The organism is Mesorhizobium dulcispinae (assembly GCF_033977345.1).
Lineage (GTDB): Bacteria > Pseudomonadota > Alphaproteobacteria > Rhizobiales > Rhizobiaceae > Mesorhizobium > Mesorhizobium dulcispinae.
In genome coordinates, this window is the sequence record NZ_JAVIIY010000025.1 from 1 (window position 1) to 57,141 (window position 57,141).

Below are 57,141 nucleotides of genomic sequence, written 5' to 3' on the forward strand. Positions count from 1 at the left end.
ATGTCGAGCTTCTTCTCGTCACCCCAACGCCGCCGCCGTTCCTGACCAAGAATTTCGACACGCATCCCATACCTCGCCTAGACACGTCGCTAACGACGTCGTTAAGGACGTGTCTTAGGTCATCAAGGCGCTGTCTGGCAGGCGGTGCCAATCGGGCGGTTACCATATAGCGGGCTCGCTGGACGGCCCATTCATCGTTCTGTTCGAGCAGCAGCGCCCCGACGAGGCGGACGATGGCGTCGTCGTTCGGGAAGATTCCGACGACCTCGGTGCGTCGCTTGATCTCGCCGTTGAGACGCTCGATCGGATTCGTCGAGTGGAGCTTGGCGCGATGTTCCTTCGGGAAGGTCATATAGGCCAGCACGTCGGGCTCGGCGTCATCCATGATTGTCGCCAGCTTCGGGACCTTGGGCCGGATCTGATCAGCCACGGTGCGCCATTGGGTGCTCGCGGCCTCAGACTTTCCGTCGTTCGCCGCTTTGCGATCCATCTGCGCGGGATCGAGCCGGCAACCGAGGTGCCGCCGTGTGATCTGCTGCCGGGACGATCTTGCCGAGCGACGCCCTACCTCTGTTCGCAGGAGGACGTCATCGCCTTGATGACGGCACGCCGCATCGGGAAGCAACCTACCGGACCCTGATCGGCTTGCTGGCCGTGACCGGAATGCGGGTTGGAGAAGCGATCGGCCTGGACCGCGACGACTTCGATGCGGTCGGCGGCGGCCTCACCATTCGGCGCGGAAAGTCCGGAAAATCCCGCGAGTTGGCGTTACATCCGAGCACTGTTGCGGCCCTCGGCAATTATCTGCGCCGGCGCGATCAACCCCGCCGGCCGCCGAACACGCCCGCCCTGTTCGTCTCGCCGGCCGGCACCAGGCTGCTCTATGTGAACGTTCAAAACACGTTCCAGAAGCTCGTCTGTCGCGTCGGCATCGCCCCGCGCTCGGCAGGTTGCCGACCACGGCTCCACGACCTGCGGCACGCGTTTGCCGTTCGCACGCTTCTTGATGCTTATCGCGACGGCGGCGACCCGGGGCGCCGGCTTGCCCCGCTGTCGACCTATCTCGGTCACGTCGATCCGGGCAAGACGTACTGGTATCTCTCGGCGGCTCCGGAATTGCTGCAACTGGCCGGTGATCGTCTGGAACGACGGATCGGAGGCGGCGCATGACCGCCCTCAGCGCGACCTTGCAGGCGTTCTTCACCGACCGCCTGATCCGGCAGCGGCAAGCCAGCCCGCATACGCTCGCCGCCTATCGGGACACCCTGCGACTGATGCTGGTCTTCGCCGCCGCGCTTGACACAGAGCCTTCCAGGCTGGAGTTCAACGACCTCGATGCCGCGTGTGTCGGCGACTTCCTCGATCACCTCGAGCGTCATCGAGGCAACAGCGCGCGGACCCGGAATGCGCGGCTTGCCGCAATCCGGTCGTTGTTCCGGTTCGCCGCCCTTCGTTACCCCGAGTACGCCGCGACAATCGATCGGGTGCTCGCGATTCCGCCCTAAGCGTTTTGAGCGACGGCTTGTGACGTTCCTGACGGAGGAGGAACTCGATGTATTGCTGTCCGCCCCCGCGCGGTCGACCTGGACCGGGCGGCGCGACCACGCCTTGCTTCGGCTCGCCGCCCAAACCGGCCTGCGGGCGTCCGAACTGATCGGCCTTCACTGCGCCGATATCCATCTCGGTTCCGGCGCTCATGTCAGCTGTATCGGAAAGGGGCGAAAGCAGCGGATCACACCCCTTACCTCCAACATGGCCGCCGTGCTGCGCGTCTGGCTGGCCGAACGTGCAGGGCAGCCGGCCGATCCCTCTTCCCTACACAGACCGGCAGGATGATCAGCCGCGACGCTCTCGAGCACCGGCTCGCGAGGTATGTCGAAATCGCTGCCAGAAACTGTCCGTCGCTGCAGCGGAAAAGGGTCACACTGCACACCTTGCGTCATACCGCGGCAATGCGACTGCTGCGTGCCGGCGTCGACACCTCGGTGATCGCGCTGTGGCTTGGCCACGAACAGATCGAGACCACCCACATCTACTTGCACGCCGATCTGGAGCTTAAAGAACGCACCCTGGCGAAAACCACGCCGGCCAACACGGCACCAGGACGCTACAGACCGCCCGACAAGCTTCTCGCTTTCCTCGAGGCGCTCTAATTATGCCGACCCCATCGCAGCGATCACCGCCTCCGAAGCCGACATCCACCCCCAAGGTCGGCATAATCCGGACATCGGCATAATGGACGCGGCACCTCTGCCAAGTGGCGCACAGCACCTTGGTGACGGCCGCCTTGAGGCCTTCATGTGCGTCGGAGACGACGAGCTTGACACCGCGCAGGCCGCGACGTGTCAGCTTGCGCAGGAACTCGGTCCAGATCGGCTCGGCCTCCGAGGTGCCAATCTCCATGCCGAGCACCTCGCGCCGGCCGTCTGCGTTGACGCCGACGGCGATGATGACAGCGACCGAGACGATGCGCCCGCCGCGGCGAACCTTCAGGTAGGTCGCATCGATCCAGAGATACGGCCAGTCGCCTTCGATCGGCCGCTCGAGGAAGGCCTTCACCTTGCCGTCGATCTCCTCGCACAGCCGCGAGACCTGGTTCTTGGAGATGCCGCTCATGCCCATCGCCTTGACCAGGTCGTCGACCGAGCGCGTGGAGATGCCCTGGACATAGGCTTCTTGAATGACGGCGGTGAGCGCCTTCTCGGCCATGCGTCTCGGTTGGAGGAAGCCGGGGAAGTAGGAGCCCTTCCTGAGCTTGGGAATGCGCAGCTCGACCGTGCCCGCCCGCGTCTCCCAGTCCCTGTCGCGGTAGCCATTGCGCTGGGCCGCCCGAAGCGGATTCTTCTCGCCGTAGCCGGCGCCGGCGGCCGCGCCCACCTCCAGCTCCATCAGCCGCTCGGCGGCAAAGCCGATCATCTCGCGCAGCAGATCGGCATCCGGGGTCTTCTCCACGAGCGTGCGCAGGTTCATCATGTCGTCGGTCATCGGTGGTCCTTTCGAAAATGGGTTGGCGTCAACAACCAAACCCTACCGGAAAGCGCCGATGACCACCGACACGCCGCTCACTCGCTACAGCGCTACTAACGGCGCGCTCGCGAGCGGCTTCATCACCGCCAAGCTACACCACCTAATGGTACACGACCGCACCGGCTGGCGCTGGATTTCTCACATGGCATTGAGCCGCGCGATCATCCACCTCGCACTCGGGCGATGGAAACTCGCAAACACATCGCATTCAGGGATGCCCTGGCCAGCGCTCTTCTTGCTTTCATGATCTCATCGACAAACCCGCCACGGCCGACGCGGGCGGAGCGGGCCGGCAATCCGGCCCGCTCCGGCCGAGTGACCGCCGTCGAGCAACCGCCCAGATGCCGGACCCAAAGCGGTCTGAATTTTGGGCGCTGCCCGCCAGCGTCGCCAAGTGTTTGCGGTTCGTGGCGATATCAATAGACGGCTGCCGCGACCGCTCCAGATGCACTAGCTCCGCACTCGGCAGCCGTCGCGGCAACTCCCAGCCGGGTCGCTGCTGACGCGGACCGTACGGGTCAGCCGTTTCGAAAGGTGTAACCGTAGCCGTTGATCGCCGGGGCACCGCCGAGATGCGTGAAAAGAACCCTCGATCCCTTGGCAAAAAAACCTTTCTGGACCAGGTCGATCATTCCTTGCATCGATTTGCCTTCGTAAACGGGATCGATGATCATACCTTCGAGCCGCGCGCACAGACGGATGGCGTCCTTAGTTTCCGGGGACGGTATGCCATAACATGGGTAAGCGTACTCCTCGAACAACACCACATCATCCTCGACCAGTTCCATTCCGAGATCGACGAGCTCCGCTGTATGTTGGGCAATATCCAGCACTTGCGCCTTGGTTTGCGAGGGAGTGGCAGAGGCATCGATACCGATGACGTTGCGATGTCGACCGTCATTGGCAAATCCGACGATCATGCCGGCATGCGTCGAGCCCGTGACCGTGCAAACGACGATGAAGTCAAATGCAAACCCAAGCTGTTTCTCCTGAGCGCGCAACTCCTCTGCGAACCCCACGTAGCCTAGACCACCATACGGGTGAACGGACGCGCCAGCTGGTATCGCATAGGGTCTGCCGCCCCTTGCCTTGACCTCGTAGAGCGCCTTTTCCCAACTGCGGCGGATGCCGATGTCAAAGCCCTCGTCGACCAGATGCACTTCTGCGCCCATGATGCGGCTTAAGAGAATGTTGCCGACCCGATCGTAGACGGCATCCTCATGTGGAACCCAGCTCTCCTGAACTAGGAGGCATTTCATGCCGATCCTGGCGGCGACCGCGGCGACCATTCGCGTGTGGTTGGACTGCACGCCGCCGATGGAGACAAGCGTATCGGCATCTGAGGCGATGACGTCGGGGATGATATATTCGAGCTTGCGCAGCTTGTTTCCGCCAAACGCGAGTCCGGAGTTGCAGTCCTCGCGTTTGGCGTAGATTTCCACCTTTCCACCTAGATGCTTGCTGAGCCGGTCGAGCTTCTCGATGTGCGTCGGTCCAAAGGTAAGCGGATAGCGTTCGAACTTTTCCAGCATGTTCTCTCCGGCGATGCGTGAATGAGCCAAGACTAGCTATGCACATCAGCTTAAGGGGCGTGTTTGGTCTGAGGTCAGCTGCGCTGTCCGACGTCTTGGAAGAGCTTCGTAACATTCCAGCGCCTCATTCGCCGTCCCGACACGCAGCGGCCACGCCGGCGTCGCTACCCTGCCTGTCGCACCGAAAACTGCATCGCCGGGATGGAACGACGGAATGCGGTCGCCGTCGACCGCACCAGGCATAGCATTCCTTGAAAGATCCACCCGATGTTCACGGTTGATCCAAAGTGGCGTGAATCTGACTTTGATCTCGTCATCGCGCCTCAGTGGAGCAGCGATATGCCGCCCATCGGAAAGACCGGAGGCACATCGGAAGATTTATTCCTCACCACCTCATCATCGTCTGGCGGCTGACATTCCAACTGCGTTGCAACTCCGAAATGTTCAGCCCTTTGGCCAGATCTGCTAGTGCCGCCAGCCCGCCAGATCAGAAAGAGCACACTTGCGAAATAGGCTACCTGGAGGAGCAGCGAACAAGCCAGCGTTGTGACGACTACCGTGCGGATGGAATGAGAAGCAAAGTAGACAGCCAAAGCGTTGCTGCACAGGACCACCCAAAAAAAGCGATAAAAGATTCTGAAGGGCAACGCCGTTCTCCTGGTTTTCTCGCCACATCATGCAGCGACCTTGTCGGCCGCAACATGGGTCTGGCAGTTCTTCGGGCAGACGCGGGCGCAGGCTCCGCAGCCGACGCAGCGGCCTGCATGGTCGACGACCATGATCATGCGATTGAGCTCGCCATCGAAGTCGTCGTCTTCGTCGTTGCAGGGGCCGAGGATTTCGCCTGCGTCATCGACGCCGTAAAGGTGCATGACCTCGCGCGAGCAAACCTTAAAGCAGCGTCCGCAGCCTATGCAGGTCGTGCCGTCGATAGCGGTGAGATATTGCGGCATCCATTTGGAGCCGTCGCGGGTGACGAACGCGCTCGTCATCGCGCATTCTCCGATGCAGCGAGATCTCTCTTGGCAGCGTCCCACTCGGCAAAAACGGCGAACGTTCTCTCGGCAATCACCTTGATCTCGGTCCAGTTGACCGGGAGGTCTTCGGCAAGGTCGTGCAATTCCATCTTCGCCGTTCCCGCACGCGACTGCAGCTTGCGGACCTTCTTCTGCAGCTCTTCACGGTTTGACATTAATCCTTCCTCGAATACCGCTTCCATCACGCCAGCGCGACGTCGGGACTGACTTCGGTGTCTGCAGTCGCCTCGTCGACCAGTTTCGTACCGGCCTCCGCGAGTTGTCGGAACGTCTCGAAGCCGAACCGGTGGATGTCCGGACAGAACGACCCAACGCCTGGCACCGAAAAGCCCGCGCCCAGAGGCCTCACGGGTTTGGCCTCCACAATTGGCGATGTCGCCGGGTGGAAACGCTCAGCGATCGCAAGCCCGACGGCGCTGTAAAACATGTCGAGCCTCCACAGCGCGTGGGGATCGGGATAGCCCATGCCAGGGAGCGCGCGGCCCTTCTTTCTGGTGACGATGAAGCCGGCCAGCAGCGCTGCGTCCGATTTGCCTTCCCATAAGCAGTAGGACTCCTCAGCACGGATCAGCCGCACGAGGCATTTGACGAACGGGGTGGCAAGGGCCGCCTCGTCCTCGTTAATAGCAGCGCAGATCGCGGCTTCGGCCAATTTCATATTCTCCCAGTTCTGGCCTCTTCGTCGAATTTCCTTTTTCGGCAGCGCCTAGCTCGGGCACACGTGCGCGGCCGATGCCCGGCTCGGAGCGGGCAATTCCAAGCAATTGACGTCCCGGTGAGCGTTCTTGGACGCGTCTTCGACCGCGAGGCCTTCCACCATGGCGAGAATTGGCGTCCAACATCACTTGCGCCGCTGCGCGGCCGCGGGTCATCGCAAAATTCGAGCTTTGAAACTGCCGCAAACGATCCACCCGGTGCTGCATAGGGCCTACTTGCTGCGGCCACGCCAGGCAAATGGACGAATTGGCCAGTAAACATTCAGATTGACGCCTCTTTTTATGTATTTTTTCGGCCGCTCGCGCTTTGGTGTCGGGGGGAAAATGTTTTGCGAACCCGCGAAGAGAGCGCTGCAACGGCCCTCCCAGCCTTGTAGCTGGCTAGGGTCTGCAGCAAATCCGGTAGAAGGTGCTGTTTCTGTGCGTCCGGAATAAGCTCCGGACCTTCAAGCGACTTCAGTGCCAACCTGAGCAACTCGATCGCGCGATCCTTGTTGCCGCTGTCGTAATAGTACCTAGCGACCGCCGGATAAGACCGGAACTTAGGGCCGTCGGCTTGCGGGGGATTGAGTGCCAAGATGTGTTCGGACAGCTTTTTGCCCATCGCGAAACGCTCACCAGATGGAAAGTGCGAATGATCGTGCGCCGGACTGAAGAGCTGGCCTAGCGCTGCAAGCATCCAGTTCTCGGAGTTTCTATCGATTGCGTCGCGAACCAATTGGCGCATGACGGGCATGCCTTTTTGCATGTCGTTCATTCTGTGAAGTAACAGATGCACATGAGCCAGGCGAAAACTGATAATGTCTGGCATCAAGGCGATGCCCTCTTCGATCGCCGAGAGCGCCATCGTCCAATCCTCTGCCTTTATCGCCGCCCAGAATTTGTCATTGATTGGCTTCTTCAAGCCCTGTTCGCGCGCTATTGCGCCGCTTCTGGCGATCCGCGCCGTGTCGGCGGCCTTCGCTTCATCGCTGGCGCGCCAACTGCCGTTCAGCACTTTCGGCAAGACCTCGTCGAGTTGCCTCGGATGACCGATAAAGGCGATGTGGCCGTCCCGGTCGACCACGAACGAGGTCGGAATTCCGACCGAAAAGCTGGGCTCCCTCCAAAGCTTGTTCATTTCGCCTGTAGGGTCGAACGCGATCCGATAGTTCAGATCCGGGCATTTTTCGGCCAACCACGCGCCCAACTTGGCTCGGACCTCAACGGGCGAGAGATCGTCTTCATCAGCCGCGACTCCGACGACCTCAAGTCCGGCGTCCTTGTATTTCTCCTGCAGTTGCACCAGTTGGAGTGCCGCGGCCGCACATGGGCCGCACCAAGTCGCCCAAAACTCGACGACGTACACTTTGCCGGGCTGGAAACTCGCAAACGGCTCGCCACGCAGCCAGGTCTCGACCTTGATCGGGGGAGCCTGTGACTCCATCTGCAATGCCATGTTGCTCTCCAAGGCTATTGCCAAAGGTTGCGCGACTTTACGCGCGAGCTTGTTTCCCACTAAGCGAGGGGCACACGGGTTCAAGGAAAGCGAGCATCACCCGTCTCGCGCGTCTGCGCGCAGTGAGCGTTTACTCAGTCTTGCCGGCATCCAGTGTTGCCGAATCTCCACTTGCAAAGGCTGTGCCAGTGCGCTCGGCGTGCAGTAAGGGGTGGTTTCGCTTGAAAAGCCACCATGCGACGACGATGGCCGGTTGTATTGAACCCGACATGTTTGCCGCCGTTGTCAGGCTTCGGACATGCATCACGCGCTGCGCGTCGCCAGAAGAGCCTGGCCACGGACCACTCAACATGTATGCCGGCCAAGGACGAGCAGACGGACATCATGACTGCGTCGGCTATCGCCAGGCTCGTCATCATCGTCCGCTTCGCGCCCTTTGGGTTGAGCTTTGTGCCGTTACGGTCCCTCAGGCGGTAGCGGAACTCGGCATTTGTGATTGCAAGGGCCGCTCCATGCGCGTGCCGCTGTGCCCTCGCCCGCCTTGCGATTGAATTTCCCGGCTGGTGACAAAGGGCGTCCTCCACGACGACACCGGTCCAGCTGCGGCCCACCACTACCGCCATCGCCAATGCCGCCATTTTCAGATTGACTATGACGATCGTGGCGGACTGGCCTGGAGTGCTGGTGCCGGCCGGTGAACTCTGCGGGCTTCCTGCTTTGTGTTAGCTTGTGTGTTTCCGGCGCCCGGGCGCTACAGCGCCCGCCCGGGTGCGAATGCGAGCATTGTCGGATTTGATCAGCCCAGGACCGTTCGGCCGCCACGCGGGTCGGGCCGGACCGACTGAATACACTGAATGTGCGGCGGTCCTCGCCGCTCTACCATCTCAGCCAATGTCATTATGATTGATGCCATCGCTTGCCGCCCAATCCGGCAAGGGCCCGACCGTCCAGACTCGAAGTCGAGGGTCTTGGCCGCGGTACTATGATTGCGTTGTTCAGCCCCAAGCCAATCGTGAGGGCGATCCCTGATTTCGCCCATGCGGATGCCGATGCGGGTCCGAACGGCGTGCCGCGTCGAAAGGATTCTCGTTTTCGACCTGACGCCGACCTGCGAACCCTTGAGTTTGACTGCATTGAGAAACCCAGTACGTCGGCGCGGCAGTTAAGTTCCGCTCACGGATCTTCTCGGGCGAGCAGAAGGCATCCTAACTGCACACTGGAGACGTGCGGGATGCCTCGGGCCGAGGCGCTTGTAAATTGTATCGAGGCGCTCCGCGAAAACCTGCGCGTTTGCCGCGACCTTGGCCGACTTGGCATAAGGATAGGCGACCAGGGAAGCAGAGCTTCGAACAGCATAGGTGCGTCTTCGGAACCGTCACCGCGCCAAAAACAGCGGCAATGGCGGCTTTGCTTCTATCCATCTCCTCACGCCACCGAAGAGCCGCTCGCGCAGCCGCCGGCTTCCATAAGCGCCCATGACAATCATGTTGGCAGACATGTCGATTGCGTGCTGCGCGAGCACCGTTGCCGCCGGCTTGCCGGCGCTCGGCAGCCGGTCGACCGATACCCGAGCACCATGCCGGGTGAGATAGGCAGCGACGTCGGCTCCCGGCTCGGTGCCGTTTCCGGTGCAGGTCACCTCCGGATCGACCAAGGTGAGCCGAACTTCCTCGGCTCCGGACAGCAAATCCAGTGCTTCCCGAACCGCACGGGACGCCTCAACGCGCGAATCCCAACCGACCAGCACGCGCCGCGGCGACAGAGTCGCCTCGGCACCCTTCGGTACGACGAGCACCGGCTTTCCGGTATCAAACAAGCTGCCGTTGATAACAAGAGGTCCGAGATCGATGTCGTTGAGAAGTGCGGGGCCGACGATGGTCAGGTCACTGCAGAGCGCCCGCTGTCGCACCGCGTCGCCGACGCTGGCCTGGTCGCAGTATTCAGTATCGACGTCATGGCAAATCCACAGGGTTCCCAGCAGTTTTTGAATATCCCTGGACGTCTTTTCCAGAATGGCCATCTCGTGTGAAAATTTCTCGATATGCCTATACCGCTTTTCCAGTCTGGCAATGGCCGCTGCGCGTCGTTTTGGCCACTCGGGGATGGAACCGCTTAGCGGCGGAGGCGCCATAATAAGTACCGAAAGGTTCGCGCCGACCTCGGCACACAAGCCGGCAGCTATTGTGACGTCCTTATCGGAGTGGTGAGCTCCCGTCACACTGAGTACGCTTTTGAAGGCCATGGACTGCTTCTTTTCGAGTATGTTGTACCTGCAGGCGTTTCGAAGCCGCTAGACTTGCCCTCGCGAGGGAGATGGGGAATGGCAAACCGGCTTGCCATTCAGCCATCCGGCTTCTCCAGCGAGTAACCTGCCGATCTGACGGTACGAATGACGCTGTCGGGCGAGGCCGCCTTCAGCGCCTTTCTGATCCGGCTGATATGAACGTCGACGGTGCGTGCACCGATATGGATATTGTTGGGCCAGGCCGCGTCGATCAGCTCGTCTCGGCTAAAGACCTTGCCGGGAGCTTCAAGCAAATGGCGCAGCAGGTTGAACTCGAGCGGTCCGAGATGGATGTCGTGGCCATTACCGCGAACTCGGTAAGCATCGAGCTTCATCTCGAGGCCGCCGCAGCAGAGCCAGCTGCCGTTTCCGGCCCCGTTTGAACCCGGCTTCGGCAGTGCCAGCTTCGTGCGCAGACAGTCAAGCAGCGTGGCCGGCGCGATCGGCCGCACAAAGCTCTCGTCGATGCCTGCCTTCAAGAGATCGAGGTGCTGGTTCTCGGCGCCGGGGGCAATCAGGGCAATCACGGGAAGGCCCCCCGTCCGGGGCTCCCTCTTGAATGTTGCGCAGATTGTGGAGCCCGTTGCGCTTGCCGGCCCGCAATCCAGCACCACCGCCTGGAGCTCTCGTTCATCGGCCGCTGCAACTGCTTCCTTCACGCCGCCGGCCGGCTCACTCGTGAAGCCGTCCACCCCCAGAATGTGACTGAGGAACAGGTACAACTCCGCATCTTGCGAACAGATCAGGACCAATGGCTTCATCGGCGCTACCCCAAGAAGCAAATCGGCCTCGACCGCCCCGGTTGGGTGGGCGGGCCATGGCATGTCTTCAACGCCTGGCATGATCCCCATGCTCGAAAATCGCGTTCATCACGCCCGCGCCACCTCGGGATAGGCTTCAATGGCCGCGATCGCATCACCGGCCAGTTTCGTACCCGCCGCCGCAAGTTTCCAGAACGTCTCGAAGCCGAACCGGTGGACGTCGCGCAGGGTCTTCGACAGAACGACCAGCCGCCCGGCCGTGAAGAGCACGCGCCCGAAGCCCTCATGGCTCATCTCCATCATCGGCGACGCCATCAGGCCGGAGCGCTCCTCGATCGCGAGCCCCACGGCGGTGTAAAACATGTCGAGCCTCCACAGCACGTCAGGATCGGGATCGCCGATAATCGGGATCGCACGGCGCTGTTCCTTTGTGATGATGAAGTCGCCCAGGAGCTCGGCGTCCGATTTGCCTTCCCATGTTCCGTAGGAATCTTGAGCACGGATCAGCCGCACGAGGCATTTGACGAACGGGGTGGCAAGGGCCGCCTCGTCCTCGGCGACATCAGGACTGACCACGGCGTCAAACATTTCGCCTACTCCTCATTTGAAGTCCTCGTCTTCGAAGCACGGCTTCTTTTCGACAACGCCGGCCTGGCCCAGCACCTTGCGCAGCCAAGGCGGAGGAGCCTTGCTGAGCATCGTTTGCGTGCGCAACAGCACCTCTTGGATGGTTTGGGGCTGCGGCACTTTGATCGGATGGATTTTCGCCGAAATAACCTTGGCTGCCGAAGGTCCGCCGATAGCCAGACAAAACAAAAGATGACAGCCCTTCAGCGCCTCCACCTTCGGAGTGATGCGATCATCGCCCTCGCTGCGATGCGTCCCGCTCTCATCGGAAACGTCGTCGAAGGCCACGGCTTCCACAAGCTGCCACTCCTCGCGCGTCACGTCGTAGACTGCAAAGCGCTTGGCCGACCCGAAATGGGCATTGAGGTTCTTCATGTCTTGCGTAGCGATCGCCACGCGCAAAGCGCCGGCTTGCCGTGGCGGCATCGATGCGTGGACCTCGTCAGAGACGAGCGAGAGGCGACGAACTGAGCTCATCTGGCATTTCTCGGTGGCGGAATGGATCAAGCGCCTCAGGCGTCGGCGTATGTCGATTGGCCTGGAAGATGTTGGCAACCTCGAAGATCAGGTCGCGGGTCCCCTGATAGAGGACTGTGAGCTTGTGTTGGCTGCCGAGCCGGTCAAAGATTGGGAAGCCGACGCGCATGAGCGGGATGCCAAGCTGCTGCGCCGCCTGGCGGCCGTGGGAATGGGTGACGAGGAGATCAGCGCCAGCGCCAAGAGCCTCCAAATCGCCAAGATCGCCGATCTGAACCGAGTCCGCCGGTACTTTCTCCAGAATTTTCGACATATTGGTCGTGGTGACCGCCGCCGCGATTTCGGAGCCCATGCCGACGAAGAAAGTCGCGAGTTGGTAGAGTTGGTCTGGTTCGGCAGCGATCGCAATTTTCTTGCCTCCGAAATGGAAATGTCCGTCGAGCAACGCGTCCTGCAACTGCGCCCGACGCCGGCGCACCCCGGCCGGCACTGGCGCGCCCGAAATCGCTGACAGCAGCGAGACGAACCGGTCTGCGGCCTTCAATCCAGCCAGGGACTGGAACATCGCGTAAGGCACGCCGGTCAACCTGTGCAGCAGCTCGGCCGGGCGGCGCATATGCTCACCGATGACAATGCATCGCACGGCCGTGCCAAGCTCGCTGATGTCCTCGACGCTGGTACCGCCATAGGTGGTCGTGACCCAGCGGTCTGGCACTGTACCGTCGAGCGAGCCGGAGACGTCCGGCACAATCACCGGCTTGAGCCCAAAGCTTTCGACCATGTCGCGCAAATGCTCGATATCGGCCACAGTGAGATTCCAGCCGGGCAGGATCGCGATCTTCTTCGATTGCCGCGCCTGCTCGCCGGGACGCGTGATCCTTCCGATCATCGCCGTGACAGCCTTGGCCCAGCCCTCTTCGATCGCCCCCTCGAAATCCGGCGTGTTGGCCAGCACGATCTCCGTACCCGCGAGTTCTTCCGCGCGCTTCTGCCTGATATTGGCGATATCCCCTGCGAAATCCTCGCCTCGGGTTTCCGTTAGCGCCGTCGTGCAGACCCCGATCAACTTTGGCTTTGTGCGAGTCTTGAGATTGAGGATCGCTTCTTCCAGATGATCCGCCCCGCCAAGGATCGTCGCCACTTCGTCCATCGCGGTAGTCTGCAGGGGGATGGCTTCCTTGAAATGCCGCACGAAGAGCACGAGCGCGAAGCTGGTGCACCCCTGGCTGCCGTGGAACAACGGCATCGCACCATCGATCCCAAGAAAAGCCAAGGCTGCACCCAGCGGCTGCGACGTCTTCAGTGGATTGACGGCCGCGGCTTTTGTCTGGGGGAGGATGCGGACCATCGGCTTTCCTCAACACTCGCCGAAATCGTCGGCCGTCGTGCCGGCGAATTTCTTAAAACCCTGGACGGTCGCGGTCTCACTCTCCGTGCTCGGCGGTTCGTCCCCCGCGGCGAGCTGGCACTCCCACGGTGGTGGCTCCCGCACCTGGCGCCAGATCGGGTTGTGAATGGCGAGGTCGATTTGGCGCACGAGTTCTACCATGCCGTCATAACCGGCATAGGGCTGGTGACGCTCCTGGTTGATATCGAGCCAGGGTACCTTGGCCTTCAGTGCGATAAACTGCGTGCGCCCTCCCGACAGCATGATGTCGGCCTCGTGTTTCGAGAGCATTGCGTAAAGCTCGCGCGGTGCCATGGCCTCGAACATGTGGTTTTCGTCCTTGAGTATCTCCTTGATGCGCTCCTTGTCTTCGGGCGTTGATTTTTTGACCGAGGTGCCGACGATCTCGATGCCGATCTCCATCAGCGCATGGACCACCGACCAGGACTTCACACCGCCGGTGTTGAGAAGCACACGCTTGCCTTCGAGCCTCGGCCGGTAGGCCGCGAGCTTCTTCCAGGCAATCGCCTCCTCTTCAGCAATCAATGCCTCGGTGCGGCCGAGGATCTCCGGATCCGCACCCTTCTTCACGAGCAGTCTGGAGATCTGCCGGAGCGCTTCAGAGGTGTCGGTGATGCCGTAGAAGGAGCCCTCGAAAAACGGGATCTCCCAGCGCTGCTCCATCTTGCGGGCGAGATTGATGAGTGCGGTCGAGCACACCATCATAGTCGCCCGGGCGCGGTGCGCTGACGCAACGTCGAGGTAGCGCGCGTCGCCCGGAATTGAGGCTCGCACCCGGATGCCGAGCCGATCAAAAAGCGGCTTCACCAGCCAAAATTCGCCCGAGAGGTTGAATTCGCCAAGGATGTTGATGTCGTGAGGGCCGGCATCGTCGGGCTCCGCCGTGCCGATGACATGGTCGAGCAACGCCTCGCCGGCAAGCTTGTTGCCGAGATTCTTGGAGCCGACGAAGCCCGGCGCATTGATCGGCACCACCGGCAAGTCGAACTTTTCGGCCGCGCGTTTGCACACGGCCTCGATGTCGTCGCCGATCAGCGCCGTCACACAGGTCGAATAGACGAAGATTGCTGGCGGCGCGTAGGCTTCCTTGATCTCGCGGATTGCTTTGAAAAGCTTCCGCTCGCCCTGCCCCATCATCACGTCGAGTTCGGTGAGATCGGTCGTGAAGCTTGTGCGCCACAGCGTTGGCCCGGACGAAGCCGTGCCCCGGTTGTCCCAGGAATTGCCCTCGCAGGCGAGCGGTGCATGGACCAGATGCGCGACATCGGTGATCGGCTGCAGCACGATTTTTGCGCCGTCGAAGGCACAGCCGCCGGCTGCCGCCCCGGGGGTCAGCGGCTTGGAGCAGCCCTTTTTGCGCGCCTCGGCGTCCTTGCCGCGGTTGTTTTCGCAGGCAGGCTCGTTGAAGACATCTTGGATTTTGGCATTGAGCGAGGACATTACGCCGGTCTCCAAAGTCCATCGAGAAGACGGACCGGCCCTAAAAGCCGGCCGCCGCTCTTAGCGGGTGAGGTCATAAGAATAGTCCGTCACCCCCGTCTCGCTTGTCTCGCGATCGAGCTTGTCGAAGATCTTGTCGAGGATTGTCGTCAGTACGCGCAACCCGCCTTGGTAGCCCATGAGCGCAAAGCGATGGTGATGGTGCCGGTCGAAGATCGGAAACATCAGCCGGATCAGCGGCGTGCCGGTGTCGCGCTCCAGATACTTGCCATAGGAATTGCCGATCAACAGGTCCACGGGCTCGGTGAAGAGCAGCGATCGCATCGCCCACAGGTCCTTGCCCGCCCAGACTTGAGCCTCCTTGCCGAAGGGCGAGGATGCAAGCAGCTCCTTCATCTGGTCTTCCCACGCCTTCGTGCCGTTGGTGGCGAGGCAGTGAGTCGGCTCGCCGCCTGTCTCCATGATGAAGCGGGCCATGGCGTGGACAAAGTCCGGGTCGCCGTAGAGTGCGTATTTCTTGCCGTGCAGCCACGATTGGCTGTCCGCCATGGCGTCAACAAGTCGGCCGCGCTCCAGCCGGATTGCCTCGGGGATTTCCTTGCCGGAGATCGCGGAGACCTCCACGAGGAATTCGTCGGTCGCCTGGACGCCCAGCGGGTAATGGAACGAGGCTGTGGCCTGGCCGACCTCCTCGCAATATTCCAGCGTCTTTCGGGTGTTGTAATGCTGTAGCGAAAGTGTCGCCTCGGCGTTGAGTGCGTTCCTCACGTCTTGGATTTTCGTGCCGCCGTCATACATGCGGTATTCGCCGTCCGATGGTGTGTCGAACTGGTCAGAGGCATCTTGGATGAACGTGTAGGACACGCCCATCAGATCGAGCAGGCGTTTGAGTTCCCGGTTGTTGCCAACGCAAAAGCCGTCGAAGCCCGGAATGATGTTGATCGTCCCTGGGGCTTCCGTTCGCTCCTGGCCTTTCCAGAAGTGTTCCAAAATGCCCTTGACCGTACCATCATAGCCGTCGATGTGGCTGCCGACGAAGGCCGGCGTGTGCGCGAAGGGCACGTCGAAGTCGCGCGGGACCGAGCCTTCTTCCTTGGCGTTCTCTATGAAGCTGTGCAGGTCGTCGCCAATGACCTCGGCCATACAAGTCGTCGACACGGCGATCATCTTCGGGTCATAGAGTTGATACGTGTTGGCGAGCCCGTCGACCATGTTCTTCAGGCCGCCGAACACTGCCGCGTCCTCGGTCATCGAGGAAGAAACCGCCGAAGCAGGCTCCTTGAAATGGCGCGACAGGTGCGAGCGGTAGTAAGCCACGCAACCCTGACTACCGTGCACGAAGGGCATGGTTCGCTCGAAGCCCGTGGCCGCGAACACCGCGCCGAGCGGCTGGCAGGCCTTGGCGGGGTTGATGACAAGCGCTTCGCGAGCGAAGTTTTTTTCCCGGTATTCCCAGGTCTCGGTGAACTCGCGTTGATCGGTAACGACCTGATCCTGGTGCGGACATTCGAAATTCAGCTTCTTCTCGGCCAGCATCTGCCTGTACTCCGGCTCGCGGAAGAGGGGCGCATGGTCGAGAATTTTTTCGGCCGACTGCGGCATGGTGGTCACCTCTTTTTCTATCTGACCGCGCCATATGGCGTGACAGCAACATCAAACGTTTCTGGTCTTCCGCGTATCACGGGGTCGCGGGGTTTATCGTCTCCTTGGGAAGACCAAGCTAAGGGCCTGGCATTTATTCGGCAGCCATCGCCCGTCCACGGCTCGGACGCCTTTTCCAAGGCGCCTCGAATAGGCCCCAGACCGGGTTGTTGATGGCAAGATCCACATCACGGGCGAAAACGGCAAAGCCGTCATAGCCATGATAGGGCCCCGAATAATCCCAGGAGTGCATCTGACGGAACGGTATGCCCATCTTTTGCACGGGGTATTTTTCCTTGATCCCCGAGCCTACGAGATTAGGGCGAACCCCCTCGATGAACTTCTCCAACTCATAACCGGTCACGTCGTCATAGATCAGCGTGCCGTTCTTCACGTAGTGAGCAGTGCGTTGATAATCGTCGTTGTGGCCGAACTCGTAACCTGTGCCGACGATCACCATGCCGAGGTCCTCGTAGGCTGTGATGACGTGGCGGGGGCGCAGGCCGCCGACATAGAGCATCACCGTATTGCCTTCGAGGCGCGGTCGGTATTTGGCGATTACCTCGTCGACCAAGGGGCGGTACTTGGCGATCACCTTTTCGGTCTTCTCCTCGATTTCCGGCCCAAAATGCTTGGCAATCTTGCGCAGGGAGGCTTCGATCTGGGAGGGACCGAAGAAATTGTACTCCATCCAAGCGATGCCGTACTTTTCCTCCATGTGCCGACAGATGTAGTTCATAGACCTGTAGCAATGGATGAGATTGAGCTTGGCCTTCGGCGCGCGCTCTATCTCGGCGAGCGTGGCGTCGCCCGACCAATTGCCGACCACGCGCAGGCCGATCTCCTCGAGCAGGATTCGCGAAGCCCAGGCGTCGCCGCCGATATTGTAGTCGCCGACCACGTTGACATCGTACGGGCCACCCTCGAACTCGACGTCCCTCTTCTCGAACACCCAGTCGCGGATCGCATCATTGGCAATGTGGTGGCCGAGCGATTGCGAGACGCCGCGGAAGCCCTCGCAGCGCACCGGCACGATCGTCTTTTCGATCTCCTTGGCCTTCTTGCGCGAGACCGCTTCGGTGTCGTCGCCTATGAGGCCGATCGGGCACTCGGACTGCACGGTGATGCCCTTGTTCAACGGAAAAAGTTCTTCAATCTCGTCGATGATCTGTTCCAGCTTTTTGTCGCCGCCGAAAACAATGTCTTTCTCCTGGAAATCGGAGGTGAACTGCATTGTCCCGAACGTGTCGATGCCGGTGGTGCCGACATAGTAGTTGCGGCGCTGCGACCAGGAGTATTGCCCGCAGCCGACGGGGCCGTGCGAGATATGGACCATGTCCTTGACCGGACCCCACACCACGCCTTTTGAGCCGGCATAGGCGCAGCCGCGAATGGTCATCACGCCGGGAATGGACTTGATATTCGATTTGACGTCACATTCGGAAAGGACCTCCCGTTCCTCGCCCGCCTCGTCCCCGCTCTTTGCGACGTTGAGGTGCTTTTTGCGGCGCTTCGCCGTCTTGTCGGGATATTGCGACAACACCTCCTCGATAAGCTTCGCATGGAGAGCACCGTCATTTTCGTATTCCAGGCTCATGGGACCCCTTTCAAGGTTCGTGTGACGCCTCACCGGCGAGGCGCCGTTACAAAGGCGCGCTTGGTCAAGGCCGCACCTCAAGTCGACAACGCTCGTTACAGTGCGGCCGCCTTCGCCGTTTCCTTGGCTTGGAGTTCGGCAAGCATCTGCTCGTCTGTCTTCATGATGCCGAAGTCGAGCAGCATGTCCTCGAGCTCCTCCATGGTGATTGGGGTCGGGATGGTGCCCTGGCGCGAATTGGCATGGATCTTCTCGGCCAGCGCACGGTATTCCCCGGCCTGCTTTGAGTCCGGCGCATACTCGATCACCGACATCTTCCTGAGCTCGGCGTGCTGAACGATATTGTCGCGTGGCACGAAATGGATGAGCTTGGAATTGAGCTTGGACGCCAGTGCTTCGGCGAGGTCGAGCTCGCGGTCGGTTTGGCGCTCGTTGCAGATCAGGCCGCCGAGCCGCACGCCGCCCGAATGGGCGTATTTCAAAATGCCCTTGGCGATGTTGTTGGCGGCATAGAGCGCCATCATCTCGCCGGACATGACGATGTAGATTTCCTGGGCCTTGTTCTCGCGGATCGGCATTGCAAAACCGCCGCACACCACGTCCCCGAGCACGTCGTAGGAAACATAGTCGACATCATCGTAGGCGCCGTTCTCCTCGAGGAAGTTGATCGAGGTGATGACGCCGCGGCCGGCGCAGCCTACACCCGGCTCGGGGCCGCCCGACTCCACGCACTTGATGCCTCTGTAGCCGATCTTGAGCACGTCTTCGAGTTCGAGGTCTTCCACCGAACCTTCCTTTGCAGCAAGGTGCAGCACGGTATCCTGCGCCTTCGAGTTCAGGATCAGGCGGGTGGAGTCGGCCTTGGGATCGCAGCCGACGATGAGTATCCTCTGCCCGAGATCGACAAGGGCGGCGAGCGTATTTTGGGAGGTGGTGGACTTGCCGATGCCGCCCTTGCCGTAAAAGGCGATCTGACGCAGACCTGACATGTAGCTTTCCTTCCTTCGTTCCATTCATCGCGGCTGCCCGCGACATGAATGCCGGTCGGCAGCTTTTTCGCCGCCTCGTAATGCAAGGTTCAAAACTCGTGCCAATTTTATTGACCGATCGAAGAAAGTTTTTTGTTCTTCCTTTTCAGTTATTTGACCTGAGCAAAATAAGGGAATGGCTAACCGAGCCCGTGTCGCGAACCTGACAAGACCAACGAAACCTGTCGGAGAGCGTAAATATGACAGCCATACCTCACGCCGGGACCGAAAGGCACAAACGCTGTCGTCCACTCCTCGTGAGTGGCACGCCTCCCCGGCCAATTTGCGGCATTAGGTAGCAAAAACCACCAGATCTCCTGAGCGAGCTGATCTACCCTGTCTCAAGTCGGAATATGAGACAGGGCGGGCATGAGCGTCGCGTATGAGTTGAAACTGAAACGAGCCGAATTGACCAACAGGCTCGAGGAACTGGCGAAGCTGCAGGCCGACGTCCGCGAGCAGGTCAGTTCCATCGACAAGGTCATTGCCATCTACGAACCCGGTTACAGGCCCATGCCAGCCAAGGCGCGCCGTCCGGCCGGAATCACCAAAATTTCAGATGAGGTCAAAGCCTCCATGGGAGGCGTGAACCAGCGTCAGGTCGTGCTCGAAATTCTCCGTGACTCGGCAAACCCGGTCTCGACATCCGAATGTGCCGCGAAGTTCTCGCATGCGATCGGACTGGGCGGCGAAGCGGAGATCGTCGACCGGGTATCGCGCAAGCTGTCGGCTGTCTTGACCCAGCTTACGAAGGCCGGGCGCGTGAGGCACGTCGGCAAGACTGCGAACAGGCAGTTTCTTTGGGAAATCACCGCCTAGACGCGGCGCGGAGCGCGGTCGAAACGGCTCCCGCGTCCTAGGCCGGAGCCTTCTTGCCCTCCCAGATTAGATCCGGTGGCTTGTTTCCCTGCCAGTAGCCGCAGAGGAACCGGGAGGTCGGCCGCGACAGCGCGGTTCGCAGGACGCTGAACGTCTGGCTTCGGTTGGCGTGGTACCGCGTGTCCTCGCGCCAGGCGAGCTCGGCGACGTACCAGTCGAAGTACTTGAGCGAGAAGCGGTGGTGGATGCCGACATAGGCTCGCTGCACGCGCGAGAAGAAGCTTTCGATCTGGTTGGTGTTGGTCCCGTCCTCGGCCTGGTAGGCCTTGGAGTGGTTGACCCGCTGCATCCTGTTGAGGCCGACGATGTCGTTGTAGCTGGCATGCTCGTCGGCGATCACCGTAGCCGAGCGCGAGACGTGGTCGCGCACGGCCGCCCAGGCCGCGTCGCCGTCCTCGTCGCGGATCACGCGCGTGAAAGTCCGGCCGCCGAGGCCGCGCTCCCTGATCGCCAGTGCACACAGCCGCTTCATGTTCTGGAATTTCTTCAGGCGGCGGTCGACCCGGTCTTCCGCCTTGTTCTCGGGACGGATGTGGCCGCCGGCGTACTTGCCGTCGATCTCGACCTCGCCCTCGAGCACCATGTCATCCCGGCGCCAGGCGATGGCCTCGCGCAGCTTCATGAGGAGCACCCAGGCGGTCTTGTACTGCACGCCGATCTCGCGAGAGAGCTGCAGGGCGGCCTTGCCCTTGACCGAGTTCACCGAGAACCAGATGGCCATCAGCATCTTCCTGAAGCTCAGCTTCCGTGATGCGAAGACCGTTCCGGAGGTGACGGTGAAGACCGCCTTGCAGACTCTGTCAGAGCACTTGAAGCGGCCGCGGCTCATCGCGTGGCAACGCAGCGTGCCGCACTTCGGACAGTACGGTTCTCCGTCGGTCTCGGGCCAGCGCATCTTCCTGAACCAGCCATGGGCGGTTTCCTCGCGGACCTTGGCGAGGTCCATGACGGTGAGCGTCCGGCATTCCGGCGACAGCAGGAAATGCTGCCCTTTCGGTTGTTGTCTGGACTTCGCCACGGCTCAGTCCCTCCTCGGCTTGGAAGGCGGCTGGGCCGCGTATTTCCAAGCCTCCGGACGGGACCGGGACGTGCAGCACCGCGGCAGCAGGCTGCGCGGCGATAAAGGCGACGGGGAATGGGATGGCGGTCATGTTCAGGCTCCAGGTTGCATGCGTACAGCGTCCGCGGCAGCCACTGGGCCACCGACGAAATCAAAGCTGTATGTGGGCCGTCCTGAACATGGATCGGGCTCATACCCGGAAGGCCGGCAGGAGTCGATCGTCTCTTTTGAGCGATGGTTAATTGCTTCCAATCTTGACAATTTCCTTATGTTACGTAACATACGGATAAAGGAGATGAATTATGGTTTCAGTTCCAGCCTCGGAAATTCAAAAGAACTTTGGAGAGTGGAATGACCGCGCGCTTCAAGCGCCTGTCCAGATTACAAAATACGGCAGAACGTCCACGTTCCTCGTATCAGGCCCGCTATTCAAGGCTATGTGGGCATCGTTTCGTCAAGCTCTTCCCACCTCGGAGCTGTCGGCCAGCGAGGTAGATTTGATCCTTGGATCGGAAATGGCAGCAGGCGAATCCTATAACTTGGATGACATCCCTGATTTAGAAACCGAGTTCTCAGGCCCAAAACTTTAGGCCCCTGGAATGAGAATTCCTGAAAATCCGCCTGTCGGATATGTGATCGCCTATGAATATTTGTGGCGGTCGAAAGTAGGAACACGTGAGGACGGCGAAAAAACGTATCCTTCCGCTGTTGTTCTTGCCAGAGATGACGTTGGGCCAACGCCAGTAGTCTATGTCTTGGGCATATCGCATTCCAGACCACGACCGGGAAGGCGGGCATTGGAAGTGCCTGCAAAACTGAAGCGTCATCTTGGTCTCGATGACGAGCCTTCATGGATATATACCGACGAGTTCAACGTCTTCGCGTGGCCAGGGCCAGACCTTCGGAATGCCCGATGCCTTTCGAGACTGCCGGGTGCGGAAGGAACGTGCGTCATCGGTCGGTTACCAACCGACTGGTTCAATGCGGTAAAAGAGCATCTGGCAGAGAGCCATCGCCTAGGTTTGGTCAGGACAGTTCGACGGTCCCAATGACACCGTGAAAACGATGTCTTTGGGACACTTTCAGGCGTGGCATAGGTAGCTATCTATCGAATTGGTGACCTTCCTTTTCGACATAAGAACAACTACTTACGTTTGTCTTGGTGGCATTTGCTACCTAATGCCGCCAATTTGCGCCGCCACAACTTCAATCCTGGATGACGCACCTGTCTTCTGGCAATAGTCGAGAACGCCACGGTTGCTGTCGTCGATCTGGCGGAAGTGAACCTTTAGTCAAGGTGCGCCCAGATATCTCCGTTGAACGCACCCTGATGGCGCAAGTCGAGTGATTTTGGGTCATTCGCGGATTATCGCTAACTATCGCTAACCCGCTCTACGTCACTGATTTCAAGAGAAGATATGTGTAACCCTCGCCCGCGCGAGAGAGTGGTGTCTCGATGCGCGTCGCATGGTCGGGGAGGGAATCTCGCCTGCGCAGGAGAAGCAGCGACAGAAGCTCCGCTTGAAGGAAGCCAAGAGTTTCGGTGAGTTCGGGGAGCGTTGGTTCAGGAAGCGCGTATGGCTGACAGTACACGCGCCATGCGCCGGGCGATCTTCGACCGCGACATTGTGCCGACCTGGAGAAACCGGCTCCTCAAGGAGATCTCGCCGGACCATCGCCGGGGGCTTTGCAAGAAAGTGAAGGATCGAGGAGCACCGGCAACGGCTATCCACGTCCGCGACATCGTCAAGCAGATCTTCGCGTTCGTGATCCTGCATGGCGCGACGATCCGCTTGGGCCTGCGACTCATACTGCTGACCATGGTTCGAAAAAGCGAATTGCAGGATGCGGTCTGGGATGAAGTCGATTTGCCGTGTGGAGCATTCCCAAAGAGCGCATGAAGCGCTCCAAGCCTCATAATGTTTATCTGTCGCGCCAATCCGTCGATATCATGATCGCACTCAGGACATGCGCCGGGAACTCACGCTATGTTCTTCCATCGCGCTACGATGCTGACGCGCCGATGTCTCGCGCCACGTTTACAGAACGGTGGAAGGGCTGCTTGCCGACTTCCCCTCTCCGGTGTAATAGAATGTCGGAACTTACCTGTAATTGCCGACAGTTTGATACATGACCGGATCCCTTGAAACCTCTCAGCGCGACCTTGCCGTCAGTCTGATTGAGCACCACGGGATCATGCGCCTGTCGGATCTGAAACGCCGAGGCATCAATCCGGCTACACTTGCGCGTCTGGTAGACGAGGGCATCCTCCATCGCCCCTCACGTGGGCTCTACGAACGCGCGGATGCCGACGTCGACATTTCTCATTCCCTGGCCGAGATCGCAACCCGAGTTCCGAAAGGCGTGATCTGCCTCGTATCGGCGCTCCAGTTTCATGAGATCACGCTGCAGCTTCCGCGCAGCGTCTGGATCGCAATCGGCTCCAAGGACCGCAAGCCGACGATCGACTATCCGCCGATCCGGGTTGCTCGCTTCGGCGAAAAGGCGCTCACCATTGGCGTCAAGACCTACACCATCGATTCGGTGCCTGTCCGGATCTTTGATCCGGCCAAGTCGATCGTGGACTGCTTCCGCTTCCGCAATGCCGTCGGCCTCGACGTTGCAATGGAAGCGCTCCGCATGGGCTGGCGGTCCAGAAAGGCCAGGCCCGACGACATTGCCCGATATGCGCAGGCGCTGCGCATCTGGAGTGTCGTTCGTCCTTATCTTGAAAGCACAGTTGCTGATGAAGGATAGGCCGGCCAATCTTCCAGCATCGATTCTTGCTCGGCTCCGCAACATCGCGCGGGACAAGCAGACGGACAATCAGCTCATCCTGAGAAGATACGCCATCGAGAGGCTGCTTTATCGGCTGAGCATCTCCCCGCATCGAGATCAGTTCATCCTGAAGGGCGCGATGCTCTTCACAGCGTGGCTCAACGATCCGTTTCGCCCTACGCAGGACCTCGATCTTCTTGGATTCGGCAATCCAGCCGTAACGGCGATCCGACCCGTTTTCGAAACAATTTGCCGGATCGAGGCCGAAAGAGACGGACTGGTGTACGATGCGAACGGCCTGAGCGTCGAGGTGATCCGTGAAGGCCAGCAATATGGCGGCGTCAGGGTGCAGACGACAGCGTTTCTCGGGAGGACCCGGATCCCGGTACAAGTCGACATCGGCTTTGGTGACGCTGTTACGCCGACGGCGCAGGAACTGGAGTTTCCGTCGCTTCTGTCGGCCGAGGGTCCTCGACTGAGAGCCTATCCCAGGGAAACCGTGGTTGCCGAAAAACTCCAGGCAATCGTCGTGCTTGGCCAGGCGAACAGTCGCACGAAGGATTTTTACGACCTGCTGGCGCTGTCGCGGCTGTTCGCGTTCGAAGGTGGATCGCTGGTCCAGGCAATCCAAGCGACATTTGAACGCCGTGACACGCTACTGCCAACGGAGACTCCGCTTGGACTCAGTACCGCTTTGCCGAGCACAGCGAGAAGGCAAGGCAATGGACGGCGTTCGTCGGAAGGGAACCGCTTCTCTTGCAGCCACCGAATCTCCCAGCCGCGATCGTCGCGATTGGCGAGTTCGTTTTTCCGCCGCTCCAGGCTGCAGCCTTAGGCGACGGTTTCGAGCGTCATTGGCCGGCCGGCGGCCCTTGGACATAAAGCTCGGACTTGCTTTGCTCCACGGGCGGATCAGGGCTCTCGAAATCGTTACGGATCGATCGGCTGCCGCGGCAGCGCACCAGCTTGGGGCGCGGCGGTGTCGACCTGTCGACATAGCACTTCTAAGTGTATTTTTCGCTAGGCCGATGCTTTTATTGCGTTGCGGGATGACATTTGTGCGTTGCAATATCTGACGCGGCAGCTACTATGAGGGTGTCGGCCATCAACTCTCTCGCTACGATGCCGATCTTGAATGCGGCACACCCCTCTAGTGCCGTTTTCGAATCGGGCCCGTTGCCACCTCCTCCCGGCAGCGGGCCTTTTCTCTCCAAGGGTCTGCCCGCATTGCGGCCTTCTCGGCTGCTACGCGCTCCGCAGGCGCGCTTTCAAGTGCTCTGGCTGCCGCCGCGAGTTCTTACCGACGTGCCGAAAAGAGCGCAGAGTTCATTGACATGAACGAACTTATTTCGGCCCTTTTCCATTCGGCTACGCGCGGACGAAGCTGCGCTTCGGGTTCAGCATAAGTATCGTCTCCGTTCCACCACTTCTCCCTTCTCGCGGCCCAGCCCTGCCCTTGGTAGAGCTTCCGACATTTTCGTCCACCTTCTGACACAAGAAGGTCAGTCGAGTCGTCACGTGGAAACGCCTTGTATGTTTCCCGAGCATTAGCTGCCTGAGATGTTACAAGTGTAGCCCGATGAGATCGCCGTCTTAGGCGGAAGCCTTTCCTCCATGGCGCCCCCGAAAGCAGGTCCCTCTACTCAAGGTAAAAGTCGCTTCCATCCCTGCTGCAAGTCAGATGGCACGGCATTTGCGACAGCTCATTAGAACCATCGAACCACAAACAAAGCGACGAGCGAATCATTGGTGACTCCGTACAAGCGCTTGAGGCGACGGTGACTATCGCGGATAAACATCGGGAGGTCGACCCCTCCAGGCGTCAGTGCTCGCTAGCTTTTCTGCGCAGGTGTGGTCGGAGGCCGACATCCAACTGCGCGGCATGCGCCCAATTGCTGCTTGCCGGTCCTCATCAGCATGTGAATGCCGAAGCACTGCATCGAAGGGTCACTCCAACCGACGTCGGCGCGCCACTGGCAACCATCTACAATAGGCAGAACCACTTTCGTGAAGCGAGACTCTTGGGCGACCTCAACGTTGCGGCGCCACACGGCTATTTCGAGATTGACACTGTCGATCACCACCACTTTCTCCTCGACGACAAGCAGCCAGTCATCCACATCCCTTCCGGCGCCACTTGCCGCAAAAGGGTTGCTCGATCCCGCCCAAATCACTCATATTGGCCAGGCCATTCGGATGATGAAGAGGGTGGGCCCAAGGCCTTCCCGTACCACCGGGTGGAAGAGCGATTTGGAAGCCGCGAAGGCCTTCATCTCATGTCCGGCATGCCTGCCGAGTCGACGTTGCGTCGGCCCAAACCGAGAAGCCATGCCAGGTTTCTTCTAAAAGGAGCTACTTGATGACCATCACGAAGAAGGTCCCCTTCGTTACTTTTCGCACGCGTGTTCGCGATGAGTCCGTCGAGGGGCCAAATCCATACCGCTGGCAAGACAAGACATCCGACGACTATTTCGATGGCAAGCGCGTCATCCTGTTCTCGCTGCCTGGCGCCTTCACCCCGACCTGCTCGACCTACCAACTGCCCAATTTCGAAAAGCTCTATGACGAGTTCAGGAAGGAAGGAATTGACGCAATCTACTGCATCTCCGTCAACGATGCCTTCGTCATGAATGCGTGGGGCAAGTCCTTGGGGCTGCAGAAGGTCGAGCTTATCCCGGACGGCTCAGGCGAGTTCACGCGCAAAATGGGTATGCTGGTTGCGAAGGACAATCTCGGCTTCGGAATGCGCTCCTGGCGCTACGCCGCCCTGATCAACGACGGTGCGGTGGAGCAATGGTTCGAGGAAGAAGGATTCTCCGACAACTGCGAGACCGATCCCTATGCCGTCTCATCCCCGCAGAACGTTCTTGAAACACTGCAGGCCGCCGCATGATTAAGTGAGCGTCTGGCAATCCCATTAACGCACGGCCAAGAGCCTCCTCGATCGGAGTTTCGCGTTCAACATGCTGTCCTCGGCAAGGCTGCTTCAACGCCAGAAGCAATCTATGGTGGCATCGCCTCAGCTCATTGAGTCGATTCGCCTGTTGCAACTGGCTCGCGCCGAACTGCATCAATTTGTGGAGCAGGAACTCGAGAAAAATCCGCTTTTGGAGCCAGCTTCAAACGACGGTGAGGCTCTTGGCGACGTGCCGATTTCGGCAGACCAGTCCACCGGCGCACGCGAAAAAGACACGGATAGGCCGACGAGCGCGGCGGCCGCCGAGCGACTGGGGGAATGGAAATCGCTGCGCAACACGACGAATACCCCTGCGGATAGTCGCCCTGCCCTGGACGAGTTTGCCGCCTGCACCGAAACCTTGCACGACCGCGTCGCTGGTCAGATCGCGCTCACTGCATTCACACCACAGGAGCGGCTGATTGCCGGCGAGCTCGCAGCCCATCTGGAAGATACGGGCTATCTTCGGGTGGACCTCGTGGAACTGGCCGGCAAACTGAACGCCCGCGAGACCGATGTGGAACGGGTTCTCGCAACCTTGCAGCAGTTTGATCCACCTGGAATTTTTGCTCGTACTCTCAGCGAATGTCTCGAGATCCAGTTGCGTCAGCGAGACCGGTTCGACCCGGCGATGGCCGCGTTGGTTTCGAACCTTGAGATGGTTGCCAGACGCGATTTTCAGGCGCTGAAGCAGCACTGCTGCGTCGATGAAGAAGACCTTCTCGAGATGTTGCATGAAATCCGTGCGCTCGATCCCAAGCCTGGCAACCGATTCCAATCCGGAGCGCCCGAATCCATCATACCCGACGTCTGGGTCACGCCCTCACCCGGAGGTGGATGGCAGATCGAACTTGATCCGGACGCATTGCCCAAAGTTTTGATCAACCAAACCTATTTCGCAGAAGTTTCGCGACACACCGTCCAGAATTCGAAAGATCAAGCGTATCTGAACGAATGTCTGCAAAACGCGAATTGGTTAATCCGCAGCCTGGATCAGCGGGCCAAGACGATTCTTAAGGTTGCGACTGAAATCGTGCGCCAACAGGATGCCTTTTTCCAACATGGCGTGGCCCATCTGCGGCCTCTCAATCTCAGGACTGTCGCTGAGGCGATTAACGTGCATGAATCGACGGTGAGCCGGGTGACCTCGAACAAGTATATGCTTACCCCACGCGGGGTGTTCGAACTGAAGTATTTTTTCACCGTCGCGATTGCCTCCTGCCAAGGCGGCGACGCGCACTCCGCCGAAGCTGTCCGCCATCGGATAAAAGCGATAATTGCTCAAGAATCGCCCGGTGACGTGCTTTCCGACGACGAGATCGCCGTCCGGCTGAAGGAAACCGGTATCAATGTTGCGCGCCGCACCGTCACAAAATATCGCGAGGCGATGAACATCCCCTCCTCCGTGGGACGGCGCCGGGAAAAGCGGCTATGGCTCATTGGCGATCAAAGTTGAAGCAGGCGTCTGGCCCCTTCTCGGCGTCTATTAGCCGCCCTCGCAGGATTATGCGGTCACGGCGCCGGCCGAGGTGTCGTCGCGACGCTCGGCGGCAAGGTTGGATAGGTTACCTTCGGCTGGTCCCCGGTGAGCGCCTGTAGGAAAGCGGTGATCTTGTCGACTTCCTCAGGGCTCAGCTGCGTACCAAGCTGGGTCGTGCCCATCACCGCCACGGCTTGCTCTAGATCCCATGCATGGCCGCTGTGAAAATAGGGGGCGGTGAGTGCGACGTTCCTCAAGGTAGGGACCTTGAAGACATAGTCGTCATCCACCTTCCGTGTCACCTCGACGCGTCCCTTGTCGTCAGGCGGCAGGAAGTCCCAGCCGGGCTTTTCGACCACCCCAAAAGGAGCGTACATGCTCCCACCGAGGTTGATGCCGTTGTGGCAAGACGAGCATCCTTTGTCGGTGAAAAGCCTGAGCCCCTCCTTCTGTTCAGTGGTGAGTGCGTTTTCGTTACCTTCGAGATACCTGTCGAAGGGTGCGTTAGGCGTGATCAGCGTCGCCTCGAACACGGCGATGGCTCTCGCGATGTTGTCATATCTGAGGGGATCGACTTCATCAGGGAAGGCTTTGCCGAACGCCTCAACGTACCCAGGAATGCCCTTGAGCTCTTCGACGGCGTGCCCGGGAGTGGTCCCCATCTCCGTCGGGTTGGAGATCGGGCCGCCGGCCTGCTCCGTCAGATCCGCTGCCCGTCCGTCCCAAAACTGAGCGATGTTGAACACAGCGTTGAATACAGTTGGCGCATTGCGGCCGCCGCGCTGCCAGTTATGGCCAATAGAGGTGGAACGGCCATCGCCGCCAGCACGGCCGATTTGATGGCAGGTGTTGCAGCTGATGTTGTGAGCTTGCGAGAGCCGCGGTTCGAAATAGAGCATCTTGCCCAACTCGAGCTTCTCTAAGGTCGCCGGATTGCCGTCCAGGTCTGCAGCACGCTTGGGAATGGGGCGAAACAGCGATCTCGCAACATCCAGCAGGTTGTCCTGCCCCATGGCTGTGGAGGCAAGCAGGCAGCCTGTGAGTGCAGCACATAGAAACGCCAATCCCGCCGCCAAGCGGAAGAAGGAGACAATAAATGTCTTCACGAAGCCCATCGACGTAAGTACCCACTATTGCTTTGATGAAGCTTTCTAGGGATTCAAGCGAACTACCGCAGCGCCCGGACCGCGTCTTCGCAACTAGAGTTGGAAGTCATTCCTGAATTGCATGAATGCCCAAGACGGGGACTCTCCGGGCGAAGCCCTCGCGCCCCTTAAGGCGAATCTGAGGCTGACCAAAGATTGAGTCTCTTCCGGTCGTATCATCCTTTTTCTCCATTTGGGTTTTGCGAGCGGACCCGTCGCGTTTCTTGCCCGCGGCGATCACATCGAATGGAAAACAACAAGGATCATGCCATTTCAGGCCAACCGAGATTTTTCTCAAACTTGCAGCGGTTACGCTCGAAGAGCCTGTCTCGGTCGAGCTACAGTTGTCGCCAATCCGACAAAATCGACAGCGGAAAAGTCGGGAGTTTGTGCGGCGACCGGCGCTCCTAATCACGGCGGGCGCGGGTGTCTATTCATCAGCCGCGTCGAACTCTAAGTCTGCCGCCTGGGGCTGCGGAGTTATCTGTACACTCGGTTATGACGTCGATGGCGGCGAGGACCGGAGCCGCTGCCGCAATACCGCCTCGGCTTCGTCTTGAAAGCCCTCCCCGGCAATTTTATCTGGACTTCGCCTGCGAAATCGAAGCGGTCTTCAAGGCCGCGCAGACCTTCCAAGGAACCCCTGCGAGAGAGTTCGCGTCTCAGTCGAGCCTAGCGATCTGGCCGCGCAGCTCAAGCAGCCAGGCAGCCGCTGTGACGCGATCGGCCGCGATTGCACAGGACCAGCCGGCGATCACTTAGCCGTAGCAGGACTTGCTACGAAAGGATTGCCGGCGTCCTTGTCGCCTCCGAGTTTGCTTCGGCTGTGCGCAGGGCTATGTCGGATTTGAAGGCCTTACAGGTTTGGCCGGTCAATTCCACCGTATGGCGCATCGACCTGGGGGAGGCATTGCGCCCACTACCTAGATTTGCGTGCCGCCGACTTCCTTTCGGGATTGCTGACAGCCTTGTGGCCGAGACCGCTCGACTTCGCCAGCGCCGACCGTTGGGCCGCATAGTTCGGCGCCACCATGGGGTAGTCGGACTTCAATCCCCATTTCTCGCGATATTCGTTGGGCGTCAGGCCGTAGTGGACGTTGAGATGACGCTTAAGCGATTTGAATTTCTTGCCGTCCTCTAGGCAAATGATGTAGTCGGGAAACACCGACCGCTTCGGATTAACCGCAGGCGCTTGGGCTGGCTTCTCTGGCTCGACCGCCTGCCCAAGATTCGACAATGACGAATTCACGCTTGCGATAAGCTCTGGCAGTGACGCGGGGGGAACGGCGTTTTTGCTGACATAGGCAGATACAATATCTGCCGTAAGTTCAATCAACAGGCCTCGGCTATTTGCGGTGTCCTCGTGCATTCAATTACTCCTATTCTGTGACAACACGGGGAACTCTTTTACCGGCTTTGTCGGGGAAGGCCAGCATGATCTGCTTATGTCGGCGTTAGTCCACCACTTCTGGCTATCGCAGCAGAAGATTCATTGAAGGCTTGAATGATCCGATAAAACTGCATTTGCAGCAGCCGACCAGTTTGGCAATTCCTGCTGGGCCGAGGCCGTCGGCAAGCAGTACCATGATAATCCCTGTCAAGCCGCTGTTTGCCACCTTATAGGTGCTGTTACGTTGTTCGATTTCCGTCGCGGCTGCGTTCCGTGATGAACCGCAGCCTCAATTTGAACGACCATGCCAAGGACGGTGAGCACGATGTGAACCATATCGGCCCTCGTCAAAAATGAGGATCGAGCACCGCGACAAACGCGCCTTTCTGATGTGCTTATGCGCAGTGAATGGCTCACCATTGCGCGTTCAACAAAAGGGCTGGGCCGTCGTCAAGGAACTGCACGAATGCTTTGCACCTCCAAACCTTTCTTGCCCTGCGCGCACTCGATAAAAACCTTTTGTCCCTCCACGAGCTCGCTCACTCCACAGCGGGCCAACGTTGAGGCGTGGACGAATACGTCCTTTCCGCCGGCTTCAGGAGCAATGAAGCCAAAGCCTTTCTCGGCGTTATACCATTTGACGGTGCCGGCGCTTTCCGGCGCGGATGTCGAAGTGTTGGCCGTCTCCCGTGCAATCTCCAGGACTTGCGCGACCTGATGGCCTTTTCGCGTCTCCTCCAAGGTGACCTTGAGCCGCACTCCCTCTGGGACACTGCTCCTTCCAACCGCTTCCAATGCCCGAATATGCAGGTAGGCATCCCTTCCGTCCGAGATTCTGACGAAGCCAAAACCTTTGCTTGCGTTGAACCACTTGACCTCTGCTTCTACCGGCTTTGCCGTCGCAGGTGACGTTTGATGAAAGAAGCTTGGGACGAGGTCCTCTTCTGGAAAAGGAAACGGGCCGTCGTCATCTCGACGCCGACGGGGCTTGCGGTAATCCTTGTATCTGCTCATGTCATCTCAGGGGAAGGAAATGGTGCTGGCCACCAAAAAGGTTGGCACGGATGGGCGGTCGCTTGAGTCTTCGGTCGCACGTGTCAGCTCTTCAAAAGCGCCATCCATCTTTGATCAGCGACAAGCTAGAATTGTCAGCCGGGCAGCAGGGCGCGGTTCAATCAACCAGGCTCTGCAGAGGCTCTCACTTGCTTTGGGCCTCGCTTTCTAACCACTGGATATCCTTCTTTGCAATATCGTCGCGAATGCGTCGCCACGGCACTTCTGTTCCGGGACCGATCCGCCATGGTTGAGACGCGTTCCGCTCGACTATTGGGAGTTGCCGCTCTTCGCCCGACCGCATCATTGCTACAGTCCTCCGTCACCCGGTCAACCCCTGTTGCCGGCCGGGCGCGTCATTGACCGCTCACCAGATCAGGGCGGTGCGCACATCCCCTCCTCCCGTGTGACGCCGGGAAAATCGCCTACGGCTCGATGGCGATCAAGATTGGCCGCCTCATACTGGTGACGAAGACGGATCTTAGTCCAACGCGATCCCGTTCTTGATCCTTGCGAGGCTGCATTTGCCTTCCTCCGAGCCGGTTGCGGCCAAAACGACGAGTCCATCACCGAATGACTATGGGCGTTTCTTCGCGTCTCCAAAGGACTTGTTGAAACTCGGTCAGTCACGGCGTTTTTCTCCGTGTGACGGCAACGGGACCCGCGGCGTGATCCCTATGCGACGAGCCGAGACCTCAGGCGAACCCTTCAAGAGCCTGGGCCGCAAAGCCGGCATTCCGAAGGAGACTCCCGACCGCTGGCAAAACAACTCGAAGCCGTCAGCACGAAACACGACGACCGCTGGAACGAATGGCAGAGAATCGTGGTGACAGCGGTGGGAAATTCCTCGTCCTCGACTCGTCGGGAATTCTTTGCCGTTGCGCGCGCCAAACGGCGCGCGACCCGCGAAATCACCTTAAACACCTGCCAGCGGGGACTTCCAGGCAGCGATTGAATGCCCCCTTCAATTCGCTAACGAGCTGCTCGACAAAAGCTCCCCAAGCAAGGTTATCGATCTCGCCCTGATCGAGCGTAGGCATTTTTCGGGATGCCCGCGCCCCCTAGCTCGTCTATGGACTTCGGTATCGAGAAACATACGTCTCGTGGGGAGGGCCAACCGGCCGCGGATCATGTGTTCTCGACATCAACGCATGCCTAAGAAACGATGGTAATGCCGGCGCGCATGCCGAAAGCTCGGATCTCGAGCAACAGGTCCGCGTCGGCGCCGACCTCGATGCTGTCGTGAACCTCGAAATCTCCCTCGCTGACACGATCCTCGAATAGTATTACGCATCGGTCCGGGTCGCACTGTCGAGATGTCCAAAGCAGGCCGTCAACGTCCGCTCTGGCGCTGTGAATCGCTTGAGCCCAAAGAACAGTCTGACGGTAGGTCGATTTCGGCGTCTCGATGAGATCGCCGCGGCTTATGCCCCACACCTTGAGATCCGGCGCGAACAGGCCGGCCAGGAGCAGATCGCGCTTCGGTGCAATGCGGCTTACGCTGCGCGATTCGATGACGTCGAGGCGGACTGTCTTGAAGACGGCAGTAGGCTCGATGTCGTGAAAGATCGACTCGAAAGCCGCTGCCTCCCGCGATGTCGCCGCGTAGAGCGTCGGTACGCATGCGCCTGCGGAGTCTGGAAAAGGAGCGAACGCGTCGGCTGACCCATGCATGGGTTGAACTGCGCCGGCCGGAAGCTGGAGCCGTGCGTGCGATGGAGGACAATGCCTTTCGTGACCTTTTGGGTGTTAATGCTCGGAAAGGAAGAAGGCGGCGGGCGTACGCTTGAAACGCTCACCCAACCACCTCTTGGCCCTCTCGTTCAGCGGCTGCGATGATTGACTGCGGACTGTCGAGCATATCGGCGGGTGCCTTGTCGGCCAGCCAGCCATTCGTCGACATGAACCAGAAGGCACGTTGCCACGCAGACAGCCGGGGAGGGAGTGCCCCGAGCGCCTTCTTGATCGTCGGGTGCGGCCGTCCCTCGCGGAACTGGAAAGCCGGGAAATACTCTTTGCCTCGGTGCTGGACCGAGAAGATGTTGCCAGCCTTTTTCCAGCGCGCTGCGGTCGCATAGGGGTTCTTGGTCTTCAGCCCCGCCTGCGCTCCGATCTCGGCGCTCGTGAGCTGAGGAACCTCCGAGACGAATCGATCACGGAGCTCGAGGTTGTCCGAGGCCAATGCTCCGCGCGCGTCGGCGAGCTCATCGGGCAGGAGGACCTCCGCGAGCTTGCTGATCGCCGACTCGAGGCGTGTTTCGTCAAGCGTGGCACTCACGCGGACGACTATTTCAAGGAAGGAGCGCACCGCGCTTCGGCGTCCTTGGTCTAGGTCGGGCTTGAGTTGAAGGACGACGGAGTGCCCCAGGGCGATGTCGGCGGCCGCGGCAGCGAGGTCCACGAATCCTGTCGAGGTCGCAGTTGCTGGCGCCGCCAACGCGGGCGCTGTTTCTTGAAGCGCGCGACGGATCGCCCCGACAAGAAGCTCGCGATCGTCGGAGACGGTGCGGCTAGGGCGCTCCTGCGCCCTAGCGCCGCCCGACGTGCGCCGTCCGCCGATCGGCGCATGCGGTCGATCGACCATGAGGAAAGATGAGAAGAGAGCGTCGGACAAGACATCACGTGAGATTGCGTATGAGCACACTCATATCACGTATGTCTCCGTTGTGCGGTATCCAGCTCTTTATCCTTGCAATCTTAAAACGCGCCTTTTAATTTGCATGGATGATAGACCGCCGTGTGCTACCTCAAGTTCGTCAGGCGCTTGCCCGTCAAGCTGCTGTGGCCCTCATCGGCCCACGCCAGGTCGGCAAGACAACGCTCGCCTTGCAGATTGGTGAAGACCTGGATGCACTCTATCTCGATCTGGAGTCCCGCGAGGACAGGAACAAGTTGTCGGATCCAGCACTGTTCCTGCGCGCCTACGAGGACCGTCTGGTCATCCTGGACGAGATCCATCGAATGCCAGAGTTGTTCCAGGAGCTTCGAGGGTTGATCGACGCCGGACGCCGGCGCGGACGCCGCACCGGTCGTTTCCTGCTTCTGGGATCAGCCTCGATGGATCTGCTGCGTCAATCGGGCGAAAGCCTGGCCGGCCGCATCGAATATGTCGAGATGACACCGCTGGACGCGCTCGAGATCGCTTCTGAAAAGCTGTCGGTTGAAAGTCTCTGGCTGCGTGGCGGGTTCCCGGACAGTTTTCTTGCACATTCGGAAGCCAACAGCTTCGCGTATCGACGCAATTTCATCCGCACTTATCTCGAGCGCGACGTGCCGCAATTCGGCCCGCGGATTCCGGCGCAAACCCTCGAACGGCTGTGGACCATGCTTGCCCACAATCAGGCGGGCCTGCTGAATGCGTCACGCCTGGCGGCCAACCTTTCGGTCAGCGCGCCGACCATTTCGTCCTATGTTGATCTGCTTGTGGACCTGCTGTTGATCCGTCGGCTGCCGCCGTTGCACGCCAATACGGGCAAACGCCTCGTCAAAACACCGAAAGTGTACGTCCGCGACAGCGGGCTCGTACATGCCCTGCTTGGCATAGAGACGGCCGACAGCCTCGCCGGCCACCCGGTCGTCGGCGCGAGTTGGGAGGGCTTCGTTCTGGAGAATCTTGTATCGGTGGCGCCCGAAGGGACCCTCGCAAGCTTCTTCCGCACCGCGGCCGGAGCCGAGATCGATCTTGTCCTCCAGCTTCCAGCCAATCGCGGCGTCTGGGCAATCGAAATAAAACGCAGCCTGTCTCCTTCGCTGGGAAAGGGTCTGCATATGGCCTTGGAAGATGTTCAGCCCGACCGCACTTTCGTCGTGTACGCCGGAACCGAGTCCTATCCGATGGCCCCGAAAATAGAAGCTGTCGGGCTCACACAACTGGCATCGCTGCTAGGCGAACAGTCATAGTCGTATATCAGCAAGGCCTCAGACGAACCGGCTGAAAGGTCGAACAGGCCGGCCGAGCGGCCATTCTGGGTCAAGGACCTGATCGACCGCACGCTCTCCGTTCCGAGCTCATTGCCAATGGCGGCATCGGCGATCCAGCCCGGGACATCATCACCAGCCCTTTTTCTTCATGCTGTCGCGCAGCGCGTCGCTGATATCCAGCGAGCTGCCCCACGGCACCCGCCGCGCTCCTGCGCTGCTGAGGATTCCTCCGCACCTTTTCCGGCAGCAGCCTTCTCCAGCGCCCCGACTCTGGCGTTGAGCAACGCGGTGACCATGGGCCACACAGAGAATTTCTGCGCCCGCGCTTTTTCCGTGAGATCCCGCAGATAGCCGCCACAACTGCGGATGCGTTCGGCCCGTTGCAGGATCGCAGCCAGGGTAATCGACGCATTCTGTGAACCCATGACCTCCGCCGCCTCCTGCCAGGCGCCTGGGCTGACCCCAATAGTCGGCCGCGCCCTGTCCGCAACGGCTGCAAGTCCCGCCAAGTCCGGATTTGCGCCCCCTTCGTGTAATTTGCGATGGGCAGGCGCCCAGCACCAACGGCACGTCCCGTTGTGGCAGGCTGCGCACGTTGTCGTCATGCTCGGCGTCGCGGCCGGCTCCTTGTGGAGACAGGCCGTCCTTAGGTCTGTGATTCTATGGGGTGCTAATGTCTCTAAGAGACTAGATGTGACCCGATAGTGCTAGGAACAGGTCATGCGCCCGTTCGTTTGGTTAGTCAAATATGATCCCCCCTGCTTCCGAAACAAGAAGATCTCGACCCGAGTCGAATCGACCATCGCTCACCGCGATCATGCGATGAAGGTCCCCTCCTCCCGTGTAACGTCGCCGGGAAAAGTGCCTACGGCTCGATGGCGATCAAGGTTGGCTGCCTCATAACACTGACGAAAGCGGCTCTTAATCCAATGCAAATCCATTTTTGATTCGTGCAAGGCGATTTTCGCCTTCCTCCGGACCGAAGCAGCCTGCGAAATCGTTGCATTCCCGGCAACTGGGCGCGGCGCATAGCGAAAACCCTTCGGCCTCACAGAGCTTGCGGTAAAAGTACTTCTTCCATTTCATGTTTTGGGTGTTGCCGGCCGCCAGCGTCGGAAAATGCATGGCAAGCAGGCGGCTGAGCTCGGTGCGATTGAAAAGGCCAAGGTCCTGCCAGAGATGGTCATTGCGCATGGCGCGCCGGGCGATGATCTTGGCAAACCGGGCGCTTGCCGGGTCGCCCGGCAGGGCATGGGCCAGGAGCAGCTCGCGCAAAAGTTCTTCCTCCGGGTCCGGCTCGGGCTCGCCCATCTCTTCCAGGGCGAAGGCCTTGAAGGGGAAAGTGGGGAAGCTGCTGGCCAGGACATCGCGCAGCTCGGCGCGCGAAAGACCGGTTGCCTCCGTCGCCGTCGCCTCGCCGGCCTCGACTTCCTCGAGTGCACACGAAAGCACGCAGGCAAGCACATGCTGATCAAACTCCAGCTTGAACCGCGGCGATTGGCCGGCGCAGAGGCAGCCACAGTGGTGGGCGATGTTTTGTCCCATCAACCGCCCTGATGAGCGAGCGACTTGTTCACCGCCGGGATGATCTTGTCTCCCCAGAGCTCGATCTGGCGCAGCATCGTCTTTTGGTCGAAATCCCCCAACTGGGTCTGAATTGCGATCTGGTTGGGTTTTAAGATATCGATCTCTTCCAACAGGCGATCGACCACTCGATTCACGCTGCCGATCGGCAGGTTCCGGCGCATCGTCGCGAATGACAAATCTTGCTGCGTTGGCGTTTCTTTTAGCAGATAGCCGTCCAGGCTCTGCTGGCGACGCTGATGCAGTGCTTCAGACAGCCGGCGCTGGAAGCGGGCGTTGTCGAGATAGCTATTGATCTCTGCCTCGTCGTCGCTGGCATAGCAGCAACGTAGCAAAGATATCTTGGCGTCCGTGACATTCTTGCCTTCGGCAGCCGCGGCCTTCTCGATGGCTTCGCGCAGGACGCGCAAAGTTTCTAATCCGTTATGGAATGCCGTCACAAAAAGATTGTGTCCCTCACGATAGGCCCGGCCCAGGCGGGCCGTCCCGGCGGCGATCCAGATCGGCGGGGTCGGCTTCTGGACGGTGCGCACCGAAATCGCCGTGGGGGGTATGTTCTCATACTGACCGTCGTGCTCGAAGATGTTTTGGTTGAGGCCCTTTTGAAGGATGTCCAAGTATTCCGAAAAGACCGCCGGCGCCTCATCGATATTGACGCCGAAGCGCTCGAACTCGAATTGCTGGTATCCCGAGCCGACGCCAAGCTCGAGGCGGCCATTCGCAACAATGTCGGCGAAGCCGATCTCGGAAAGCAGGCGCTGCGGTTGATAGAGCGGCAGCACGCACACGGCAGTGCCAAGGCGAATGGTACTCGTGACGCCGGCGCAGTGCGCCACCATCATCAAGGGCGAGGGAATGAGGCTATAATTGTTGAAGTGATGCTCCGCGAACCACGCGGTATCGAAGCCGGCCTGCTCCGAAACGACGGCCTGTTCGATGGAGTTGCGGATAACGCTCTCGCACGATTGGTGATATCCGCGCTGGGCGGCCAGGATAAAGGTTGCGAATTCCATGGTGTTTCCCTGTTTACAGAACGGAGCTAGCCATCGGGAGATGTTCTGGGTGCGCGCGAGGCGCCTTGGCCGCGGCCTCGATCTCGCCCTTGGCGGCGGCGTGGTCAGGCCGCAAGCCGTTCGGCGGTTGCAGGCGCACCGAGCGGTTGCAATGGCTTCGACAGCGATGAGGCGGACGTTTCGCCTCGCCGAGGATGAGGTCTTCGGTCAAGCAGTGCGGGCGGGGCGCCCAACCGGACCATGAACCCTTGGACGAACTCGGCCTCGATGAGCCGCGGCCTGTCGGCTGGCGAATAGTCGACACTCAGCAGGCGGCCTCCGCAAAATACTCGTTATCGAGTTCGCAGGCGTTTCCCGCATCACCGAACGAGGTCCAGCCGCCGTCCACGTACAGGATGGAGCCGTTGACGTATGAGGCGGCGGACGAAGCCAGGAAGAACGCTGCGTCAGCCACGTCTTTCGGCTGTCCCAGCTTGCCCATCGGGATGCGTCGTGCGATCGTTTTCATGTCGATGCGGCCGACCTTCGCCAACTGAGCAACGCCAGGCGTGCAAATGAATCCAGGAGCGACGGTGGCCGTCCGTATGCCGACCGGCCCGAGTTCGGCCGCCAGGCATCGGGTCAGAATGTCCAGCCCCGCCTGGGAGGCACCGTAGGCATGGCGCGGCGCGAACGGCAGAAAGCTGTTGATCGATCCGATGTTGAGGATCACGCCGCCAGCGCGCATCGTCTTGATCGCTTCGCGAGCGCAGGTGAAGGCCCCGGTAAGATTGACATCCAAGACGTGTTGGATGTGTTCCGGTATTTGTTCGATTCCCAACGACAAAATGTCGGCGGCAGCAGCACCGTTGACGAGCACATCGATGCGCCCGAAGCTCGCCCGCATCTCTTCGAATAGCGCAACCACCTCGCTCTCGACGGCCACATCCACGCATTTGGCCGGGTTCTTGCCGCGGAGCCACGCAGCGAGTTCTGCCGCTGCAGCGCCATCTCTATCAGCAATCACAACGGTATCGCCGTTTGCTGCAAAGCGGCGAACCACGGCCGCGCCGATGCCGTTCGCGCCGCCGGTGACGAGCACGATACGCGCGTCGGTGCGTTCGGCCGGACAGCACAGTTCGGCTTGGGGTATCCCATCCACCTGCGGGTGTGCATCCCCCGGCTGGTTGAATGACATCCAGCCTCCGTCGACCGCCAGCACTGAACCGGTGATGTAGCGCGCCTGCGAGCTGGTCAGAAAACGCACGGCGAGAGCGATCTCGTCCGGATGCGCCAAACGCCCCAGCGGCACGCGGCGGCGCACGGCCGCTAGGTCCACTTTGCCCGCGCGTTCCAGTTCTGCCACCATCGGCGTGCGCACGTAGCCGGGCGCTACCGCCGTCACGCGAATGCCGCGAGAAGCCCACTCACATGCAAGCGACTTCGTCAACGAGATCAGGCCCGCCTTCGAGGCCGCGTAGGCGTTGCGTTTGGGATTGCCTACGACGCCCGCCATCGAAGCGACGTTGACGATCGCACCGCCCCGCCTCATGCGCCTCGCCGCTTCGCGGGCCATGACGAACGGTCCAATCAAGTTTACTGCCAGGGCGAGGCGGAAGGCGTCGACACCAGTGTCGACGCTCGCAGCCATGGTGGGTCCCATCGCGGCGTTGTTGATGAGGACGCTGATCTGGGCGAACTGTGCTTCGACCCGACCGTAAAGCGCGAGCACATCCTCCTCCCGCGAGACGTCGCACTCAAGGCCAAGATGCGGGTGGCCGAGACCACGGGCCAGTTCAACGACGCCACTGCCAGGAAGGTCTACCGCAACGACAGTGTCTCCATCCCTGGCAAGAACTTCGACCAGCGCACGGCCGATCCCACCCGCGGCGCCCGTAATGATGACGATGCGTCCTGTCTGCATGTTGAGGACTTCCTTCGGCGATTTCATCCAATCAATTTTGAGCGGCAAAAGATGCGTCGCGCTAAAGCAGCGCGTCCTGGCGATGGCCAGTTGCGGACCCGGAAAGACGACGCAGCGATCCGGCAGCGATCCAACTTCCGATTTGGTAGCCGAGGCTGCTGAGGGACCGGCCAAGGACAGGAGCTTGCCGTGATGATCGGCGCTGCCAAGGACCCGTACATTTGGGCACAACCAGTGTCGTCGGCGGGCTCGTGGGACAGAGCCGATCGCTCACGCCGTCGCGGGCAGAAAGGCAATCCAATTTGGCGCACCTTCACCGGGCTGTCTTTCGCCGGGATCGCTGTAGCATCGCAAAGTTGTCATGGCCTTGATTCTCCTCGGCCGATGCGGCTGTGTCGTTCGAAGCCTCCGAAGAGTCATGGCGAGAAGGAATGCGACGCTTTCCGAGCTTGTAGACCGGATCGTCCGGATGCGGTGCTCCGATCGGCCGGCGCGGGCCGAACCGTTCTGCCTCAACGATCGCTGGTGGGATCTGCTCCTCTATCCAATCGTAGACAACTGTCCGTTCGGCAATCCGCCACTCCCCTTCCCTCTTGTGAAACAGATCGCAGTAACGGCCGCACAGGAGCATCTGGCGTACGTCTCCGTCTTTGTCCGGTGCGCGTTGCAGCGCGGTGAAATAGCTCTCGACCGCAGCCTCTGCCGAGCTGATGAACTCGATCAGGATGTTGGTGATCTGGTGGATGTTACGGGGTCCGGTCTTGAAGACACCGAGTGCAAACTCGATGAACCCCTCTGCAGGGCCGCAATAGGCGCCGTGATTGTCATGCGCATCGGGCCAGTATGCGCTGCGTAGCGCCGCTTCATCGGCGCGGTCGATCCCGCGGCAGTACCGATAGAGGCAGTCCCGGATCGCCTCACGGTCGATTAGTTGGGCAATTTTCGTCTGTTCCATCGGCTCTGCCACAAATTCTGCGATCGGAAGAGGTGTTTCGCGAACCGCATCTTGGCGTTTGCGCATCCTGGGGGGCTTCTCGATGCCGCAGGTGCCCCTGCGCAGTTGGACGAGGACGGTGGTGGAACAGAAGGAGCGTGCCTCAGTTCCCGTATGGGCCACTTGGTCGATCCCTTTCATGCCCGCCGGACTCTCGGTGGAATGACGTCCGGTTCACTCGTGCTGCAGGGTTCACGGTCGAGTTTAAGTGCACGTTCGGGACAGGATCGCGCACCTCGCGATGCAGTCAGTTCCTCCCCTTCCGCAACTTCGATGTTACCGGCCAGGATGTAACCGGCGTCATCGAGCTTGAAGATGTGTGGCGCGTGCGCCGCGCATCGCGCGTGACCCTGGCATTTGGCATTTTGGACGATGATGCGCATGGCGCTGCCTCCATTGTCTTTGCACCTCGGCACGGGGGCGGGGCTTGGTCAGGACCAGTCTAGGATCAGATTTTCGATCCCGAACACATGGCCGCCAGAGGTGATGGGTGCCGTACCCTTCTTGATCCGGAAGGCGGGGATGCGCGCCAACCACTCCTCCAGGCCAATGACGATCTCGCGCCGGGCAAGATGTGAGCCAAGGCAACGGTGGGGACCATAGCCAAAGGTGGCATGGCGGTTGTCCTCTCGCGCCAGATCGACCGTGTTGGGGCATTCGAATTCCGCCGGGTCGCGGTTGGCGATCATCGTGGCGCAGGAAACATAATCTCCCTTGCGGATCGGCGCGCCTTCGAAGTCGATATCTTTCGTTGCCACGCGGATCAACTGAACGGTCGGATAGGCGCGCAGCAATTCTTCGGCCGCGGCCACGATCCGGCCTGGTTCGCCGCGCAGCAATTCCTGATCCTTGAGGTTGCGTGCGAGATAGGCCAGGTCAAAGCCTATGGCTGCTGCAACAGTGTCTAGCCCGGCAACAAAGACAAGCACGCCGACGCCGCGTACTTCCTGTTTCGTCAGGCGGCGGCCCTCGACCTGTGCCTGCACGACGAAAGTCATGAAATCATCAACCAGGTCCTTGCGGCGGACGGCTGCAAGTTCATCAATGAACGATACGATCGTCCGGGCCGCGGCCGGCCGTTTCACATCGTCGCCGTGGAGCAGATCTCTCCCCCATCCAACAAATGTGTCGATTCGGTCATCCGGTAGCCCTAGGAGATGAAGGAAGATGTTTACCGTGAACGGAAATGCGAAATCCTTCATGACGTCGCAGCTTGTGCCCGATGCGGCGATCCCGTCGATGAGCCTGATTGCCCGCTCGCGGACAGCCGGCTCCAATGCCGCCACCCGCTTTGGCGAAAACAGCGGATTGAGCAGTGAGCGAAAGGCGCCATGGGCAGGAGGATCCAGTTCAAGTGGGATCATCGGCCAGCTTTCGCCCAGGGCGGAGGCAAAGATGCTGCGATGGCTGGAAAAAGTTTCGCTGTCCTGCAGCACCCGGCGCTGGTCGCTGGCGCGGGTGATCACCCAGGTGCCCCTGCCGTCGCGTGTGTTGAGGGGTGAATAAAAGATAGGCGGGCCGGAATGGACGCAAGCGACTGCCGCGTGGGGATCCCCGTTGGGAGTCGGTGACATGCCGGGCGAAGTGAACAGGCTGAACTCCCTCACCATTTCGGGCGGGACATGATCTGGAACCGGATTTGTCGCCATTTGGCCTCTTCTCCTGAACGCCAGGCGTTCATGCGCTCGATTGAGATTGCCGGCCGATCTCAAGGTCGATTGGCCAGCACCCGGTAAGTCCCAGCTCTAGCGCGTCGTGATTGTGTTGCGCGATGCAGCCAAACTGCGCACCAGCGCAAGAGATCGGTCGCGCATTCAAGCAGCAGAGGCATCTGCTTCGTGCTGCGGTTCTAAAGCGTAACCCACTGGTTATCCCCATTGAAGTTTGTGAGACTGGTCAATCATCGCTGAGCTCCGTGACGCACTGCTGCTGGCGCCCCGAAATCTTCTAAGCAAGTTGCGTGCCGGATCGACCGTATCGATGGTGCTGAACCGATCTATGCTCAGCCACCACCGGGACCGCCGCTCATTGGATGACCACATGTCGTCCCGGCAAAACGTCCGACAACCGACACCTGCGGTCAGCTTTGTCGCGTCCGCGACACGGGGACGGTTCGGCTTGGCTCCTGCCAAACCTTGGTTCAGACCAATTTAACAGTATGCAGGACACTCTTTCTGAGGCTTTTCTGCCAACTTGGCATAATGTTGAGAGTCTTTGGTGGCCGATGCGCCAAGCATTGCGGTCGTCGCCGAGTACCGCAGCCATTCGGCTTTCTCCCTCGCAGACCGACGGGATGCTCAAGGCCTTGATTGAATGGCCGATCGAGGACGATTGGCTATAGGTGTGGATGTGCGCGAACTATCTGAAGGTGCGCCGCAGCGGCCGCGTCGTCTCGGTCGCGGTGATTATCGCCGTCGGCGTCGACCATTGCCGCGAGGTGCTTGGCATGAGGTCGGCATCTCCGTGGCCAAGCCGACCTGGACGGAGCTCCTGCGCAAACTGACGCGCCGCGGCTTCAGAGACGTCAAGCTTGTCGTCTCCGACGCGTCTCGGTCGCGGTGAGTATCGCCGTCGGCGAAAGCGGCGGTGTATCTACGCGGTAGCGCATCTCGTCCTATCCGATCCAAGGTTCCCGCGGATCAGACGAAGGTAAAGTCCCACGCGCTCAACCCAAGCCCGGCCAGATCCGCGACGCTGTGGACATTACCGAGATGAGCAAAATCGTCGGCATGGTTATCGGAGGTGACATAGGCCAGATTCCCTGACTGGGTTAACGGATTATAGTAAGCGATAATGTCGCCGATATGCTCATTGGAGATCGCATCCGCAGCCTGGGAGCCGTTGCTGAACGAGTTGGTGAGCACGACGACATGCTCGCCGTTCGCGCCCGCGGCGTCGCCGCTGTAGAAGGTGTCAACTGGATGGCCAGACCGTGAGCTGGCGTGGTTGACGAAGTTGGCGCCAAAGCCGTCGCTACCGAGGCCAACCGCATCGAAGGCCAAAGTGTCATCCGCCGGGTTGAAATCCAAGATCGAGGTATTATCCGGGTCCGGCCCGAAACGCGGGTCATATCCAGGGATCGGGTTGTGGAATTGGAACACGAACGTGTCGTTGCCTGTCCCCCCGGTCAGATAATCCCTGCCGTCACCAACAAAGAGGGTGTCGTTACCCGGACCCCCATAGAGCTTGTCATTATCCTCAGCAGTGATGCGCGGTCCGTCTCGCCCGCTGTCGCCGTAGAGGTAGTCATTGCCCTCCTCGCCAAAGACATGATCATTACCTGTGCCACCGAAGACTCGGTCATTGCCGGGCCCCGCCGAAATGGAATCGTTACCGGCAAGAGCGTCAATCCAGTCATTACCGTCGGGATCTGTGATCACATTCTCATCGTTGGTGCCGAAGAGGGCGTTGTCGCGCGGACTACCATGGATAGCCATCAGAGACACTCCTTATCCTGCGTCCCCACGCCACCTGAACCTTTTCATATCTCTCTTCAGATTATTGGCAAAATTGATTGTTCCGATTCAACATATTTACGCGATGGATGTGTGTCATCCTCGGGTGCGCCATGAGCGCCTCCGGGTCGTGCGCGCAATGACGGGAGGCGCGGATGCCGGAAGAACACGCGCGGCCTGCGGGCGTCCTGCTCTCCCGGTCGCGAGTGGATGTCTAACGCTTTGATATCGGAGAAACGTGATTGGAAAATTGCTTTCCAGGAATACGGTCATTGAGTAGGACCATATTGAAGCCGGAGCCTCCCGCGGTGGAAGCAGGGGCAGAATGATCGTTGGTCCTTGCTTGCCGTTTGTTTGACGCAAGGTGGTTGAATGCCTGAGCAAAGCAATCCGGCGCGGCACTCCTGAGCGCGCGGCAAGCGGCCGGGGCATTTCGATTCGCGGCAGAGGTCACCTGCGGATCAGATCACAAGCAAGCAATGCCCAACGAAGGATCTTAGTACTTTGAGGACGGCTACTTGAAGGAAGCATGGGCCTCGTTTTGGAGCACGGCCGCAAAGTTGGACTGACTGACCGACAAAACAACCTTCGCCGACAGCTGACGCATGTGGCCGACATCGGTCAACCTTCAGCGGAATTCGGGTAGTAGCTCGTCGAATTTCGAGCGGTGAGATGTCTTTCCTCGCCAAGCGCGCAGGCGATTGCGACGATCGAGCGATCCGTGACAGCACGGGAAGCAATAGCTAGGCGCTCACTCGCTCCGCAGGCAAAGCGATGGCCAGCAGAATGCTGAGCCCCGGCGACGGGTGCCGAGCGAAACCGGAAAACAACATGCAATTGGTCTCGCCTCATGCAGCGGTCGGACCGGGAATGCGTGGCAGGGTCTCGGCCAGAAACCGCCAGTCCTCGCGCTCGCCCTCGCCTTCGCGGCGCTTGCCAAAGAACTGGATGATCATCTTGCCATCGGCGCCGTAGGCTTCGAGCGAGGTGACGTGACCGTCCTTGGTCGGCTTGCGCACGGCCCAGACCTCGCGGATGTGGTGGGTCCCGAGATGCAGGTGGAAGGTCTCGTCGAGCACATTGATCCACGGCCCGATTGTTTTGACCCACTTGATCGGACCGGAATGGATTTGGATGCAGCCACGATTTCCTACAAAGCACATGATCGGCATTTCGTCTTCGGCCGCCTGTTGAAACATGGCGCCGATGGCGTCCTTTTCGAGCGCCCAAGCGTAAACCTCGCCGACCATACGCACCGCCTCGCGGCGGCTGAGCTTCAGTCTCTTCAACATGTCGAAGAACTGATGCACGTCCGTCAGTTGGCTCCAGCACTCGCGTAGATCCTCCACCGTGGCGGCTTGTTCAGGAACCTCTGCGTCATCGTTGGCTCCGCTCGCCTTGAATACTACGATCGGCTCCTGGTTCGAGGATTCCAGCTCAGCCACCAGCTTCTGATAAGCATCGAGATTTGAGGCGGGCCCGAGTTGCACCTTGTGCATCGCCTTGCCGGCGGCATCAAAGAATTGCAGGCTATGGCTAATGTCCTTGCCATCGCGCTTCTCGACAGCAAATCCATGCGCCCAAACCTTCGGGAAGATGCGCAAGTCGATGTCGTCGCCAAGTACCAGAGCATGCCTGTTGCCGGTGACCACCTTGTCGTAGACGCCGATCTTTTCGTGCACAGCACTTTCATTGCGGGTATGCGCCACCACCTCGCCGACCGCTTCGAGGCCGGTCAGCAGATCATTGACGCGCGGCTCGACGCGAATCGCGCCCAGACCGCAATGCGCGGCGACCAGTTCCGCTTCCGAAATGCCCAGTCGGGCGGCGAGATCGTGCTCACGGATCTTTGGATTGTCTTGCTGCGCCCGACGGATTTCTTGCGGCGATGGTCTCTCGCGCTGGTCCATGTATTAACGACCTTCATCTGCTTGTTGAGGATCAGCTGCCCTGCCGGGTGGTCGGTCGACTGAGCGCAGCGTGGTGCTCGATGCCGACCTCCTGCTCGTCCAGGAACAGGGTGCTGCTGGCGAGAGTGCGTGATCGCCATCGAAACCGGCGTGTCGTCTGAGCGGCGAGGAGCCGATTCCACCCGCGCAGAGCGGTTCTGACCCAACCCTGACATGTTGCCCAGCCCTGACATGTGGCTTGCTCCATTCCATCGATCGCGAGGGCACTCGCAGCATGATTTTTGTCTCGGCGGTTCTTGCCGCATCGCCAATGGGCGTTTCAAAAGTCGTGCCAATTCGCCTGAACAAGCGCAAAAAAATGTTCCGCACACTCATCAATGATTTATGTGAGAGTTCAGTGGGAACCGAGGCCGGACACTTTGTGTCACGTACTCGACAAACCCGACAGTGCGTGTCGGGTGCCCGACGTCTTTTCAGCAATGGCCAACAAGATTGATAGCGCCTCTAGGGGGATCGCGCCGTGTTGAAACGGTTTTTTCCTCTTTTGGCACGGTCCCTGCATCGTGATCCGCAAAGACGTCACGGATTGAGGAGAAATCTTGCCATGATCACGCTCACCGACAATGCTGTTGCCGCCGTCAAGACCGCTCTTTCCAGCGCCAGCGAGCAAGCGGAGGGCTTTCGCATTATGGTCCAGACCGGCGGCTGCGCCGGGTTCAAATACATAATGGGCCTGGAGAGCGTTTCGCGCCAGGGCGATGTGATTACGGAGACAGATGGGATCAAGCTGTTTGTGGACGCAGACTCCCAACCCCATGTCGCCGGCATGACCGTCGACTTCGTCACCGGGCTCGACTCTTCCGGCTTTGTCTTCGACAACCCCAACGCGCGGGACAAGTGCGGCTGCGGCAAGTCCTTCAGTTAACTGAGGACTGTTCGTATGAGGCCTGTCTACCTCGACAACAACGCAACGACACGGGTCGATCCTGACGTTGTGCGAGCGATGTTGCCGTACTTCACGGATCAATTCGGCAACCCTTCGTCGACGCACGCTTTTGGCGCCTCAGTCGGTGCGGCGATAAAGAAGGCGCGGCGGCAGTTGCAGGCGCTGATCGGCGCGCAGTTCGACGATGAGATCACCTTCACCTCGGGTGGAACAGAAGGCGACAATGCAGCGATCCTTTCGGCGCTCGAGCTCACGCCCGACCGAACCGAGATCGTGACGTCCGCGGTCGAGCATCCCGCCGTATTGACGCTGTGCGCGCATCTTGAGCAGGTTCGTCGCGTCAAGGTCCACACGATCCCCGTGGATCGTCGTGGCCGGCTTGACCTCGACGCCTACAAGGCAGCCCTCTCGCCCCGTGTGGCAGTCGTCTCGGTAATGTGGGCGAACAACGAGACCGGTACGATCTTTCCCGTGGCCAAGCTCGCCGAGTTGGCCAAGGAAATTGGCGCCCTTTTTCATACCGATGCAGTGCAGGCGGTTGGCAAGCTTCCGATGGACCTGAAATCGACCGCTATCGACATGCTGTCGCTCTCCGGCCACAAGCTTCATGGCCCCAAAGGGATCGGTGCACTTTGGATAAAGCGTGGCGTGCACTTCCGCTCGATGATCAAGGGAGGGCACCAACAGCACGGCCGGCGTGCCGGTACCGAGAACACGCCCGGCATAGTCGGGCTCGGCACGGCGGCCGAACTCGCCTTGAAATTCATGGACGACGCGACCACACGGGTAAAGTCGCTGCGCGACCGCCTGGAGGATGGGATCCTCCAGCGCATCCCAAACACCAGTGTCACTGGCGATCCGATGGAGCGGTTGCCAAACACCGCAAACATCTCCTTTGAACATACCGAAAGCGATGGAATCCCACATCTGCTGAGCCGCGTAGGCATCGCCTGTTCCTCCGGCTCCGCCTGCACCTCAGGCTCAATGGAACCCAGCCATGTCCTGAGCGCGATGAAGATGCCACACGGGGCAGTCCGCTTCTCGTTTGCGCGCGACAACAACGAAGAAGACGTCGAGCGGGTGCTTGAGGTCATGCCGGCAATCGTTGAGAAGCTGCGTGACTCTCCCGGTTCTGGGCCGCGTGGGCGAAGTCCCGAAGACGTTCGATCCGGTCCATACCTGGGCGGAAGCAGAACAGGCTGCCGTTCATGAGCCGTGATGTCTTCCTCAACGACACGACCTTGCGCGACGGCGAGCAGGCGCCCGGTGTCGCCTTTACGACGGCGGAAAAGCTGGAGCTCGCCGAGTCTCTTGTGGCCGCCGGCGTCCCAGAGATCGAGATCGGCACGCCGATCATGGGCGCCGACGAGATCGAAACAATTCGCGCCGCGGTCGCGCGGCGTCTCCCGGTTCGGCTCATGGCCTGGTGCCGGATGAAGGCGAGGGATCTCGACGCAGCGATCGAGAGCGGCGTCGGCGCCGTCAATCTGTCGCTGCCTGCATCCGACATCCAACTTGCCGCCAAGCTCGGCCTCGATCAGGCGGGAGCGCTGCAGGTCATCGAGGATATGGTCAGGCGCGCAGCCGCTGCCGGCTTCTTCGTCGCTGTGGGCTGCGAGGATGCCTCGCGGGCTGATGGGGATCATCTTGCCCGCGTCATCGAAACGGCTGCGCGCGCCGGCGCAAGCCGCGTCAGGCTGGCCGACACGGTCGGCATTCTCGACCCCTTTTCGACTTTCGAACTTGTCGCCCAGCTCATGGCGAAGTCTGAAATCGACCTCGAATTTCACGCGCACAACGATCTCGGCCTTGCGGCCGCCAACACGCTGGCCGCGATCCGTGCAGGCGCGCGCCATGCGTCCGTCACCGTCCTCGGGCTCGGCGAGCGTGCGGGTAATGCCGCGCTGGAAGAAGTGGCGGCCGCGATGGCCGTCATCGACGGCGCGGATACCGGCATCGAGCTGACCGCATTGCCCGACCTCGCCGCCCAGGTGGCTTGCGCCGCCCGCCGGCAGACGGCGACTATTAAGCCGGTCGTCGGCGCCGATGTTTTCACCCACGAATCCGGCACTCACGTCGCAGGGCTGCTGAAGGACTCGCGCGCCTACCAGGGGCTCGACCCGGCACTCGTGGGCCGCTGCCGGCGTATCGTCATCGGTAAGCATTCCGGCGCCACCTCGATTGCCCGCGTGCTGAGCGAAAGCGGTCGCGATCTCGACCCGGATTTGGCAGCCGCGATGGTGGCCCGCGTCCGCCGCAAGGCGGCCGAGACAAAGTCGACCATTACTGCGGCTCAACTGGTCGAGATCTACGATGGAATGTGCAGCGAGGCACGCTTCGCGGATGTCGCCGGTCCAGGCCAGCTGGGCGACGAACACAGCGACACCACAGTTGCCCGACCAGGGAGAATGCGATGAATTGTTCCGCTGACGGCCGCCCCATCGATGTTACCGACATCCTCGCGCGACTGAAGGGCCTGTCGGCCGCGGAGGAGTTCTTCGCGGTCCTTGGGGTCTCTTATGACCCAAAGGTGCTGAATGTCTCACGGCTTCATATCATGAAGCGCGTGGGCCAATACCTTGCCGAAGAAGATCTATCCGATTTGCCCGACCAGGTGGTCGCCGCGCGGGTGCGCGCAACGCTGCTACGCGCTTACGAGGACTTCACGACTTCCTCGCCGCTTAAGCACCGGATCTTCAAGGTGCTCAAAGACTACGATCCCAACAAGCCTGCCACGCCGGGCCGCACCTTCGTCCCGTTCGAGTCCGTCCTGAAGCGGTTCGCAAAAGAATGAGCGCGACATGGTTGCGACGCGACAATGTCGGGAAGCCGACAAATCGTGTCATCACGAACGCGCCCCTGGAAGGAACCAACGGAGTCTCGAGGAATATGAGCTCGCAAAACAGTTGGCACGAATGATGCTGCCAAAGATCTACCGCCAAGCCCGCATCCGTATAGAAGCCCAAAGAGACCGCCAATGCACATCGTAGTCTGCATCAAGCAGGTGCCGGACTCGGCACAGATACGGGTCCATCCCGTTACGAACACGATCATGCGTCAGGGTGTGCCTACCATCATCAATCCTTACGACATATTCGCCCTCGAAGAGGCTCTTAGACTGCGCGACACTTACGGCGGCGAGGTCACCGTGCTCACTATGGGTCCGCCCATGGCGGAGGACGCGTTGCGCAAGACGCTCGGTTACGGCGCCGACCGCGCGGTGCTGTTGACGGATCGCTATTTTGCGGGCTCTGACACGCTGGCGACCTCCTTCGCTCTTTCCCAGGCAATCGCGAAGGTTGGCGAGACGTTCGGCACGCCAGACATCGTCTTCACTGGCAAGCAGACGATCGATGGCGACACCGCCCAGGTCGGGCCCGGCATCGCCAAGCGCCTCGATCTCATGCAACTCACCTATGTTGCGAAGATCCCCTCCGTTGACCTCGCTGCGCGCGAGATCAAGGTCGAGCGCCGCTGTGAAGGCGGCACGCAGATGCTGAAGAGCAGGCTCCCTTGTCTCATCACCATGCTGGAAGGCACAAATGAGATCCGTCGGGGCTCGCTCGAGGACGCCCTGTACGCCGCGCGTAGCCAGGTCCTGAAGTGGAGTGCGGCCGACGCCGGCATTGATGACCTCACCAGATGCGGGCTGCGCGGCTCGCCGACGGTCGTCAAGCGCGTTTTCGCCCCTACAGCGCGGGCGGAAAAGGCGGCACTTATCGACACCCCCGAGAGGAATTTGCGTGATCTCGCTGACGAACTTATCGCCGCAATCTTAACCCGCGGGCCGGCGCTGGAACAGGAACTCGCCTTCAACGGCGGCGAATGACGGCAAGGAGAGACGATGTCGAGCGCGAATCGAGAAGCCCCTCGCCCTGCCTCCGGCCGTGCCGGCACAAAGAAGGAGCTGCCCGACCATTTCAAGGACTATCGCCACGTCTGGGTGTTTATCGAGCTCGAGCGCGGCCAGGTCCACCCGGTATCGTTCGAACTACTCGGTGAAGGCCGCAAGCTCGCCGACAAGCTTGGCGTCGAGCTCGCGGGAATCGTGCTCGGACCGCCAGGAGAGACCACCCAGTCTGCGGTAACCGAGGCCTTCGCTTATGGCGCCGATCTTGTCTACAACGTCGAGGCGCCGCTGCTTGCCGACTATCGCAATGAGCCTTTCACCAAGGCGATGACGGATCTGGTCGATGCCCATAAACCCGAGATCCTGCTTCTCGGGGCGACCACACTCGGCAGGGATCTTGCTGGTTCGGTCGCAACCACCTTGAAGACAGGGCTCACGGCCGACTGCACCGAACTCGACGTCGATACGGACGGTTCGCTCGCTGCGACCCGTCCAACTTTCGGCGGTTCCTTGTTGTGCACGATCTACACGCTCAATTACCGGCCGCAGATGGCGACAGTGCGACCAAGGGTCATGCCCATGCCGCGGCGGATGGATAAGCCGGTCGGGCGTGTCATCCGGCACCAGCTATCGGTAGCCGAGGATGACATCGTCACCAAAGTCCTCGGCTTCCTGCCGGATAGCCAGTCTGGAAAGGCCAATCTTGCCTATGCCGACGTTGTGGTTGCGGGAGGCCTCGGTCTAGGCGCGGCGGAGAACCTGCAGCTTGTGAAGGATCTCGCACGAGCAATCGGCGCCGAGCATGGCTGTTCGCGCCCGTTGGTCCAAAAGGGCTGGCTGTCGGCTGATCGGCAGATTGGCCAAACAGGCAAGACCATCCGGCCGAAGCTTTACATAGCGGCAGGAATTTCCGGCGCCATCCAGCACCGGGTTGGCGTCGAAGGAGCGGATCTCATCGTGGCTATCAACACCGACCCGAAGGCGCCGATTTTCGATTTCGCCCACCTCGGGATCGTTACCGATGCGATCCGCTTCCTGCCCGCACTGACGGAGGCCTTCACCCGGCGGCTGTCGCCCCACAGTCGCGATAAGCTTGCGAGCTAGGGAGATGGACATGATCGAGGAAAAATTCGACGCCATTGTTGTTGGGGCCGGCATGTCCGGAAACGCTGCTGCGTACACCATGGCAAGCCACGGCCTGAAGGTGCTGCAGTTGGAGCGAGGTGAATATCCGGGCTCCAAGAATGTTCAGGGTGCAATCATGTACGCGAACATGCTGGAGAAGATCATCCCGGATTTCCGGGATGATGCGCCTCTCGAGCGCCATTTGGTTGAACAGCGGCTTTGGGCCATGGACGACACTTCCCACACCGGGATTCACTATCGGTCGGACGACTTCAACGAGGCGAAGCCCAACCGCTATACGATCATCCGCGCCCAGTTCGACAAATGGTTTTCGCGTAAGGTGCGCGAGGCCGGGGCGACGGTTCTGTGCGAGACGACCGTGACGGAACTCGTCCGCGATGCCAAGGACAAGGTGGTCGGCGTCCGCACCGACCGGGTCGGCGGAGAGATTTTCGCGGACGTTGTCGTTCTCGCAGAAGGTGTCTCCGGACTACTTGGCACGCGCGCCGGGCTTCGCGAGATGCCGAGGCCAAAATCCGTGGCGCTCGCCGTCAAGGAAATGCATTTCCTGCCTGAAGAAGTCATAGAGCAGCGGTTCGGCCTCAAGGCCGGTGAAGGCTGCGTGATCGAGGCAGTGGGTACAATCTCCCGCAGCATGGCCGGGCTCGGCTTCCTTTACACCAACAAGGAATCGATCTCACTGGGCATCGGCTGCCTCGTTTCGGATTTCGCTTCGATGATGGAGAGCCCATACGTCATACTCGATGCGTTAAAAAACCATCCTTCGATCCGGCCGCTGATCGCCGGCTCGGAGGTGAAAGAATATGCCGCGCATCTCATTCCCGAGGGTGGCTACAATGCGATTCCACAGCTGTTTGGCGACGGCTGGGTGGTGGTCGGCGATGCTGCGCAGCTGAATAACGCCGTCCACCGGGAGGGTTCGAACCTCGCCATGACCTCCGGTCGCATCGCGGCTGAGGCAATCATGCAGGTCAAGAGCCGCAAGCGGCCGATGACCAAACAGAACCTTGCGCTCTACAAGACCATGTTAAACAAGTCTTTCGTAATCAAAGACCTGAAGAAATACAAGGACATGCCGGCCCTGCTCCACACCAATTCCCAAAATTTCTTCACGACCTACCCGCAGTTGATGTCTCAGGCGGCTCAGAACTTTATGCGGGTCGACGGCACCCCGAAAATCGACAAGGAAAAGGCGACCACAGCTGCCTTCATCAAGGCGCGTTCGCGCTGGGGGCTGGTGAGCGACGTGGTCCGCCTGGCATTCGCCTGGCGGTAGGAGGACGAGATGACAATCGCAGTGCCACGCATTGAAGAGAAGCTTTACCAGAACCGGTATCTGGTCGATTCGGGGCGCCCACATATAAAAGTGCGACCGCACCAAATGCCAAGCGCCAACCTGCTCGCGTTGACCCGCGTCTGCCCGGCCCAATGTTATGAATTGAACGACAAGGGCCAGGTGGAGATCACCGCCGACGGCTGCATGGAGTGCGGCACCTGTCGGGTACTGTGCGAGGCCAGTGGTGAGATCGAGTGGAATTATCCGCGCGGCGGCTTCGGTGTCCTCTTCAAGTTCGGATGACCCGCGCACGCGCGCGCCTTTGCCAGAGCCGATACCTGGAATTGTCGCGATTGCAACATGACAATTTGCAATTGAACAGGGGCTCGTGAATACTAGGATGTAGCGAGTCGAAGAAAGGCGCTTTGGGAGGGGCACCTTACAACCCCTGAGGCGTTTCCATGGGTCAAGTAATGCGGGATCGGGTGCACGAGGTAGGGGTTGGCGACGCACGGCCACCTATCAAAGCGATGCACGGGGCAAACATCCCGCTCAGGGGCCTCTACGAGATATCCGAGATCCTGACTGCCCCCACGCGGCTGCAGATCACGCTTGGCAATGTCGTGAACATTCTCTCCTCGTTTGTGCAAATGCGTCATGGAGAAATGGTCATCAAGGAGGCGGCCGGGGAGCTGGAGATTGCCGCAACTGCCGGCAACAAACACGCTCCTCAATCAGATTGGCGCCGCTTCACACCGCAGGCCGTGGTAGACCGTATCTGCGCTACGGGGAGGCCACTCGTCATACACGATGTCAGCAAGTCCGAACTATTTCAGGCTGATCTCCAAACGGCTTTGGGCGGCGCAACCACGCCAGTTACCTTTATCGGAGTGCCAATAGAGGCTGAGGATGAAATGCTCGGTACACTGTCGATCGACCGTATCCGGGACGGCGCCGCCAGCGTGCATTGCGACGAAGACGTGAGCTTGCTGACAATGGTCGCCAATCTTGTCGGCCGGACTATCCGCCTCCATCGCATCCTGAGCACAGATCGTCAGCGGCTCTTTGAGGAGGAAGGGAGAGCGGAGAACTCGCGCGACGAGAAGGAGGCCCGCCCTGCGCGCCATTCGCCTGTCAAAATCGACGGGATCATCGGGGAAAGTCTAGCACTCAAGCAGGTGCTTGAAACCGCCGCGGTCGTGGCAAGGACCAACTCCACCGTGCTTTTGCGGGGTGAAAGCGGCACCGGCAAGGAATTTTTTGCGCAGGCCATCCATAAGCTTTCGCCTCGCAGCAAGAAGGCTTTCGTCAAACTGAACTGCGCCGCACTGCCTGAAAGCGTTCTGGAATCGGAGTTGTTCGGGCATGAAAAGGGCGCCTTCACCGGGGCTGTCGCGCAGCGCGCCGGCCGTTTCGAATTAGCCAATGGCGGAACCCTGTTGCTTGACGAAATCGGCGAGATTTCGCCTGCCTTCCAGGCAAAGCTCTTGCGCGTCTTGCAGGAAGGCGAGTTGGAGCGCGTCGGCGGCACCAGGACGCTAACGGTCGACGTCCGGCTCATATGCGCCACCAACAAGGATCTCGAGACGGCTGTCGTGAATGGAGAGTTCAGGGCCGATCTTTACTACCGTATCAATGTGGTGCCAATCATGCTGCCACCGCTCAGAGAGCGACCCGGCGACATTCCACGCCTTGCGAAGGCCTTCCTCGATCGATTCAATAGCGAGAACCATCGCGAGCTCGCCTTCGCGCCGTCGGCGCTTGACCTGATCTCGCAATGCTACTTCCCTGGCAACGTCCGTGAGCTGGAAAACTGCGTGCGAAGGACGGCCACTCTTGCGCGTTCAAGCACTATCGCCACTTCAGATTTTGCCTGCCAGAATAGCCAGTGCCTGTCTTCCCTCCTCTGGAAAGGAGCCGACCGTGCAAATGACGGCAATGCCAGCGATGAGTTCGGCCGCAACAGGATGCCGGTTGAATCGCCGCTGGGAGCCAGGCGCACCGGCGCCTCCGACGGCGCGGCGGTGCCCGTCAACGCCCGCGGTCCGAGCCATCCTGCCTCGGGTGCAACAGGCATGCGTGTGACCGATGGCGACCGGCTGATCGACGCGATGCAGAAGGCCGGCTGGGTTCAGGCCAAGGCTGGTCGTATCCTCGGCCTGACGCCGCGGCAAGTCGGCTATGCCCTGCGTCGGCATGGTATCGAGGTAAAGAAGTTCTAAACGCCCTGCGAGGTCAAACGTCCTCGCGCTATGTGCGAGTGGTGCCTTTGAGACGCCACTCGACGCAGCGCATGTAGAATCGAGGCACTACGTCATCGGCTTCTCCTTCCCGGTGGTGCCGAAGGGCCAGGCGCATGTCGGCGGATCCAAGGAACAAAAGAATGTCCAACATGATGAAGGCGCTGGTGAAAGCCAAGGCCGAGCCGGGCATCTGGATGGAAGAGGTGCCGGTGCCCGGGATCGGCCCCAACGACGTGCTGATCAAGGTCAGGAAGACCGCGATCTGCGGCACCGACGTCCACATCTACAACTGGGACCAGTGGGCGCAAGAGACGGTGCCGGTGCCGATGGTGACCGGCCATGAATTCGTCGGCACGGTCGCCGATTTCGGCGCCGCGGTCACCGAGTACAAGGTCGGCCAGCGCGTCTCGGGCGAAGGCCATATCGTCTGCGGCCATTGCCGCAACTGCCGCGCCGGGCGAGGCCATCTCTGCCGCAACACGCTCGGCGTCGGCGTCAACCGCCCCGGCGCCTTCGGCGAATACATGGTGATCCCGCAACACAATGTGGTGCCGATCCCCGACGACGTGCCGGACGAGATCGCCGCCATCTTCGATCCACTGGGCAATGCCGTTCACACCGCATTGTCCTTTGATCTCGTCGGCGAGGATGTGCTGGTCACCGGCGCCGGGCCGATCGGCATCATGGGCGCGCTGGTCGCGCAATGCGTCGGCGCGCGCAAAGTCGTCATCACCGACATCAACCCGGTTCGTCTCGATCTGGCGCGCAAGCTCGGCGTTCATCATGTGGTCGACGCCTCGAAGGAGAAGCTGCGCGACGTGATGCCGTCGATCGGCATGACAGAAGGTTTCGACGTCGGCCTGGAGATGTCGGGCGCGGCGCCCGCCTTCCGCGACATGATCGACACCATGAACAATGGCGGCAAGATCGCCATCCTCGGCATCGCGCCCACCGGCTTCGAGATCGACTGGAACAAGGTCATCTTCAAGATGCTGCACCTGAAAGGCATCTATGGCCGCGAGATGTTCGAGACCTGGTACAAGATGATCGCCTTGGTGCAGGGACCGCTGGATGTTTCCGGGCTGATCACGCATCGCATTGGGATCGACGATTTCCAGGTCGGGTTCGATGCGATGCGGAGTGGGA

General features: G+C 60.2%; 53 protein-coding genes and 4 pseudogenes (1 of these 57 only partly in view). 25 read left to right on the forward strand and 32 right to left on the reverse strand.

All coding sequences use genetic code 11. The annotated features are described in order from the left end of the window. Positions 1-142: 142 nt before the first annotated feature. Positions 143-454 (reverse strand): annotated as a pseudogene (locus RFN30_RS29720) (transposase); the annotation flags it as partial. A gap of 95 nt (positions 455-549) precedes the next feature. Between RFN30_RS29720 and RFN30_RS29725 the strand changes: the two are divergent. The 4 genes from RFN30_RS29725 to RFN30_RS29740 are packed head-to-tail and all read left to right on the forward strand — an operon-like array spanning position 550 to position 2,153. Beyond that, on the forward strand, positions 550-1,170 hold the full coding sequence (locus RFN30_RS29725; protein WP_320265589.1) for a tyrosine-type recombinase/integrase: 621 nt from the start codon (positions 550-552) through the stop codon (positions 1,168-1,170). Beyond that, complete coding sequence (locus RFN30_RS29730; RefSeq protein ID WP_320265590.1) at positions 1,167-1,505, forward strand: site-specific integrase; 339 nt, start codon at positions 1,167-1,169, stop codon at positions 1,503-1,505. Before RFN30_RS29725 ends, RFN30_RS29730 begins: the two co-directional genes overlap by 4 nt. 19 nt (positions 1,506-1,524) lie before the next feature. Further along, complete coding sequence (locus tag RFN30_RS29735) at positions 1,525-1,836, forward strand: tyrosine-type recombinase/integrase (RefSeq protein WP_320265591.1); 312 nt, start codon at positions 1,525-1,527, stop codon at positions 1,834-1,836. Next, positions 1,833-2,153: a tyrosine-type recombinase/integrase gene (locus tag RFN30_RS29740; RefSeq protein WP_320265592.1), complete on the forward strand. Its 321-nt coding sequence runs from the start codon at positions 1,833-1,835 to the stop codon at positions 2,151-2,153. Before RFN30_RS29735 ends, RFN30_RS29740 begins: the two co-directional genes overlap by 4 nt. Before the next feature lie 79 nt (positions 2,154-2,232). Here the strand turns inward: RFN30_RS29740 and RFN30_RS29745 are convergent. Then, a pseudogene (locus RFN30_RS29745) lies at positions 2,233-2,985 on the reverse strand (IS256 family transposase); the annotation flags it as partial. A gap of 58 nt (positions 2,986-3,043) precedes the next feature. Here RFN30_RS29745 and RFN30_RS29750 point away from each other — a divergent pair. Next, positions 3,044-3,274, forward strand: coding sequence for a hypothetical protein (locus tag RFN30_RS29750; RefSeq protein WP_320265593.1), 231 nt, complete (start codon positions 3,044-3,046; stop codon positions 3,272-3,274). Between the two features lie 271 nt (positions 3,275-3,545). Here the strand turns inward: RFN30_RS29750 and RFN30_RS29755 are convergent, their stop codons facing one another. The 15 genes from RFN30_RS29755 to nifH form a co-directional block, all read right to left on the reverse strand. Next, positions 3,546-4,559, reverse strand: coding sequence for a 1-aminocyclopropane-1-carboxylate deaminase (locus RFN30_RS29755; RefSeq protein WP_320265594.1), 1,014 nt, complete (start codon positions 4,557-4,559; stop codon positions 3,546-3,548). 323 nt (positions 4,560-4,882) lie between these two features. Next, on the reverse strand, positions 4,883-5,206 hold the full coding sequence (locus RFN30_RS29760) for an exopolysaccharide production repressor protein (protein ID WP_320265595.1): 324 nt from the start codon (positions 5,204-5,206) through the stop codon (positions 4,883-4,885). Positions 5,207-5,233: 27 nt separating this feature from the next. Further along, positions 5,234-5,551 carry a ferredoxin III, nif-specific gene (fdxB, locus tag RFN30_RS29765; protein ID WP_320215349.1) on the reverse strand — a complete coding sequence of 106 codons (318 nt, stop codon included), beginning with the start codon at positions 5,549-5,551 and terminating at the stop codon, positions 5,234-5,236. Continuing rightward, entirely contained in the window at positions 5,548-5,751 is a 204-nt protein-coding gene (locus RFN30_RS29770) for a CCE_0567 family metalloprotein (protein WP_320236493.1), read from the reverse strand. The genes fdxB and RFN30_RS29770 overlap by 4 nt, the downstream gene beginning before the upstream one ends. Positions 5,752-5,777: 26 nt before the next feature. Continuing rightward, complete coding sequence (locus tag RFN30_RS29775) at positions 5,778-6,248, reverse strand: DUF269 domain-containing protein (RefSeq protein WP_320265596.1); 471 nt, start codon at positions 6,246-6,248, stop codon at positions 5,778-5,780. A 344-nt stretch (positions 6,249-6,592) separates the two neighbouring features. Continuing rightward, the gene (locus RFN30_RS29780; RefSeq protein ID WP_320265597.1) at positions 6,593-7,750 is read right to left on the reverse strand and encodes a TlpA disulfide reductase family protein; all 1,158 of its coding nucleotides are present in this window, start codon (positions 7,748-7,750) and stop codon (positions 6,593-6,595) included. A gap of 1,375 nt (positions 7,751-9,125) precedes the next feature. After that, positions 9,126-9,992, reverse strand: a complete 867-nt coding sequence (locus RFN30_RS29785; protein WP_320265598.1) for a universal stress protein — start codon at positions 9,990-9,992, stop codon at positions 9,126-9,128. A gap of 98 nt (positions 9,993-10,090) precedes the next feature. Then, the gene (locus RFN30_RS29790) at positions 10,091-10,876 is read right to left on the reverse strand and encodes a winged helix-turn-helix transcriptional regulator (protein ID WP_320265599.1); all 786 of its coding nucleotides are present in this window, start codon (positions 10,874-10,876) and stop codon (positions 10,091-10,093) included. 27 nt (positions 10,877-10,903) lie between these two features. Next, entirely contained in the window at positions 10,904-11,383 is a 480-nt protein-coding gene (locus tag RFN30_RS29795) for a NifX-associated nitrogen fixation protein (RefSeq protein WP_320215356.1), read from the reverse strand. 12 nt (positions 11,384-11,395) lie between these two features. Then, on the reverse strand, positions 11,396-11,899 hold the full coding sequence (gene nifX / locus RFN30_RS29800) for a nitrogen fixation protein NifX (RefSeq protein ID WP_320265617.1): 504 nt from the start codon (positions 11,897-11,899) through the stop codon (positions 11,396-11,398). Further along, complete coding sequence (nifN, locus tag RFN30_RS29805) at positions 11,865-13,247, reverse strand: nitrogenase iron-molybdenum cofactor biosynthesis protein NifN (protein ID WP_320265600.1); 1,383 nt, start codon at positions 13,245-13,247, stop codon at positions 11,865-11,867. Before nifN ends, nifX begins: the two co-directional genes overlap by 35 nt. A 9-nt stretch (positions 13,248-13,256) precedes the next feature. After that, on the reverse strand, positions 13,257-14,747 hold the full coding sequence (nifE, locus tag RFN30_RS29810; protein ID WP_320265601.1) for a nitrogenase iron-molybdenum cofactor biosynthesis protein NifE: 1,491 nt from the start codon (positions 14,745-14,747) through the stop codon (positions 13,257-13,259). Between the two features lie 60 nt (positions 14,748-14,807). Next, positions 14,808-16,349 (reverse strand): nitrogenase molybdenum-iron protein subunit beta, encoded by a 1,542-nt coding sequence (gene nifK, locus RFN30_RS29815; RefSeq protein WP_320229533.1) that lies wholly within the window; start codon positions 16,347-16,349, stop codon positions 14,808-14,810. Positions 16,350-16,482: 133 nt separating this feature from the next. Further along, positions 16,483-17,985, reverse strand: coding sequence for a nitrogenase molybdenum-iron protein alpha chain (nifD, locus tag RFN30_RS29820; RefSeq protein WP_320265602.1), 1,503 nt, complete (start codon positions 17,983-17,985; stop codon positions 16,483-16,485). Positions 17,986-18,080: 95 nt separating this feature from the next. Further along, on the reverse strand, positions 18,081-18,974 hold the full coding sequence (gene nifH, locus RFN30_RS29825; RefSeq protein ID WP_320265603.1) for a nitrogenase iron protein: 894 nt from the start codon (positions 18,972-18,974) through the stop codon (positions 18,081-18,083). A 408-nt stretch (positions 18,975-19,382) separates the two neighbouring features. Here nifH and RFN30_RS29830 point away from each other — a divergent pair, with 408 nt between their 5' ends. Then, positions 19,383-19,832 (forward strand): hypothetical protein, encoded by a 450-nt coding sequence (locus RFN30_RS29830; RefSeq protein ID WP_320265604.1) that lies wholly within the window; start codon positions 19,383-19,385, stop codon positions 19,830-19,832. Between the two features lie 37 nt (positions 19,833-19,869). Here RFN30_RS29830 and RFN30_RS29835 read toward each other — a convergent pair whose 3' ends face one another. Then, positions 19,870-20,910, reverse strand: coding sequence for an IS1595 family transposase (locus tag RFN30_RS29835; RefSeq protein ID WP_320265605.1), 1,041 nt, complete (start codon positions 20,908-20,910; stop codon positions 19,870-19,872). A 344-nt stretch (positions 20,911-21,254) separates the two neighbouring features. Between RFN30_RS29835 and RFN30_RS29840 the strand changes: the two genes are divergently transcribed. From RFN30_RS29840 to rpoN, 7 genes and pseudogenes are all read left to right on the forward strand, one after another. Beyond that, the gene (locus tag RFN30_RS29840; protein WP_292667687.1) at positions 21,255-21,542 is read left to right on the forward strand and encodes a hypothetical protein; all 288 of its coding nucleotides are present in this window, start codon (positions 21,255-21,257) and stop codon (positions 21,540-21,542) included. A gap of 832 nt (positions 21,543-22,374) precedes the next feature. After that, a pseudogene (locus RFN30_RS29845) lies at positions 22,375-22,993 on the forward strand (tyrosine-type recombinase/integrase); the annotation flags it as partial. Positions 22,994-23,082: 89 nt separating this feature from the next. Further along, positions 23,083-23,709, forward strand: a complete 627-nt coding sequence (locus tag RFN30_RS29850; protein WP_320215364.1) for a type IV toxin-antitoxin system AbiEi family antitoxin domain-containing protein — start codon at positions 23,083-23,085, stop codon at positions 23,707-23,709. Then, positions 23,699-24,565, forward strand: a complete 867-nt coding sequence (locus RFN30_RS29855) for a nucleotidyl transferase AbiEii/AbiGii toxin family protein (protein ID WP_320265618.1) — start codon at positions 23,699-23,701, stop codon at positions 24,563-24,565. The genes RFN30_RS29850 and RFN30_RS29855 overlap by 11 nt, the downstream gene beginning before the upstream one ends. Positions 24,566-25,649: 1,084 nt before the next feature. Beyond that, on the forward strand, positions 25,650-26,090 hold the full coding sequence (locus tag RFN30_RS32475; protein WP_430699095.1) for a transcriptional repressor: 441 nt from the start codon (positions 25,650-25,652) through the stop codon (positions 26,088-26,090). Next, positions 26,090-26,623 (forward strand): peroxiredoxin, encoded by a 534-nt coding sequence (locus tag RFN30_RS29865; RefSeq protein ID WP_320215367.1) that lies wholly within the window; start codon positions 26,090-26,092, stop codon positions 26,621-26,623. Before RFN30_RS32475 ends, RFN30_RS29865 begins: the two co-directional genes overlap by 1 nt. Before the next feature lie 70 nt (positions 26,624-26,693). Then, positions 26,694-28,142 carry an RNA polymerase factor sigma-54 gene (gene rpoN, locus RFN30_RS29870; protein ID WP_320265607.1) on the forward strand — a complete coding sequence of 483 codons (1,449 nt, stop codon included), beginning with the start codon at positions 26,694-26,696 and terminating at the stop codon, positions 28,140-28,142. A 56-nt stretch (positions 28,143-28,198) separates the two neighbouring features. Here the strand turns inward: rpoN and RFN30_RS29875 are convergent, their stop codons facing one another. The 5 genes from RFN30_RS29875 to RFN30_RS29895 form a co-directional block, all read right to left on the reverse strand. Next, complete coding sequence (locus RFN30_RS29875) at positions 28,199-29,281, reverse strand: cytochrome-c peroxidase (protein ID WP_320265608.1); 1,083 nt, start codon at positions 29,279-29,281, stop codon at positions 28,199-28,201. A 949-nt stretch (positions 29,282-30,230) separates the two neighbouring features. Continuing rightward, on the reverse strand, positions 30,231-30,680 hold the full coding sequence (locus tag RFN30_RS29880; RefSeq protein WP_320265609.1) for a Ros/MucR family transcriptional regulator: 450 nt from the start codon (positions 30,678-30,680) through the stop codon (positions 30,231-30,233). 471 nt (positions 30,681-31,151) lie between these two features. Then, a complete protein-coding gene (locus RFN30_RS29885) occupies positions 31,152-31,715 on the reverse strand; it encodes a cold-shock protein (protein WP_320215371.1) in 564 nt (187 codons plus the stop codon). Between the two features lie 1,194 nt (positions 31,716-32,909). After that, positions 32,910-33,428: an RES family NAD+ phosphorylase gene (locus tag RFN30_RS29890; protein WP_320265610.1), complete on the reverse strand. Its 519-nt coding sequence runs from the start codon at positions 33,426-33,428 to the stop codon at positions 32,910-32,912. 121 nt (positions 33,429-33,549) lie between these two features. Continuing rightward, entirely contained in the window at positions 33,550-34,368 is an 819-nt protein-coding gene (locus tag RFN30_RS29895) for a hypothetical protein (protein ID WP_320253330.1), read from the reverse strand. A gap of 125 nt (positions 34,369-34,493) precedes the next feature. Here RFN30_RS29895 and RFN30_RS29900 point away from each other — a divergent pair, with 125 nt between their 5' ends. Beyond that, on the forward strand, positions 34,494-35,654 hold the full coding sequence (locus RFN30_RS29900; protein WP_320265611.1) for an ATP-binding protein: 1,161 nt from the start codon (positions 34,494-34,496) through the stop codon (positions 35,652-35,654). 167 nt (positions 35,655-35,821) lie between these two features. Here RFN30_RS29900 and repC read toward each other — a convergent pair whose 3' ends face one another. The 7 genes from repC to RFN30_RS29935 all read right to left on the reverse strand — a co-directional run bounded on the left by repC (position 35,822) and on the right by RFN30_RS29935 (position 42,818). After that, on the reverse strand, positions 35,822-36,280 hold the full coding sequence (gene repC / locus RFN30_RS29905; RefSeq protein WP_320215375.1) for a replication initiation protein RepC: 459 nt from the start codon (positions 36,278-36,280) through the stop codon (positions 35,822-35,824). A gap of 316 nt (positions 36,281-36,596) precedes the next feature. Continuing rightward, positions 36,597-37,220: a nitrogen fixation protein NifQ gene (locus RFN30_RS29910; RefSeq protein WP_320265612.1), complete on the reverse strand. Its 624-nt coding sequence runs from the start codon at positions 37,218-37,220 to the stop codon at positions 36,597-36,599. Continuing rightward, positions 37,220-38,272: an LLM class flavin-dependent oxidoreductase gene (locus RFN30_RS29915; RefSeq protein ID WP_320223329.1), complete on the reverse strand. Its 1,053-nt coding sequence runs from the start codon at positions 38,270-38,272 to the stop codon at positions 37,220-37,222. The genes RFN30_RS29910 and RFN30_RS29915 overlap by 1 nt, the downstream gene beginning before the upstream one ends. Before the next feature lie 304 nt (positions 38,273-38,576). Then, a complete protein-coding gene (locus tag RFN30_RS29920) occupies positions 38,577-40,175 on the reverse strand; it encodes an SDR family oxidoreductase (RefSeq protein WP_320265619.1) in 1,599 nt (532 codons plus the stop codon). Positions 40,176-40,488: 313 nt separating this feature from the next. Next, positions 40,489-41,130 carry a nuclear transport factor 2 family protein gene (locus RFN30_RS29925; RefSeq protein WP_320265620.1) on the reverse strand — a complete coding sequence of 214 codons (642 nt, stop codon included), beginning with the start codon at positions 41,128-41,130 and terminating at the stop codon, positions 40,489-40,491. A 176-nt stretch (positions 41,131-41,306) separates the two neighbouring features. Continuing rightward, positions 41,307-41,552 (reverse strand): ferredoxin, encoded by a 246-nt coding sequence (locus RFN30_RS29930; RefSeq protein WP_320256007.1) that lies wholly within the window; start codon positions 41,550-41,552, stop codon positions 41,307-41,309. A gap of 48 nt (positions 41,553-41,600) precedes the next feature. After that, the gene (locus RFN30_RS29935; RefSeq protein WP_320265613.1) at positions 41,601-42,818 is read right to left on the reverse strand and encodes a cytochrome P450; all 1,218 of its coding nucleotides are present in this window, start codon (positions 42,816-42,818) and stop codon (positions 41,601-41,603) included. A 662-nt stretch (positions 42,819-43,480) separates the two neighbouring features. Here RFN30_RS29935 and RFN30_RS29940 point away from each other — a divergent pair. Next, a pseudogene (locus RFN30_RS29940) lies at positions 43,481-43,716 on the forward strand (transposase); the annotation flags it as partial. A gap of 92 nt (positions 43,717-43,808) precedes the next feature. Here RFN30_RS29940 and RFN30_RS29945 read toward each other — a convergent pair. Both RFN30_RS29945 and RFN30_RS29950 read right to left on the reverse strand, forming a co-directional pair. Beyond that, entirely contained in the window at positions 43,809-44,606 is a 798-nt protein-coding gene (locus RFN30_RS29945) for a calcium-binding protein (protein WP_320215382.1), read from the reverse strand. Positions 44,607-45,472: 866 nt separating this feature from the next. After that, positions 45,473-46,534, reverse strand: coding sequence for a hemin-degrading factor (locus tag RFN30_RS29950; RefSeq protein WP_320265614.1), 1,062 nt, complete (start codon positions 46,532-46,534; stop codon positions 45,473-45,475). A gap of 604 nt (positions 46,535-47,138) precedes the next feature. Between RFN30_RS29950 and RFN30_RS29955 the strand changes: the two genes are divergently transcribed. From RFN30_RS29955 to tdh, 10 genes are all read left to right on the forward strand, one after another. Next, positions 47,139-47,459, forward strand: a complete 321-nt coding sequence (locus RFN30_RS29955) for a HesB/IscA family protein (RefSeq protein WP_320223334.1) — start codon at positions 47,139-47,141, stop codon at positions 47,457-47,459. A gap of 15 nt (positions 47,460-47,474) precedes the next feature. Next, positions 47,475-48,692: a cysteine desulfurase NifS gene (gene nifS / locus RFN30_RS29960; protein WP_320223335.1), complete on the forward strand. Its 1,218-nt coding sequence runs from the start codon at positions 47,475-47,477 to the stop codon at positions 48,690-48,692. Continuing rightward, positions 48,689-49,897: a homocitrate synthase gene (nifV, locus tag RFN30_RS29965; protein ID WP_320223336.1), complete on the forward strand. Its 1,209-nt coding sequence runs from the start codon at positions 48,689-48,691 to the stop codon at positions 49,895-49,897. Before nifS ends, nifV begins: the two co-directional genes overlap by 4 nt. Next, complete coding sequence (nifW, locus tag RFN30_RS29970; protein ID WP_320223337.1) at positions 49,894-50,274, forward strand: nitrogenase stabilizing/protective protein NifW; 381 nt, start codon at positions 49,894-49,896, stop codon at positions 50,272-50,274. The genes nifV and nifW overlap by 4 nt, the downstream gene beginning before the upstream one ends. 183 nt (positions 50,275-50,457) lie before the next feature. Continuing rightward, positions 50,458-51,309, forward strand: a complete 852-nt coding sequence (locus tag RFN30_RS29975; protein ID WP_320223338.1) for an electron transfer flavoprotein subunit beta/FixA family protein — start codon at positions 50,458-50,460, stop codon at positions 51,307-51,309. Positions 51,310-51,324: 15 nt separating this feature from the next. Then, positions 51,325-52,434, forward strand: coding sequence for an electron transfer flavoprotein subunit alpha/FixB family protein (locus RFN30_RS29980; protein ID WP_320223339.1), 1,110 nt, complete (start codon positions 51,325-51,327; stop codon positions 52,432-52,434). Positions 52,435-52,444: 10 nt separating this feature from the next. Then, positions 52,445-53,752 (forward strand): FAD-dependent oxidoreductase, encoded by a 1,308-nt coding sequence (locus RFN30_RS29985; protein WP_320223340.1) that lies wholly within the window; start codon positions 52,445-52,447, stop codon positions 53,750-53,752. A 9-nt stretch (positions 53,753-53,761) separates the two neighbouring features. Further along, complete coding sequence (locus tag RFN30_RS29990) at positions 53,762-54,055, forward strand: ferredoxin family protein (RefSeq protein WP_320265615.1); 294 nt, start codon at positions 53,762-53,764, stop codon at positions 54,053-54,055. A gap of 158 nt (positions 54,056-54,213) precedes the next feature. Further along, complete coding sequence (gene nifA, locus RFN30_RS29995; RefSeq protein WP_320223342.1) at positions 54,214-55,974, forward strand: nif-specific transcriptional activator NifA; 1,761 nt, start codon at positions 54,214-54,216, stop codon at positions 55,972-55,974. Between the two features lie 161 nt (positions 55,975-56,135). Continuing rightward, positions 56,136-57,141 carry the 5' portion of an L-threonine 3-dehydrogenase gene (gene tdh, locus RFN30_RS30000; protein WP_320265616.1) on the forward strand. Its footprint extends 29 nt past the window's final position, so only the first 1,006 of its 1,035 coding nucleotides appear in the window; its start codon is at positions 56,136-56,138; its stop codon lies beyond the right edge, outside the window.

Excerpts from the sequence above, each read along its gene's own strand:
- nifW (WP_320223337.1), top strand. The coding sequence starts at position 49,894 with ATGAATTGTTCCGCTGACGGCCGCCCCATCGATGTTACCGACATCCTC.
- RFN30_RS29915 (WP_320223329.1), bottom strand. The coding sequence starts at position 38,272 with ATGGAATTCGCAACCTTTATCCTGGCCGCCCAGCGCGGATATCACCAA.
- RFN30_RS29750 (WP_320265593.1), top strand. The coding sequence starts at position 3,044 with ATGACCACCGACACGCCGCTCACTCGCTACAGCGCTACTAACGGCGCG.
- RFN30_RS29975 (WP_320223338.1), top strand. The coding sequence starts at position 50,458 with ATGCACATCGTAGTCTGCATCAAGCAGGTGCCGGACTCGGCACAGATA.
- RFN30_RS29930 (WP_320256007.1), bottom strand. The coding sequence starts at position 41,552 with ATGCGCATCATCGTCCAAAATGCCAAATGCCAGGGTCACGCGCGATGC.
- RFN30_RS29885 (WP_320215371.1), bottom strand. The coding sequence starts at position 31,715 with ATGAGCAGATACAAGGATTACCGCAAGCCCCGTCGGCGTCGAGATGAC.
- RFN30_RS29920 (WP_320265619.1), bottom strand. The coding sequence starts at position 40,175 with ATGCAGACAGGACGCATCGTCATCATTACGGGCGCCGCGGGTGGGATC.
- fdxB (WP_320215349.1), bottom strand. The coding sequence starts at position 5,551 with ATGACGAGCGCGTTCGTCACCCGCGACGGCTCCAAATGGATGCCGCAA.
- RFN30_RS29755 (WP_320265594.1), bottom strand. The coding sequence starts at position 4,559 with ATGCTGGAAAAGTTCGAACGCTATCCGCTTACCTTTGGACCGACGCAC.
- RFN30_RS29790 (WP_320265599.1), bottom strand. The coding sequence starts at position 10,876 with ATGCCAGGCGTTGAAGACATGCCATGGCCCGCCCACCCAACCGGGGCG.
- RFN30_RS29890 (WP_320265610.1), bottom strand. The coding sequence starts at position 33,428 with ATGCATGGGTCAGCCGACGCGTTCGCTCCTTTTCCAGACTCCGCAGGC.
- nifD (WP_320265602.1), bottom strand. The coding sequence starts at position 17,985 with ATGAGCCTGGAATACGAAAATGACGGTGCTCTCCATGCGAAGCTTATC.
- RFN30_RS29925 (WP_320265620.1), bottom strand. The coding sequence starts at position 41,130 with ATGGAACAGACGAAAATTGCCCAACTAATCGACCGTGAGGCGATCCGG.
- RFN30_RS29730 (WP_320265590.1), top strand. The coding sequence starts at position 1,167 with ATGACCGCCCTCAGCGCGACCTTGCAGGCGTTCTTCACCGACCGCCTG.
- RFN30_RS29850 (WP_320215364.1), top strand. The coding sequence starts at position 23,083 with ATGACCGGATCCCTTGAAACCTCTCAGCGCGACCTTGCCGTCAGTCTG.
- RFN30_RS29880 (WP_320265609.1), bottom strand. The coding sequence starts at position 30,680 with ATGCACGAGGACACCGCAAATAGCCGAGGCCTGTTGATTGAACTTACG.
- RFN30_RS29740 (WP_320265592.1), top strand. The coding sequence starts at position 1,833 with ATGATCAGCCGCGACGCTCTCGAGCACCGGCTCGCGAGGTATGTCGAA.
- RFN30_RS29840 (WP_292667687.1), top strand. The coding sequence starts at position 21,255 with ATGGTTTCAGTTCCAGCCTCGGAAATTCAAAAGAACTTTGGAGAGTGG.
- RFN30_RS29935 (WP_320265613.1), bottom strand. The coding sequence starts at position 42,818 with ATGGCGACAAATCCGGTTCCAGATCATGTCCCGCCCGAAATGGTGAGG.
- RFN30_RS29830 (WP_320265604.1), top strand. The coding sequence starts at position 19,383 with ATGAGCGTCGCGTATGAGTTGAAACTGAAACGAGCCGAATTGACCAAC.
- nifV (WP_320223336.1), top strand. The coding sequence starts at position 48,689 with ATGAGCCGTGATGTCTTCCTCAACGACACGACCTTGCGCGACGGCGAG.
- RFN30_RS29980 (WP_320223339.1), top strand. The coding sequence starts at position 51,325 with ATGTCGAGCGCGAATCGAGAAGCCCCTCGCCCTGCCTCCGGCCGTGCC.
- nifA (WP_320223342.1), top strand. The coding sequence starts at position 54,214 with ATGGGTCAAGTAATGCGGGATCGGGTGCACGAGGTAGGGGTTGGCGAC.
- nifN (WP_320265600.1), bottom strand. The coding sequence starts at position 13,247 with ATGGTCCGCATCCTCCCCCAGACAAAAGCCGCGGCCGTCAATCCACTG.
- RFN30_RS29945 (WP_320215382.1), bottom strand. The coding sequence starts at position 44,606 with ATGGCTATCCATGGTAGTCCGCGCGACAACGCCCTCTTCGGCACCAAC.
- RFN30_RS29785 (WP_320265598.1), bottom strand. The coding sequence starts at position 9,992 with ATGGCCTTCAAAAGCGTACTCAGTGTGACGGGAGCTCACCACTCCGAT.
- RFN30_RS29990 (WP_320265615.1), top strand. The coding sequence starts at position 53,762 with ATGACAATCGCAGTGCCACGCATTGAAGAGAAGCTTTACCAGAACCGG.
- RFN30_RS29875 (WP_320265608.1), bottom strand. The coding sequence starts at position 29,281 with ATGGGCTTCGTGAAGACATTTATTGTCTCCTTCTTCCGCTTGGCGGCG.
- nifK (WP_320229533.1), bottom strand. The coding sequence starts at position 16,349 with ATGCCGCAGTCGGCCGAAAAAATTCTCGACCATGCGCCCCTCTTCCGC.
- nifX (WP_320265617.1), bottom strand. The coding sequence starts at position 11,899 with ATGAGCTCAGTTCGTCGCCTCTCGCTCGTCTCTGACGAGGTCCACGCA.
- RFN30_RS29955 (WP_320223334.1), top strand. The coding sequence starts at position 47,139 with ATGATCACGCTCACCGACAATGCTGTTGCCGCCGTCAAGACCGCTCTT.
- rpoN (WP_320265607.1), top strand. The coding sequence starts at position 26,694 with ATGCTGTCCTCGGCAAGGCTGCTTCAACGCCAGAAGCAATCTATGGTG.
- nifS (WP_320223335.1), top strand. The coding sequence starts at position 47,475 with ATGAGGCCTGTCTACCTCGACAACAACGCAACGACACGGGTCGATCCT.
- RFN30_RS29780 (WP_320265597.1), bottom strand. The coding sequence starts at position 7,750 with ATGGCATTGCAGATGGAGTCACAGGCTCCCCCGATCAAGGTCGAGACC.
- repC (WP_320215375.1), bottom strand. The coding sequence starts at position 36,280 with ATGACGACAACGTGCGCAGCCTGCCACAACGGGACGTGCCGTTGGTGC.
- RFN30_RS29865 (WP_320215367.1), top strand. The coding sequence starts at position 26,090 with ATGACCATCACGAAGAAGGTCCCCTTCGTTACTTTTCGCACGCGTGTT.
- RFN30_RS29855 (WP_320265618.1), top strand. The coding sequence starts at position 23,699 with ATGAAGGATAGGCCGGCCAATCTTCCAGCATCGATTCTTGCTCGGCTC.
- RFN30_RS29795 (WP_320215356.1), bottom strand. The coding sequence starts at position 11,383 with ATGTTTGACGCCGTGGTCAGTCCTGATGTCGCCGAGGACGAGGCGGCC.
- RFN30_RS29950 (WP_320265614.1), bottom strand. The coding sequence starts at position 46,534 with ATGGACCAGCGCGAGAGACCATCGCCGCAAGAAATCCGTCGGGCGCAG.
- RFN30_RS29910 (WP_320265612.1), bottom strand. The coding sequence starts at position 37,220 with ATGGGACAAAACATCGCCCACCACTGTGGCTGCCTCTGCGCCGGCCAA.
- nifE (WP_320265601.1), bottom strand. The coding sequence starts at position 14,747 with ATGTCCTCGCTCAATGCCAAAATCCAAGATGTCTTCAACGAGCCTGCC.
- RFN30_RS29770 (WP_320236493.1), bottom strand. The coding sequence starts at position 5,751 with ATGTCAAACCGTGAAGAGCTGCAGAAGAAGGTCCGCAAGCTGCAGTCG.
- RFN30_RS29985 (WP_320223340.1), top strand. The coding sequence starts at position 52,445 with ATGATCGAGGAAAAATTCGACGCCATTGTTGTTGGGGCCGGCATGTCC.
- nifH (WP_320265603.1), bottom strand. The coding sequence starts at position 18,974 with ATGTCAGGTCTGCGTCAGATCGCCTTTTACGGCAAGGGCGGCATCGGC.